Source organism: Mycobacterium sp. (assembly GCF_036273375.1).
GTDB lineage: Bacteria > Actinomycetota > Actinomycetes > Mycobacteriales > Mycobacteriaceae > Mycobacterium.
The window spans coordinates 1-56,787 of sequence record NZ_DASUHS010000059.1 but is presented as its reverse complement, the minus strand read 5'-3'; the positions used below and the strand labels follow the sequence as shown (position 1 = coordinate 56,787).

General features: G+C 67.1%; 52 protein-coding genes (1 of these 52 only partly in view). 31 read left to right on the top strand and 21 right to left on the bottom strand.

Annotated features, from left to right (window positions below):
* Nucleotides 1-62, top strand: partial view of an isocitrate lyase/PEP mutase family protein gene (locus VFW69_RS05590; RefSeq protein WP_526498989.1) — the 3' portion only. Its footprint begins 700 nt before the window's first position; the window shows 62 of its 762 coding nt (coding positions 701-762); its start codon lies off the left edge, out of view; it ends in the stop codon at nucleotides 60-62.
* 69 nt (nucleotides 63-131) lie between these two features.
* Here the strand turns inward: VFW69_RS05590 and VFW69_RS05585 are convergent, their stop codons facing one another.
* Nucleotides 132-581 carry an Hsp20/alpha crystallin family protein gene (locus VFW69_RS05585; RefSeq protein WP_526498987.1) on the bottom strand — a complete coding sequence of 150 codons (450 nt, stop codon included), beginning with the start codon at nucleotides 579-581 and terminating at the stop codon, nucleotides 132-134.
* A 227-nt stretch (nucleotides 582-808) separates the two neighbouring features.
* Here VFW69_RS05585 and nirB point away from each other — a divergent pair, with 227 nt between their 5' ends.
* Both nirB and nirD read left to right on the top strand, forming a co-directional pair.
* Nucleotides 809-3,388 (top strand): nitrite reductase large subunit NirB, encoded by a 2,580-nt coding sequence (gene nirB, locus VFW69_RS05580; protein ID WP_526498985.1) that lies wholly within the window; start codon nucleotides 809-811, stop codon nucleotides 3,386-3,388.
* 10 nt (nucleotides 3,389-3,398) lie between these two features.
* The gene (gene nirD / locus VFW69_RS05575; protein WP_526498983.1) at nucleotides 3,399-3,767 is read left to right on the top strand and encodes a nitrite reductase small subunit NirD; all 369 of its coding nucleotides are present in this window, start codon (nucleotides 3,399-3,401) and stop codon (nucleotides 3,765-3,767) included.
* Nucleotides 3,768-3,782: 15 nt separating this feature from the next.
* Here the strand turns inward: nirD and VFW69_RS05570 are convergent, their stop codons facing one another.
* The 8 genes from VFW69_RS05570 to VFW69_RS05535 form a co-directional block, all read right to left on the bottom strand.
* Entirely contained in the window at nucleotides 3,783-4,235 is a 453-nt protein-coding gene (locus VFW69_RS05570; RefSeq protein ID WP_526498981.1) for a TetR/AcrR family transcriptional regulator, read from the bottom strand.
* Nucleotides 4,236-4,313: 78 nt separating this feature from the next.
* Nucleotides 4,314-5,087 carry a sirohydrochlorin chelatase gene (locus tag VFW69_RS05565; protein WP_526498979.1) on the bottom strand — a complete coding sequence of 258 codons (774 nt, stop codon included), beginning with the start codon at nucleotides 5,085-5,087 and terminating at the stop codon, nucleotides 4,314-4,316.
* Complete coding sequence (locus VFW69_RS05560; protein WP_526499071.1) at nucleotides 5,078-6,229, bottom strand: uroporphyrinogen-III synthase; 1,152 nt, start codon at nucleotides 6,227-6,229, stop codon at nucleotides 5,078-5,080. The genes VFW69_RS05565 and VFW69_RS05560 overlap by 10 nt, the downstream gene beginning before the upstream one ends.
* Nucleotides 6,230-6,318: 89 nt before the next feature.
* A complete protein-coding gene (locus VFW69_RS05555; protein WP_526498977.1) occupies nucleotides 6,319-7,749 on the bottom strand; it encodes a nitrate/nitrite transporter in 1,431 nt (476 codons plus the stop codon).
* A gap of 439 nt (nucleotides 7,750-8,188) precedes the next feature.
* Nucleotides 8,189-9,100, bottom strand: a complete 912-nt coding sequence (locus VFW69_RS05550) for a 5-oxoprolinase/urea amidolyase family protein (protein ID WP_526498975.1) — start codon at nucleotides 9,098-9,100, stop codon at nucleotides 8,189-8,191.
* A gap of 67 nt (nucleotides 9,101-9,167) precedes the next feature.
* Nucleotides 9,168-9,842, bottom strand: a complete 675-nt coding sequence (locus VFW69_RS05545) for a 5-oxoprolinase subunit B family protein (protein ID WP_526498973.1) — start codon at nucleotides 9,840-9,842, stop codon at nucleotides 9,168-9,170.
* 112 nt (nucleotides 9,843-9,954) lie between these two features.
* Nucleotides 9,955-10,959, bottom strand: a complete 1,005-nt coding sequence (locus VFW69_RS05540; RefSeq protein ID WP_526498971.1) for an ABC transporter substrate-binding protein — start codon at nucleotides 10,957-10,959, stop codon at nucleotides 9,955-9,957.
* A gap of 57 nt (nucleotides 10,960-11,016) precedes the next feature.
* Nucleotides 11,017-11,601, bottom strand: a complete 585-nt coding sequence (locus tag VFW69_RS05535; RefSeq protein WP_526498969.1) for an acyl-CoA-like ligand-binding transcription factor — start codon at nucleotides 11,599-11,601, stop codon at nucleotides 11,017-11,019.
* A gap of 196 nt (nucleotides 11,602-11,797) precedes the next feature.
* Here VFW69_RS05535 and VFW69_RS05530 point away from each other — a divergent pair, with 196 nt between their 5' ends.
* On the top strand, nucleotides 11,798-13,201 hold the full coding sequence (locus VFW69_RS05530) for an MFS transporter (RefSeq protein ID WP_526498967.1): 1,404 nt from the start codon (nucleotides 11,798-11,800) through the stop codon (nucleotides 13,199-13,201).
* A 14-nt stretch (nucleotides 13,202-13,215) separates the two neighbouring features.
* On the opposite strand, the gene VFW69_RS05525 is transcribed toward VFW69_RS05530, so the two are convergent.
* A complete protein-coding gene (locus tag VFW69_RS05525; RefSeq protein ID WP_526498965.1) occupies nucleotides 13,216-14,478 on the bottom strand; it encodes a DNA polymerase domain-containing protein in 1,263 nt (420 codons plus the stop codon).
* A 59-nt stretch (nucleotides 14,479-14,537) separates the two neighbouring features.
* Here VFW69_RS05525 and fadD2 point away from each other — a divergent pair, with 59 nt between their 5' ends.
* Nucleotides 14,538-16,220: a long-chain-fatty-acid--CoA ligase FadD2 gene (gene fadD2 / locus VFW69_RS05520; protein ID WP_526498963.1), complete on the top strand. Its 1,683-nt coding sequence runs from the start codon at nucleotides 14,538-14,540 to the stop codon at nucleotides 16,218-16,220.
* Between the two features lie 41 nt (nucleotides 16,221-16,261).
* On the opposite strand, the gene VFW69_RS05515 is transcribed toward fadD2, so the two are convergent.
* The gene (locus VFW69_RS05515; RefSeq protein WP_526498961.1) at nucleotides 16,262-16,621 is read right to left on the bottom strand and encodes an ATPase; all 360 of its coding nucleotides are present in this window, start codon (nucleotides 16,619-16,621) and stop codon (nucleotides 16,262-16,264) included.
* Nucleotides 16,622-17,166: 545 nt separating this feature from the next.
* Here VFW69_RS05515 and VFW69_RS05510 point away from each other — a divergent pair.
* Complete coding sequence (locus VFW69_RS05510; protein ID WP_526498959.1) at nucleotides 17,167-17,472, top strand: hypothetical protein; 306 nt, start codon at nucleotides 17,167-17,169, stop codon at nucleotides 17,470-17,472.
* 132 nt (nucleotides 17,473-17,604) lie between these two features.
* Here the strand turns inward: VFW69_RS05510 and VFW69_RS05505 are convergent, their stop codons facing one another.
* The 3 genes from VFW69_RS05505 to VFW69_RS05495 form a co-directional block, all read right to left on the bottom strand.
* Nucleotides 17,605-19,806, bottom strand: a complete 2,202-nt coding sequence (locus tag VFW69_RS05505) for an acyl-CoA dehydrogenase family protein (protein ID WP_526498957.1) — start codon at nucleotides 19,804-19,806, stop codon at nucleotides 17,605-17,607.
* A 133-nt stretch (nucleotides 19,807-19,939) separates the two neighbouring features.
* Nucleotides 19,940-21,070: an alpha/beta hydrolase family protein gene (locus VFW69_RS05500; RefSeq protein ID WP_526498955.1), complete on the bottom strand. Its 1,131-nt coding sequence runs from the start codon at nucleotides 21,068-21,070 to the stop codon at nucleotides 19,940-19,942.
* Between the two features lie 14 nt (nucleotides 21,071-21,084).
* On the bottom strand, nucleotides 21,085-21,630 hold the full coding sequence (locus VFW69_RS05495) for a TetR/AcrR family transcriptional regulator (protein WP_526499069.1): 546 nt from the start codon (nucleotides 21,628-21,630) through the stop codon (nucleotides 21,085-21,087).
* A gap of 186 nt (nucleotides 21,631-21,816) precedes the next feature.
* Here VFW69_RS05495 and VFW69_RS05490 point away from each other — a divergent pair, with 186 nt between their 5' ends.
* Together VFW69_RS05490 and VFW69_RS05485 are read left to right on the top strand one after the other, a co-directional pair.
* Nucleotides 21,817-22,398: a VOC family protein gene (locus VFW69_RS05490; RefSeq protein WP_526499068.1), complete on the top strand. Its 582-nt coding sequence runs from the start codon at nucleotides 21,817-21,819 to the stop codon at nucleotides 22,396-22,398.
* Between the two features lie 30 nt (nucleotides 22,399-22,428).
* Nucleotides 22,429-22,977 carry a hypothetical protein gene (locus VFW69_RS05485; RefSeq protein WP_526498953.1) on the top strand — a complete coding sequence of 183 codons (549 nt, stop codon included), beginning with the start codon at nucleotides 22,429-22,431 and terminating at the stop codon, nucleotides 22,975-22,977.
* 51 nt (nucleotides 22,978-23,028) lie between these two features.
* On the opposite strand, the gene VFW69_RS05480 is transcribed toward VFW69_RS05485, so the two are convergent.
* On the bottom strand, nucleotides 23,029-23,676 hold the full coding sequence (locus VFW69_RS05480) for a TetR/AcrR family transcriptional regulator (RefSeq protein ID WP_526498951.1): 648 nt from the start codon (nucleotides 23,674-23,676) through the stop codon (nucleotides 23,029-23,031).
* 92 nt (nucleotides 23,677-23,768) lie between these two features.
* On the opposite strand from VFW69_RS05480, the gene VFW69_RS05475 reads away from it, so the two are divergent.
* The 17 genes from VFW69_RS05475 to eccE all read left to right on the top strand — a co-directional run bounded on the left by VFW69_RS05475 (nucleotide 23,769) and on the right by eccE (nucleotide 46,104).
* Entirely contained in the window at nucleotides 23,769-24,677 is a 909-nt protein-coding gene (locus tag VFW69_RS05475; protein ID WP_526498949.1) for an oxygenase MpaB family protein, read from the top strand.
* A gap of 93 nt (nucleotides 24,678-24,770) precedes the next feature.
* Nucleotides 24,771-26,351, top strand: coding sequence for a PPE family protein (locus VFW69_RS05470; protein ID WP_526498947.1), 1,581 nt, complete (start codon nucleotides 24,771-24,773; stop codon nucleotides 26,349-26,351).
* 110 nt (nucleotides 26,352-26,461) lie between these two features.
* Complete coding sequence (locus VFW69_RS05465; protein WP_526499066.1) at nucleotides 26,462-27,427, top strand: permease; 966 nt, start codon at nucleotides 26,462-26,464, stop codon at nucleotides 27,425-27,427.
* Nucleotides 27,427-28,164, top strand: coding sequence for a TIGR03943 family putative permease subunit (locus VFW69_RS05460; RefSeq protein ID WP_526498945.1), 738 nt, complete (start codon nucleotides 27,427-27,429; stop codon nucleotides 28,162-28,164). Before VFW69_RS05465 ends, VFW69_RS05460 begins: the two co-directional genes overlap by 1 nt.
* Before the next feature lie 221 nt (nucleotides 28,165-28,385).
* A complete protein-coding gene (locus VFW69_RS05455) occupies nucleotides 28,386-29,291 on the top strand; it encodes a class I SAM-dependent methyltransferase (RefSeq protein WP_526498943.1) in 906 nt (301 codons plus the stop codon).
* 148 nt (nucleotides 29,292-29,439) lie between these two features.
* Nucleotides 29,440-30,915: a PPE family protein gene (locus VFW69_RS05450; RefSeq protein ID WP_526498941.1), complete on the top strand. Its 1,476-nt coding sequence runs from the start codon at nucleotides 29,440-29,442 to the stop codon at nucleotides 30,913-30,915.
* 420 nt (nucleotides 30,916-31,335) lie between these two features.
* Nucleotides 31,336-33,177 (top strand): type VII secretion system ESX-3 AAA family ATPase EccA3, encoded by a 1,842-nt coding sequence (eccA3, locus tag VFW69_RS05445; RefSeq protein WP_526499064.1) that lies wholly within the window; start codon nucleotides 31,336-31,338, stop codon nucleotides 33,175-33,177.
* Nucleotides 33,174-34,781 (top strand): type VII secretion protein EccB, encoded by a 1,608-nt coding sequence (gene eccB / locus VFW69_RS05440; RefSeq protein WP_526498939.1) that lies wholly within the window; start codon nucleotides 33,174-33,176, stop codon nucleotides 34,779-34,781. Before eccA3 ends, eccB begins: the two co-directional genes overlap by 4 nt.
* Nucleotides 34,778-38,770, top strand: coding sequence for a type VII secretion protein EccCa (gene eccCa, locus VFW69_RS05435; RefSeq protein ID WP_526498937.1), 3,993 nt, complete (start codon nucleotides 34,778-34,780; stop codon nucleotides 38,768-38,770). Before eccB ends, eccCa begins: the two co-directional genes overlap by 4 nt.
* Before the next feature lie 43 nt (nucleotides 38,771-38,813).
* On the top strand, nucleotides 38,814-39,122 hold the full coding sequence (locus VFW69_RS05430; protein WP_526498935.1) for a PE domain-containing protein: 309 nt from the start codon (nucleotides 38,814-38,816) through the stop codon (nucleotides 39,120-39,122).
* Between the two features lie 2 nt (nucleotides 39,123-39,124).
* Nucleotides 39,125-40,603 carry a PPE family protein gene (locus VFW69_RS05425; protein ID WP_526498933.1) on the top strand — a complete coding sequence of 493 codons (1,479 nt, stop codon included), beginning with the start codon at nucleotides 39,125-39,127 and terminating at the stop codon, nucleotides 40,601-40,603.
* Nucleotides 40,604-40,666: 63 nt separating this feature from the next.
* Nucleotides 40,667-40,960, top strand: coding sequence for a type VII secretion system protein EsxG (esxG, locus tag VFW69_RS05420; protein ID WP_526498931.1), 294 nt, complete (start codon nucleotides 40,667-40,669; stop codon nucleotides 40,958-40,960).
* A 32-nt stretch (nucleotides 40,961-40,992) separates the two neighbouring features.
* Nucleotides 40,993-41,283, top strand: coding sequence for a WXG100 family type VII secretion target (locus VFW69_RS05415; RefSeq protein WP_067128585.1), 291 nt, complete (start codon nucleotides 40,993-40,995; stop codon nucleotides 41,281-41,283).
* A 20-nt stretch (nucleotides 41,284-41,303) separates the two neighbouring features.
* Complete coding sequence (locus VFW69_RS05410) at nucleotides 41,304-42,191, top strand: ESX secretion-associated protein EspG (RefSeq protein WP_526498928.1); 888 nt, start codon at nucleotides 41,304-41,306, stop codon at nucleotides 42,189-42,191.
* Nucleotides 42,192-42,266: 75 nt separating this feature from the next.
* Nucleotides 42,267-43,691 (top strand): type VII secretion integral membrane protein EccD, encoded by a 1,425-nt coding sequence (gene eccD / locus VFW69_RS05405; RefSeq protein ID WP_526498926.1) that lies wholly within the window; start codon nucleotides 42,267-42,269, stop codon nucleotides 43,689-43,691.
* Complete coding sequence (gene mycP / locus VFW69_RS05400; protein ID WP_526498924.1) at nucleotides 43,688-45,088, top strand: type VII secretion-associated serine protease mycosin; 1,401 nt, start codon at nucleotides 43,688-43,690, stop codon at nucleotides 45,086-45,088. Before eccD ends, mycP begins: the two co-directional genes overlap by 4 nt.
* The gene (eccE, locus tag VFW69_RS05395) at nucleotides 45,085-46,104 is read left to right on the top strand and encodes a type VII secretion protein EccE (RefSeq protein WP_526498922.1); all 1,020 of its coding nucleotides are present in this window, start codon (nucleotides 45,085-45,087) and stop codon (nucleotides 46,102-46,104) included. Before mycP ends, eccE begins: the two co-directional genes overlap by 4 nt.
* Here the strand turns inward: eccE and VFW69_RS05390 are convergent.
* A complete protein-coding gene (locus tag VFW69_RS05390) occupies nucleotides 46,094-47,293 on the bottom strand; it encodes an alpha/beta hydrolase family protein (RefSeq protein ID WP_526498920.1) in 1,200 nt (399 codons plus the stop codon). The two genes, eccE and VFW69_RS05390, sit on opposite strands and share 11 nt — an antisense overlap.
* Before the next feature lie 164 nt (nucleotides 47,294-47,457).
* On the opposite strand from VFW69_RS05390, the gene VFW69_RS05385 reads away from it, so the two are divergent.
* Nucleotides 47,458-48,243, top strand: a complete 786-nt coding sequence (locus VFW69_RS05385) for a trans-aconitate 2-methyltransferase (protein ID WP_526498918.1) — start codon at nucleotides 47,458-47,460, stop codon at nucleotides 48,241-48,243.
* A gap of 62 nt (nucleotides 48,244-48,305) precedes the next feature.
* Here the strand turns inward: VFW69_RS05385 and VFW69_RS05380 are convergent, their stop codons facing one another.
* A complete protein-coding gene (locus tag VFW69_RS05380; RefSeq protein WP_526499062.1) occupies nucleotides 48,306-49,709 on the bottom strand; it encodes a sulfatase family protein in 1,404 nt (467 codons plus the stop codon).
* 82 nt (nucleotides 49,710-49,791) lie between these two features.
* On the bottom strand, nucleotides 49,792-50,460 hold the full coding sequence (gene bluB / locus VFW69_RS05375; RefSeq protein ID WP_526498916.1) for a 5,6-dimethylbenzimidazole synthase: 669 nt from the start codon (nucleotides 50,458-50,460) through the stop codon (nucleotides 49,792-49,794).
* A 74-nt stretch (nucleotides 50,461-50,534) separates the two neighbouring features.
* On the opposite strand from bluB, the gene VFW69_RS05370 reads away from it, so the two are divergent.
* Nucleotides 50,535-50,819, top strand: coding sequence for a hypothetical protein (locus VFW69_RS05370; RefSeq protein ID WP_526498914.1), 285 nt, complete (start codon nucleotides 50,535-50,537; stop codon nucleotides 50,817-50,819).
* Here the strand turns inward: VFW69_RS05370 and VFW69_RS05365 are convergent.
* Nucleotides 50,803-51,285: a hypothetical protein gene (locus VFW69_RS05365; protein WP_526498912.1), complete on the bottom strand. Its 483-nt coding sequence runs from the start codon at nucleotides 51,283-51,285 to the stop codon at nucleotides 50,803-50,805. The two genes, VFW69_RS05370 and VFW69_RS05365, sit on opposite strands and share 17 nt — an antisense overlap.
* A gap of 138 nt (nucleotides 51,286-51,423) precedes the next feature.
* Here VFW69_RS05365 and VFW69_RS05360 point away from each other — a divergent pair, with 138 nt between their 5' ends.
* Nucleotides 51,424-52,101 (top strand): phosphatase PAP2 family protein, encoded by a 678-nt coding sequence (locus VFW69_RS05360; RefSeq protein WP_526498910.1) that lies wholly within the window; start codon nucleotides 51,424-51,426, stop codon nucleotides 52,099-52,101.
* 99 nt (nucleotides 52,102-52,200) lie between these two features.
* Complete coding sequence (locus VFW69_RS05355; protein ID WP_526498908.1) at nucleotides 52,201-52,860, top strand: L,D-transpeptidase family protein; 660 nt, start codon at nucleotides 52,201-52,203, stop codon at nucleotides 52,858-52,860.
* 4 nt (nucleotides 52,861-52,864) lie between these two features.
* On the opposite strand, the gene VFW69_RS05350 is transcribed toward VFW69_RS05355, so the two are convergent.
* Both VFW69_RS05350 and VFW69_RS05345 read right to left on the bottom strand, forming a co-directional pair.
* The gene (locus VFW69_RS05350) at nucleotides 52,865-53,341 is read right to left on the bottom strand and encodes a nuclear transport factor 2 family protein (protein ID WP_526498906.1); all 477 of its coding nucleotides are present in this window, start codon (nucleotides 53,339-53,341) and stop codon (nucleotides 52,865-52,867) included.
* Between the two features lie 4 nt (nucleotides 53,342-53,345).
* Complete coding sequence (locus VFW69_RS05345; protein ID WP_526498904.1) at nucleotides 53,346-53,966, bottom strand: TetR/AcrR family transcriptional regulator; 621 nt, start codon at nucleotides 53,964-53,966, stop codon at nucleotides 53,346-53,348.
* 38 nt (nucleotides 53,967-54,004) lie between these two features.
* Between VFW69_RS05345 and VFW69_RS05340 the strand changes: the two genes are divergently transcribed.
* Together VFW69_RS05340 and VFW69_RS05335 are read left to right on the top strand one after the other, a co-directional pair.
* The gene (locus VFW69_RS05340) at nucleotides 54,005-55,234 is read left to right on the top strand and encodes a hypothetical protein (protein ID WP_526498902.1); all 1,230 of its coding nucleotides are present in this window, start codon (nucleotides 54,005-54,007) and stop codon (nucleotides 55,232-55,234) included.
* 153 nt (nucleotides 55,235-55,387) lie between these two features.
* On the top strand, nucleotides 55,388-56,787 hold a 1,400-nt coding region (locus VFW69_RS05335; protein WP_526498900.1), incomplete at its 3' end, for an Hsp70 family protein.

The window sequence follows — 56,787 nt, the reverse complement described above, 5'->3', positions numbered from 1 at the left end:
GGCCGTTCCTGCAGGCCGCGCTGGCGACCCGGGCCAAAGAGCTGCTGGCCCGCTGGGGCTGACGCGCTGAACCCGGCGGGAGCCGTTGCGACCCCGCCGGATTCGGCTACTTTCTCCGAACTGGCCGGAGATTATTTGGTCATCTCGATGCGCTGCGCCTGGTTGTCTGCGTACGCACCGGTGACCCGCACCGTCAGCACGCCGGCGTCATAGGTCGCCGTGATGGCGTCGCCGGTGCCGTGGCCTGGCAGCTGGAACGACCGGCGGAACGATCCGTACCGGATCTCCCGCAGCGTGCGGCCAGCATCTTCCCCTTCGTCTTGGGCACGCCGGTCGCGGTGCTCGCCGTGGATGACCAACCGTCCGCGGTCGACCTCTACGTTGGCGTCCTGGTCGACGTCAACGCCCGGAAGTTCGACACGTACGATCGCGTCGTCGCCGTCCTTGACGATCTCGGCGGCGGGCTTGAAACCGCTGGTCGCCGGAGTGTTCCAGTCCGCCGCGGCGGCGGGGCCGAAAAAGTCGCGCAACCACCGGTCGGTGTCCCAGGCCGGTCGCGACCACAATGCGAGGGCACTCATGGCGCTTCCCTTCTAATTCCTTGAGCTTGATTGTGAGATTCCTGTGACCGGTGCCTCTGCGACCGGCTACCAGTACAAACATGAGTCGACCCCGCTTAAGTTCCATCTCGGCGTTCACCGGCAGCGAGCGATCACTCACAGGCCTTCCTGTGAGTTGTGAGATCCTCGTCATAGGACCGTCACATTGCGCGAAAAGAACGTAATTTCTGGCCGTTACTCTCAAAGCCATGTCTGCAGACGGGATTTGGGGTGCCAGCTGTGCGCCTCGTCACATCATCGTAGTCGGACATGGCATGGTGGGGCACCGGTTCGTCGAGGCGCTCCGCGCCCGTGACACCGAGGGGCTGTGGCGCATCACGGTTTTCGCCGAGGAGACCGACGCAGCGTACGACCGCGTGGGCCTGACCTCTTACACCGAAAGCTGGGATCGCAAGCTACTGGCATTGCCCGGCAACGAATACGAGGGTGACGAGCGGGTCCGGCTCGTGCTCAACCAGCGAGTCATCGAGATAGACCGCGCCGCAAAGACGGTGGTGACCGCCGACGGTCGGCGACACGGGTACGACACGTTGGTCCTGGCGACCGGGTCGTACGCCTTCGTGCCGCCGGTGCCGGGTCACGATCTGCCCGCGTGTCACGTGTATCGCACGCTGGACGACCTCGACGGCATCCGCGCCGACGCCCAGCGCACGGTCGAAACTTCGCACGCCACCGCAGGTGTCGTGATCGGCGGCGGCCTGCTCGGGCTGGAAGCCGCTAATGCGCTGCGCCAGTTCGGGTTGCGGACCCACGTTGTTGAGATGATGCCGCGGCTGATGGCCCAGCAGATCGACGAGGCCGGCGGTGCGCTGCTGGCCAGGATGATCGGCGAACTCGGCATCTCGGTGCACGTCGGCACCGGAACCGAAGCGATCGAGGCGGTCAACCATTCCGACGGCACCACCTCGGTGCGGGTGAGTCTGAGCGACGGCCAGGTCATCGACGCCGGCCTGGTGATCTTCGCGGCCGGCATCCGGCCGCGCGACGAGCTGGCGACCGCCGCCGGGCTGACGCGCGCCGAGCGTGGTGGGGTGCTGACCGACGTAGCTTGCCAGACAAGCGATCCCGACATCTACGCCATCGGTGAGGTCGCCGCGATCGGCGGTCGGTGTTACGGCCTGGTGGGACCGGGTTACACCTCCGCCGAGGTGGTGGCCGACCGGATGCTGGACGGCGTCGCGGAGTTCGGCGAGGCGGACCTGTCCACGAAGCTCAAGCTGCTGGGCGTCGACGTGGCTAGCTTCGGCGACGCGATGGGGACGACAGAGAACTGCCTCGAGGTCGCCATCAACGATGCGGTCAATCGCGCCTACGCCAAGCTCGTACTCTCCGACGACGCCAAGACGCTGCTCGGCGGTGTGCTGGTCGGCGACGCATCGTCCTACGGGGTGCTGCGGCCCATGGTCGGTAGCGAGCTGCCCGGCGACCCGCTCGCGCTGATCGCGCCGGCCTCCTCCGCCGGCGCTACCGCGTTGGGCATTGGGGCGCTGCCGGATTCGGCGCAGATCTGCTCGTGCAACAACGTCACCAAGGGCGATCTGAAGTGCGCGATCGTCGACGGCTGCGCCGATGTCCCCGCGCTCAAGGCGTGCACCTCGGCCGGCACCTCGTGTGGGTCGTGCGTCCCGCTGCTCAAGCAGCTGCTGGAAGCCGAGGGCGTGGAACAGTCCAAGGCGCTGTGCGAGCACTTCAGCCAATCGCGGGCGGAGCTTTTCGAGATCATCTCCGCCACCGAGATCCGGACCTTCTCGGGGCTGCTGGAGCGCTTCGGCCGCGGAAAGGGTTGCGACATCTGCAAACCCGTGGTCGCCTCCATCCTGGCCTCCACCGGGTCGGACCACATCCTCGAAGGCGAGCAGGCCTCGTTGCAGGATTCGAACGACCACTTCCTGGCCAACATCCAGAAGAACGGCAGCTACTCGGTGGTGCCCCGGGTTCCCGGCGGTGACATCAAGCCAGAGCATTTGATTCTGATCGGCCAGATCGCCCAGGACTTCGGGCTCTACACCAAGATCACCGGCGGGCAGCGGATCGACCTGTTCGGCGCCCGGGTGGACCAACTTCCCGAGATCTGGAGGCGCCTGGTCGACGGCGGCATGGAATCCGGCCACGCGTACGGCAAGGCGTTGCGCACGGTGAAGAGCTGCGTGGGCACCGACTGGTGCCGTTACGGGCAGCAGGATTCGGTGCAGCTGGCCATCGATTTGGAACTGCGCTACCGCGGCCTGCGGGCCCCGCACAAAATCAAGATGGGCGTCTCGGGTTGCGCGCGGGAGTGCGCCGAAGCCCGGTCCAAGGACGTCGGCGTCATCGCCACCGAAAAGGGCTGGAACCTGTACGTCGGCGGCAACGGCGGCATGACGCCCAAGCACGCGCAGCTGCTGGCCAGCGATCTGGACACCGAAACGCTGGTCCGCTACGTCGACCGGTTCGTCATGTACTACATCCGCACGGCCGACCGGCTGCAACGCACGGCGCCGTGGGTCGACTCGCTCGACGGCGGGCTCGACCACGTGCGCGAGGTCGTGTGCGACGACTCGCTCGGCCTGGCCGGGGAATTCGAATCCGCAATGGAGCGGCATGTCCAGAACTACAAGTGCGAATGGAAGGGCGTGCTCGACGACCCGGACAAGCTGTCGCGGTTCGTGTCGTTCGTCAACGCCCCGGACGCCGTCGACTCGACGGTGGCGTTCACCGAGCATGCCGGCCGCAAAATCCCTGTGTCCATTGGCATGCCGCGGATCCGTGAAACGACAACGGAGGAATGAGGAACCGATCATGACACTTCTCAACGACATTGCGGTGTGGACCAGCGCGTGCGCTTACGAGCACCTCATTCCGGGTCGCGGCGTCGGCGTGCTGCTCGACGACGGTTCCCAAGCGGCGTTGTTCCGGCTCGACGACGGCTCGGTGTACGCGGTGGGCAATGTCGACCCTTTCTCTGGGGCCGCGGTGCTCTCCCGCGGAATCGTGGGTGACCGCGACGGCTGCGTCACGGTTCAGTCGCCCATCTTGAAGCAGGCGTTCTCGCTCGAAGACGGTTCCTGCCTGGATGATCCGGCCGTTTCGGTGCCGGTCTACCCGGTGCGGGTCACCGACGACGGCTATGTTCAGGTCGCGCGCGACTACCTGCCGCGGGCTGCCTGAGCCCGACAGCCGGGTTCACCGGGTGATGTCGCCGACCAGGTAGCGCTGCATCGTCGGCCCGATCGCGTCGACGAGTGCGTCCACCGACATGGAGTGCAGCGGCTCGGATCGGATGCCATAGCGCATGATGCCCAGGCCCACTAACTGCGAGGCGCACAACGAGGCGCGCAGGGCCGCCTTGTCGGCGCCGAGAATTTTCAGCAGCGGGCCGAACACCGGGCCGACGAACATGTTTTGCACGATCTCGGTGGTCTTGGCCATCCCCGTCGACGCCAGGGCACTGGCCGCAAACGGGCCGCCACCGGCGGCGTCCCACGTCGTAATGAGCATCCGCAGGGTCTGGCGGCCCACCTGGTTGACCCCTCCGGTGACGATCCGGTCAATGAATTCCGGTGTGCCGAATGGCAACCGCAGCATCTTGGCGACCGGGTCGAGGATCCCATGCGACGGCTCTTCGCGACGGGGCATGATGCCAGGATCACCCGTCTGCGACCAAAGATCAAGGAATGCCGGACACCGGCGCGCCTCGCCAGCAAGCGTTTTGCGCTAGGGAAGGGAACGCGCGGGGCGCGCATGGGCCAGCTGATGCAGGCTCGATCGGCGCGACGTGTGCCGGGCGGTGGGGGCGAGGATCGGCGGCAGGGCCCGCCGGAATCGGTTCGCGACGAGGCGCGCCAACCCGGGATGGGTGCCCAGCGGCTCGCTGACCAGGTCGGCGCCGCAGTTGTGCAGCCGTTGTTGGAACAGGCCGTCGGCCAGTAGATATGAGGCGAGCACGACGCGTCCGCCTGCGCGGCGCGCCCGGGCCCGTGCCCGATCCACGGCCTCGGCCAGCCGCGGATCACCGGTGGCCGCGAACGCCAGGCTCACCCGCGATCCGGTCAGCGCCGACAACAACGTCGCGGTGGTGTGCAGATCGGCGCGGGCTTTGTCGTCCGATGTTCCCGCGGCCGCCAGGATCACCGAATCACCCGTTCGCCAACCGCATTTCAGCAGCTGATCGCCGGCGATGCGGGCGATCTGGCCGCTGGGACCCAACGCGGGGGTGACGATCACGTTCGGGTGTCCACTGATCTCGACGTGTGCGGGCAGGTCGGCCCGGACGTGGTATCCGCGCGACAGGAATGCGGGCACCACGATGGCGGCCCGGTCGGCGGCCTTCGCGCGTGCAAGGACTTCGCTGGGGGTAGGGCCCACCACGTCCACGAAGGCAACGTCCACCGTGCCGCGGACGAGTGTGCTCACCTGTGCCGCAAGGTCTTCGATCATCGCCACGCCACCCGGTCTGCGGGTGCCGTGGGCTACCAGGATCAATGCCATGGGGAATCTTCGGGATGGTCGATCGCGAGCCGGTAACCGCGCTTGACCACCGTCGCGACGATGTTCTTGTCGCACAGAGCCGTTCGCAGCCGCAGCACTGCGGTATCGACGGCGTGGGGGTCATTGCTGTTGCCGGGTAGTACTCGTAACAAGTCGTTGCGCGCGACGACGTCGCCGGGTCGTTGTGCCAGCGCGCGCAGCGTTGCCATGCTCGATCCCGACAGCGACTTCACCGAGCCGTCGACCAGCACGCAGGTTCCGCGGATCTCGATGTCGTGGCCGGCCGCTCGGATGGTGCACGACCGCAGGGGCGGGAGTTCCTGGGCGATGTGGCGGGCCAACGCGCCCAACCGCATTCGCTCGGGTGACGACGTCGGGATCCCGGCACGGACCAACGGCTGAGCGGTGACCGGGCCGACGCACATCGCGTGCACGTCGCTGCGAAGCGCTTGCAGCAGTTGATCTTCGATGCCCAACTCGCGACTGCGTTCCAGCAACGCCGCGCCGGCGGGTGCCGAGGTGAAGGTCACCGCGTCGAATTGTCGCCGCGCGACCGAGGCGACGAGTTGGTCGAAGTCACCGCCGGCCGGTGTTGGCTTCCAGCGGTATACATGGATGGGGACCACCTGCGCGCCCGCCGCCCGCAATGCGTTGATGAACTCCGGGAACGGATCCCACCCGTCTGCCGCGCCGTGCAGCTGGACGGCGATGCGCTTGCCGGCGACATCCGAGTCGAGGAGGTAGCGCAGGACTTCGCGTGACGACTCGGATTTGGGCGACCACTCCTCGTGCAGCCCGGCGGCGCGCAACGCGCCGGTCGCCTTCGGCCCGCGGGCCACGATCCGCGACTTGGCAAGCGACGCCAGCAGTTGGGTGGCCAGCCCCCAGCCGTCGGCCGCGGCGACCCAGCCGCGGAAGCCTATGCCGGTGTGCGCCACCAGGATATCGGGGGGCTCGGCGATCACCGCTTCGGTGTGATTCTGCAGTTCGGCGTCTTCGGGTAGCGCGATGATGTTGATGGCCGCGGCGCTGGAAACCTCCGCGCCGTTACGGCGCAGCAACGCGCACAGCTCCTCGGCGCGGTTCGCCGACGTGACGGCGATCCGGTAGCCGGTCAGCGGCGCGGACTCTGGCGGGGCCAGTTGAGGGGCCATATGAATTGTGTATGCCTGCGACGTTTCGGTTGCGTTACCTGTCAATTGCTGTGGCATTGCCCGCGTTGCGAGTCCGCTCACACACGGGCGGCTTCGGTTTCCGGCGCCGACCCGGACAGGCCCGGGGCCGACGCGGGACGGCGCACGTAGACCATCCAGGTCATGATCGCCGCCACGACGTATGAGGCCAGAAACGCCCAGTACGCCGACGTTTCCGTGCCGGTGCTCAGGTAGGACTGACGCAGCGCCAGGTTGATTCCCACGCCGCCGAACGCTCCGACGGCCGAACAGACGCCAATCAGCGATCCCGACATCGCGCGGGCCCAGTGACGGCGTTGGTCCTCGCTCATGTCCAGCGAGCGACTGCGCGCCTCGTAGACCGAGGGGATCAGCTTGAAGACCGAGCCGTTGCCCATGCCGGACAGGATGAACAGCGCCATGAAGCCGGTGAGGTAGCCGATCATGCTGGCGGAGTGCGCCGCGGCGTGGTGGTCGTCCAGGGTGCTGACGAAGACCAGAAGCCCGGCGCCCAGGGTCATGCCGGCGAGGACGCCCAGGGTGACGCGGCTGCCGCCGATGCGGTCGGCCAGCCGGCCACCGTAGATGCGCGCCAGCGAGCCGAGCAGGGGCCCGATGAAGGCCACCTGCGCGGCGTGCAGCGCCGCATGTTTCGGGCTTTCGCCACTGTCGGAGAAGTTGACCTGCATCACCTGCCCGAAGGCGAAAGAAAAGCCGATCCAGGAGCCGAAGGTGGCGATGTAGAGCAGCGAGATCACCTGGGTGTCGCGCTCGAACAGGATCGAGCGCATGGTGCTCAGCCGGGTGCCGTGGTTGATGTTGTCCATGAACAACGCGGCCGTGATGCCAACGATGGTAAGGAACACCAGGTACACCGCGCACACCCAGTACGGCGCCTCGTGCCCGGCGGTGGCGAGCACCAGCAGTCCGACCAGCTGGATCACCGCGACCCCCACGTTGGCGACGCCGGCGTTGACGGCCAGCGCGCCGCCCTTGAGCCGCTGCGGGTAGAAGGCGTTGACGTTGGCCAGCGAGGCCGCGTAGTTGCCGCCGCCCAGCCCGGTCATGGCCGCGCACAGCACGAACGGCCACAGCGGCAGACCGGGATTGGCCAGCAACACAATCGTGCCGGCCGTCGGGATCAGCAACACGAAGGCCGAAAAGGTCGTCCAGTTGCGGCCGCCGAAGGCGGCAATGCCCAAGGTGTAAGGGATCCGGGCGCAACCACCGACCAGGGTGGCGATCGCGCTCAGTAGCAGCTTGTCGCCGGCGGAGAAGCCGTAGACCGACCCCGGCATGAACAGCGCCATGACGGGCCACAGGGTCCAGATCGAAAACGCCACGTGGTCACCGGCGATGGTGCACAGCAGGTTGCGCCGGGCGACCTTCTTGTTGCCGGCCTCCCAGGCCGCCGTGTCTTCCGGATTCCAGTCCGTGATGCGGTGGTCGCGGCCCGCCCGATCGTGGCCTGCCATCGGCACGACGCTCATGCTCGTCCGCTTGTCGCGCAATTCGCCTGTGTCTCAACAGCACCGAACCGGTTGGCGTGCATACAGATCCCTCTCGTCAGGTCCCACGAATTGCCGCATCCGGCCGGCCGCCGTGCCAGGGGTCACCGCCCTCGCCCGATAACGGGAGAGTTGTTCGGTGGCTGGCTTCGACCCTGGGCGCCCCGGATAATGGGGCATGCCCCGCCGTAGGCCCGATGCTCACATTTACGACGCAAGCGGGTCAACCGGAACGGGCCAATATCGCCTGTTAGTTGTTTACCAATTATCTGGTAGATCCCTGAGCGGCAATCGGTACGCGAATGCGCAATTCATCAAGTCTGAATCGACCGCGCCGTCAAGTGATTTCACGCATCCGCGCAGTCTCGTGTGAGCTGGAATACAGCGCCGTTGTCTGCCAACGATTTGCGGACGAATTGCGTTAGGAAGACGGCCAACTCGCGGCACCGGAGTGGGAGCCCACCAAAGACCTTGGTCGCGCCCAGTGCAGTCGCACTGTTTGGCCGGGCCGCACCTGGGCGATCTTGTCGACGTCGTCGTCGACCACCACGCCGATCACCGGATAGCCGCCGGTGACAGGATGGTCGGGACCCAGGATCACCGGTAAACCGTTGGGCGGCACCTGGATCGCGCCGCTAGTGGCTCCCTCGCTGGGCAGCTGCCGGTCCGGGAAGCAGTGCTGCAGGGGCCGGCCGGTCAGCCGCATCCCCACCCGGTCGCTGCGATCCGACACGACCCAATCGGTGTGCACCAAGGCGTCGGGATCGACGAACCAATCGTCGCGCGGCCCGGGCACCACGAACAGCTCGACGACGTGGGCGCTGATGGCCGCGACCGGTGCCTGGTCCAGTTCGGGATAGGCGTCGGTGTGCTCGCCGATCGGCAGCCGGTCGCCGGCCTGCAGCGGCGACGGGCCGATGGCCGACATCACGTCATAGCTGCGCGAGCCCAGCACCGGCTCCACGCAGATGCCACCGCGGATCGCCAAGTAGCTGCGCAGCCCGGCGCGAGGGGCGCCCAGCGAGATCACTTCGCCGTCACGCACCCGATGAATGCTGTTGGTGCCGAACTTGATTCCGTTGACGGTGGGGTCGGTGTCCGCGCCCGTCACGGCGATGTCGACATCGCCGCCGGACACCCTGGCCGCGAAACCGCCGAACGTCACCTCCACGGTGGCGCGGTCGTCGGGGTTGGCCACCAGCCGGTTGGCCAGCCTGTGCGCGCGCCGGTCGGCGGCTCCGGACCGGCTCACCCCCAGGTGGGCCAGTCCCGGGCGGCCGAGGTCTTGGACGACGGCGAGCGGTCCGGTGCGCAAGATCTCCAGCATTGGCACGACTGTCTCCTTACCTAAGGTGGCGACCCGCTTCGCCCGGCCGCGCCGCGCTCGCGATCGCCACGGGCTAGACGGCCCGGAACTGAACCCACATGCCGTGGGTCAACAACGCAGGGTTCGGCCGCTCCAGATCCCACAGCACCGCGTCGGTGCGGCCGATGAGTTGCCAACCACCGGGGGACGGGCGCGGATATACGGCGCTGAATTCACCGGCCAGGGCGACGGAGCCGGCCGGCACCGCGGTCCGCGGCTCCGGGCGGCGCGGCACCCGCAGCCGCGGGTCGCCGTCGACCAGATACGCGAAACCGGGTGCGAATCCGCTGAATCCGACCCGCCATAGCGTGGCGGTGTGGGCCTCGATCACCGCCGCGATCCTCAGACCGGTGTGGCCGGCGACCTCGGCGAGGTCGGGACCGTCGTAGACGACGTCGATGACCACGTCGGCGCGGCGCTCCGAGGAGGCGTCCGGAGCGGCGGCCACCCGCAGCTTGCGCAGCCGCTGGCGGATCACGCCTTGGTAGCGCGGACCGTCCAGCTTCACCAGCACCGTTCGAGCCGCCGGGACGACGTCGACCACGCTTGGTATCGCCGCGGCGCGCAGCGCGTCCGCCCACGCCAGTACCTCGGCGGTACTGCCGCATTGCACCATCAGCGCCCGGTCGCCGTAGTCCACAACGGTGTTGCCGACCAGCTCCGTCGGCAGGTTGTGGGCCAGGTCGCCGCTAAGATCCGTCACGCTCATTACTCGACGGTAACCCCGGGATCGGGGCCTGTGCGAGGGGTAATGACGGATTTTCGAGCACTGCCAGAGCTGCCTTAGCAAACGCTCAAACAGGCGCGTCGCGCCCAGGTGGCTAGCCCAGAATTTTGGTGATCAGCGGGGGCAGTTGGTCGGCGATGATTGGGTAGCTCAACGGTGACGCGAACGCGATCGCGCCGGCCTGGTCCTTGGTGGTGAAGATGTGGCGGTTCTGCGCGGTGGTGAGCGACCCGGCCACTTCGGGGTCGGCCAGTATCGCCTTCTGATCGTCCGGGCTCTGGGTTGTCCAGATCACCACGTCGGCGGACTCGAGCACCGACTTGATGTGATCGCGCGGGATGACGGCCCGCTGATCGGTGCCGAACGGCTTGATGGTGTCGGAGATGACCAGTCCCAGCTGATTCAGGAAGTCCGTCCGCCAGCCCGCCATGGTGGCGGCGACGGTGCCTTGCCACAGCGCGCCGTGCATCAGCAGCGCCTTCTTGCCAGTCCATTGCTGATTCTTTTTGCCGACGTCGGTGAATTTCTGGTCAACGCCGTCGATCAACGATTTCATCTGGTCGGCCTGGAAGACCGCTTGGCCGACGGTGGTGGCCTGTTCTTTCCACGGCTCGAAGAAGGCGTCGCCGTCCGATTGCGCGACGGTTGGGGCGATCGAGGACAGTTTCTGATAAGTGTCGGCGTCCAGACCGGCGTTGACGGCCACGATCAAGTCCGGTTTGAGACCGGCGATCTGGTCGACGGGAATGCCGTTATCCAGGTTCAACACCGTCGGCTGCGCACCGCCGAGTTTGGGCGCCGCCCACGGCCAGACCGCGAAGGGCTGGTCACCGAACCAGTTGGTCACCGCGATCGGCACGACGCCGAGCGCGAGCAGGTCGTCCTGTTCGGTGTAGCCGGCGCTGACGACACGCTTGGGGGCTTCTTTGATGACGGTCTGACCGAACAGGTGGGTGACCGTTACCGATCCCGGGGTGGCTCCCGGAGCCGGTTCGCGTGACGAGCATCCCGAAGAGAACGCGGTCGCACCGCCGATCGCGGCAACCCCCGCAGCCCCTGCGAGCTGCAAGAATCCCCGTCGATTCCATCCCTGTCGCATCGCGTGAGAGTATCGCGTTCCGCCCGCACAGATGCATCGCCGCGCGGTCGCGGCCCTTCAGCGCAGCGGCATGCCCGCGTCCATGAAATCTAAGGCGCGATAGATCGTGTCGGCGGTCTTCGGCGCGCCGTCGAAGGCGGCCATCATGGCACCCGTCAATGCCCCCGCGAACACTCGGACTTCGAAATCGTCTGCGGCACGGCCGATCCGGTGCGCGATCGCCTCGGCGGCGACCCGCACGGTGCGGTAGTACTCGTCGTACATCGCCGCCTTGAGCTCGGGTATCGAAAACATCAGGCGCTGCCGGGTGCTCTCGAACTCCAGCTGGTCGTCGGGCAGCTGGGCGATGACGGCCGCATAGGCCCGGCGGAAAGCCTGCGCTGGAGACAGGTCGCGCGGCTGGGCCTTCAGCGCGTCCAGGATCAGCGGGTCCAGGTCGTCGGCCAGCAGCAGCGATTCCTTGGATCCGAAATAGCGGAAGAAGGTGCTCGGCGACACGTCGGCCGCCTCAGCGATCTGTTCGACCGTGGTGGCGGCGTACCCGTTCTGCTCGATGAGGCGAAACGCCTCGCGCCGGATGGCGCGGCGGGTCTTGATCTTTTTGCGCTCCCGTAGGCCCAGCGGAGCCTCACTCACCTGCATGCGCCGATTGTCGCGCATCGATCACTCGTCGTGGGCTCGCGGCGTCCTTGCGTTGCGGAGTTCTGACAAACGGGGACGGGCCGTTGCGATTTCTGCGTATCGCCCACGTAACTGCGCACACCCCGGCCGGTAACAGTGCATCTTTAGCGTCGAGTGGTCACTGCCCGCGCCTCATCCAACTCAGGAGTCCCACCAGATGACCACGACCATCAGCCCCGTATCGCAGCCCGCGCCCCAGCGCGAGCGCCATACGGGACGGCACTGGATCGATGACTGGCGGCCCGAAGACCCCGAATTCTGGGAGGCCACCGGCAAGCCGATCGCTCGGCGGAACCTGATCTTCTCGATCTTCGCCGAGCACGTCGGATTCAGCGTGTGGATGTTGTGGAGCATCGTGGTGGTGCAGATGACCGCGGTGGGCGGTGCCGGACATCCCGGCCACCCCGCCGCGTCCGGGTGGGCGCTCACCGCCAGCCAGGCCCTGTTCCTGGTCGCCGTCCCCAGCGGCGTCGGGGCGTTCCTGAGATTGCCCTACACCTTTGCGGTGCCGCTGTTCGGCGGCCGCAACTGGACGACCATCTCGGCGGCGCTGCTGCTCATCCCGTGCCTGCTGCTGGCGTGGGCGGTGAGCCATCCCGACATACCGTTCGGCGCGCTGGTGGCGATCGCCGCGACCGCCGGGTTCGGCGGCGGCAACTTCGCCTCGTCGATGGCCAACATCTCGTTCTTCTACCCGGAGAAAGACAAGGGCTGGGCACTGGGCCTGAATGCGGCCGGCGGCAACATCGGCGTCGCGGTGGTGCAGAAGATCATTCCGCCCATCGTCATCGCCGGCGGGGGGATGGCGCTGTCGCGCGCCGGACTGTGCTACGTGCCGCTGGCGGTGGTGGCCGCGGTTTGTGCGTTCCTGTTCATGAACAACCTCACCGAGGCCAAGGCCGACGTGAAGCCGGTGCTGGAGTCGCTCCGGCACCCCGACACCTGGATCATGTCGCTGCTCTACATCGGCACCTTCGGGTCGTTCATCGGTTACTCGGCGGCCTTCCCGACCCTGCTCAAGACGGTTTTCGGGCGCGGCGACATCGCCCTGGCGTGGGCCTTCCTGGGTGCGGGCATCGGATCGGTCATCCGGCCCCTCGGCGGCAAGCTGGCCGACCGGATCGGCGGCGCCCGCATCACCGCCGCCAGCTTCGTGATGCTGGCGATCGGGGCGGCGGCCGCGCTGTGGTCGGCGAAGGCGGTCAACCTGCCGGCTTTCTTCGCCAGCTTCATGTTCCTGTTCGTAGCGACCGGCATCGGTAACGGCTCGACCTACCGGATGATCTCGCGGATCTTCAAGATCAAGGGCGAGCTGGCCGGGGGTGATCCCGACACCATGGTGGGCATGCGCCGCCAGGCGGCCGGGGCGCTCGGCGTCATCTCGGCGGTGGGTGCCTTCGGCGGGTTCGTGGTTCCGCTGGCGTACGCGTGGTCGAAGTCGCAGTTCGGCAGCATCGAACCGGCGCTGCGGTTCTACATCGTGTTCTTCCTCGTCCTGCTCGGCGTCACGTGGTACTGCTACCTGCGTAAGCACAACGCGGTAACGCGGGTGGGGATCTAGGCGAGGACCTAGCGTCAGCTCGACGGCTTCTGCTTTCCGCCGTATCCGTCCCAAGGGCTGTAGTCGGCGATCAGCTCTTCCTGGGGTGGCCGTTGGTCTTCGGGAACGTGCTGCAGGTTGATCCGGATCCGGTACCAGATCGAACTGGGCCCCCGCATCCCGTCGACCAGGACGTCGACCGGCGCTAGGCGGCGGGACACCGCGGGATAGCGGTCGCGCCAGACGTCCAGCGCCGCCAACGCCTCGTCCTTGGTCTTGGTGCGGGCGATCTCGATCAGCGGCATGTTGGATTGCCTCCGGCCTGCCGCTCCGCTGGCGCGCTTGCCGGACCCCTTCGGCGCGCGTTCGGGCGGCCCCATCTCCTCGGCCAGCACCAGCAGCCGGTCGAGCTCGCCGACTGCGTCGTCCATTCCCGCCCAGGGGTCACCCATTTCGGCGAACCGGGCGGGCACGGTGTCGATGGTGAACGCCTCGGGGTTGCAGCCTGCGACCTCGTCCCACTGCAGCGGTGTCGAGACCCGGGCATCCGGAGTCGCCCGCACCGAGTACGCCGATGCGACGGTGCGGTCCTTCGCGTTCTGGTTGAAGTCGACGAACACCCCTTCGCGTTCTTCCTTCCACCAGCGGCTGGTCGCCGCCTCGGGCAGGCGCCGCTCGACTTCGCGGGCAACGGTCTGCGCGGCCAGCCGCACCTGGCGAAACTCCCAGCGGGGGGCGATGCGGGCGTAGATGTGGAAGCCGCGCGATCCGGACGTCTTCGGCCATGCGGTCAGGCCGTAGTCCTCGAGCACCTCCCGCGCCACCAGCGCGACGTCCACGATGCGCCGCCAGGAGACCCCGGGCATCGGATCCAGATCGACCCGTAGTTCGTCGGGGTGGTCGAGGTCGTCGGCGAGCACCGGATGCGGGTTGAGGTCGACGCAGCCCAGGTTGATCGCCCAGGCCAGGCCGGCGGCGTCATGGATGACCGCCTCGGCGGCGGAGGTGCCGCGCGCATAGTGCAACTCGGCGACGTCGACGTAGTGCGGCCGGTTGGCGGGCGCCCGCTTCTGGAAGACGGCTTCCTCGGCGATGCCCTTGACGAAGCGCTTGAGGATCATCGGTCGATCCGCAACGCCGCGCAGGGCCCCGTCGGCGACGGACAGGTAGTAGCGGACCAGGTCGAGCTTGGTGTACGGGCCCGAGCCCCGGTGCGCTTCGAACACGACCTTGTCGGGATGGGTGATCGAGACCTGGTGCCCGGCCACCTCCAGCGAAACCGGACCCATGTTCATCATCGTAAGTCGATGGGTACTTACCCCTGGTAATGCGACGGACGTCACATAGGGTGGGATTTATGCCTAATCTGATCGGCCTGCCCGGGCAGGCGGTTTCCAAGGTTCAGCAATATGCGGAGCGCGGTTTAGCGGAGCTGCACTATGTCCGCAAAATTCTCGAAGCCGGAGGCTTTCCGCTGGAGCCTCCCCAGAACCTTGCCGCGATGGTGAGCGACATCCGCAAATGGGGCGAGATCGGGATGCTTCCCGCCCTGCACGCCCGGCGCACCCCGGACAAGGTGGCCATCATCGACGATGACGGCGAGTTGACCTGGAAGGAGCTCGACGACGCCGCCAACGCGGTTGCCCACGGCCTGCTGGACATTGGCGTCAAAGGCGGCGACGGCGTCGCGATCCTGGCCCGCAACAGCCGCTGGTTTTCCATCGCCGAGTTCGGGTGCGCCCGAGTCGGTGCTCGCATCATCCTGTTGAACAGTTCGTTCTCCGGGCCACAGATCAAGGAGGTGTCGGAGCGCGAGGACGCCAAACTGATCATCTACGACGACGAATACTGCGAGGACGTCAGCAAGGCAGACCCGCCACTGGGCAAGCTGCGGGCGCTGGGCACCAACCCCGACTCCGATAAGAAGAAGTCGGGCAGCAAAGACGAGACACTTGCCGACCTGATCGAACGCAGTAGCGGCAAGCCCGCACCCAAGGCGGATAAGCATTCGTCGATCATCATCCTGACCAGCGGCACCACCGGCACCCCGAAGGGTGCGAACCGCAGCACCCCGCCGACCCTCGCACCGATCGGCGGCATCCTGTCGCATGTCCCGTTCAAGGCGGGCGAGGTGACGGCGCTTCCCGCGCCGATGTTCCATGCGCTGGGCTTCCTGCACGCCACCATTGGAGCGTTCCTGGGCTCGACTCTGGTGCTGCACCGAAAGTTCAAGCCCGACGTGGTGTTGACGGACATCGCGAAGTACAAGACGACCGCAATCGTCGTCGTCCCGGTGATGTTGTCCCGGATGCTGGAAGCCCTGGAAAAGATGGATGAGCAGCCCGATCTGTCTTGCCTGCGAATTGTGTTCGTCTCCGGCTCCGCGTTGAACGCCGACGTGGCCGAGAGGGGTCTCAAGGAGCTCGGGGACGTGATCTACAACATGTACGGCTCGACCGAGATCGCATTCGCCACCATCGCCGAGCCCAAACACTTGAAGTACAACCCGTCCACGGCCGGACCGGTTGTCAAAGGTGTCAAGATCAAGATCTACGACGACAACGGCAAGGAGCTGCCGCAGGGCGAAGTCGGCCGGATCTTCGTCGGCAACGCCTTCCCGTTTGAGGGCTACACCGGCGGCGGCAAGAAGCAAATCATCGATGGGCTGTTGTCCTCGGGCGACGTGGGTTACTTCGACGAGAACGACCTGCTCTTCATCAGCGGCCGCGACGACGAGATGATCGTGTCCGGGGGCGAGAACGTGTTCCCGGCCGAAGTCGAGGATTGCCTCAGCGGGCATCCCGAGGTGGTGGAGGCCACCGCCCTCGGTGTTGAAGACAAGGAGTGGGGTCACCGCCTGCGCGCCTTCGTGGTCAAGAAGGAGGGGTCCGATGTCGACGAGGACACCCTCAAGAAGCACGTGAAGGACCAGTTGGCCAAGTACAAGGTGCCGCGTGAGGTGGTCTTCCTCGACGAACTGCCGCGAAACCCCACGGGCAAGATCCTCAAGCGCGAGTTGCGCGAAATGGACGTCGATTAACCCATTCGGGCTGGCGGCCCCGGCCTGGTTTGCATGCAGGGTCAGCGGCGGTCTTTGATGGCGCGGGTGATCTGCGCCGTCAGTTTGGGGTCGACCAGAAGTTGGTCGATGAGCGCGGTGAGCACCTCTTGCCCGGTCACCCGGGCGACTCCCAACCGGTCGGCCGCTTCACGCTGCCAGATGTCGAGGGCGCGGTGAGTGGCTGCCGACAGGTCGACGGTTCGACGCGTCCGCTGGGTGCGTCCCTGCTGGCCCGCCGCCGGCGGGCTGGCTATCCGCTGGCCGCCCTGCCCGAGACTGAGACGCTCGGTGGGGGCCGCGTCTCCGGTGGGTCCGCTGGCCGAGTTGGGGCCGCGAAAGGTTCCGACGCTGGGTCCGCTGTGGCTGCTGTTGAAGTTCACTTCGGTGTCTTCCTCCGTGAGTGCCAATCAGTAAATCAGCGCTCGGTGCCGTTGTGTCAATACTGATTCTGTCACCGACGCCAGCGTAAGTCGCGTCGCCCGGCCGCCTGCCTCCCCGTCTAGTGAAGCGAAGTTGCGGGACGCAACGCCGCCTCGCACCGCACATCGCGTCGCAAATTGTGAAAGTAGCTGTTTGCTCGGAAAAAGCTGTCTCGTCGCCGCCAATGCCGCGGCCGGCTTTTGCGAAAAGATGCGTGAATCAGACTATCCGCTAATGCGGAAAAGCAGACATCAGTAGACGCGTAGCCGGCAAAGCAGTACATCAGTAGATGGCTTACGGCCTGTACAAATAGGGTCAAGCCGACGCGAGCGTCAGTATTTGCGAATAACTGGATTACGCAAATACGTATGAGATATGGCATCAGATATTGGCTACAGGAGACGCTTATGTTATTCAATTCACAATGAAAAGATTCGAAATATCCTTGTTTGCCGAGAAATGTGCGCCTAACGTTTTTATTAGTGATAGCAAGTGGTTGGAAGGAATGACTTCGATGATCTCCCCGCGATCATTGCGCGGCGCGGCCGCAGGTGTCATAGGTGCCGGAGCTGTGGCCGGCGCGCTGCTTTTCGGCGGCGCTCCCATGGCTCAGGCCGCTCCTGCGCCCGCACCCACCACGAGCTTCGCCAGTGCTGGGCCGCACAGCGGACCGGGCTTCATCCCCGATCGCCCCGGCGGTCGCGGCTGGGGCGGCCATGATGGTCGGGGACATGGCAATTGGGGGCACGGCAACTGGGGCCGTGGCGGTGGCTACTGGGGCCCCCAGCACTGGTGGAACTGGTGGTGGTAACCACCATCTCCGCGCGGTAACGGCCATCGCCGACACGCCAACCCTCGGGGTGGCCGACCGCGTATGGGGGAACCATGCCGGCCTGACCTAGTCAGGTCGGCATGGCCCTATTCGAGCCTTTGTTGCGACGCTCTACGGGTCGCGAGGCAGGCCCAGCAGCCGTTCGGCGATGATGTTCAGCTGCACCTCGGAGGTGCCGCCGTAGATGGTGGTGGCACGGCTGGCCAACAGGTATTCGCCCCATTTGCCGGGCAGTTGGTTGGCGTCGCCGATCGCGGCATCGGTGCCGAACGAGGAGACCGCGAATTCGGCGTAGCCCTGGCCGGTGCGCATGGACAGCAGTTTGGAGATCGCCGCCGACGGCATGGCGTCCCCGCCGGCCAACGTCAACAGCGTCGAACGCAGGTTGAGCACCTTGGCCGCATGGCCCTCGGCAATCAATTGGCCCGCCCGCTGCTGGGCGATCTGATCGAAGTGGCCGTCGCGAACGAACTCGACAAACTGTGGCAGCGTGGCCAGGAAGTTCGCTTCGCTGCTGCCGATCGACACCCGCTCCGCGGTCAGCGTGTTGCGGCTGACCTCCCAGCCCCGGTTGACCTCACCGAGCACGCACTCGTCGGGCACGAACACGTCATCGATGTAGACGGTGTTGAACATGGCGTTGCCGGTGAGCTCGCGCAGGGGCTTGACGTCGACGCCTTCACTGCGCATGTCCAACAGGAAGTAGGTGATGCCACCGTGTTTCGGGGCGCTGGGGTCCGTTCTGGCCAACAGCGCGCCCCACTGCGAGAACTGCGCGGCGGTGGTCCAGATCTTCTGGCCGGTGATGCGCCAACCGCCGTCGGTCCGGGTGGCCTTGGTGGTAAGGCTGGCCAGATCCGATCCGGCGCCCGGTTCGGAAAACAGCTGGCACCAGATCATCTCGCCGCGGAAGGTCGGCGGCAGGAACCGCTGCTTTTGCTCCTCGGTTCCGAAAGCCACGATCGACGGGACGATCCAGGTCGCGATCCCCGTCTGGGGGCGCTTGACCCGCCCGGAGGCGAACTCCTGGGCGATAATGATCTGCTCCACCGGGCTGGCGGCCCGGCCCCATGGCTTCGGGAGATAGGGCAGCACCCAACCGCCCTCGGCGATGGCGACCTTGCGCTGCTCCCGCTCGATCTCCTTGAGCCCGGCGACCTCGGCCCGGATCTCTGCTCGCAATTTTTCGGTGTCGGGGTCGAGGTCGATATCCACCGCGCGCATGCCGGTGGTGGTGGCGGTGTCGACGACTTTTTGCGGGTAGTCCGAACTGCGACCGAAGGAGGCGGCCAGCACCAGCGCCCGGCGGTAGTACACGTTCGTGTCGTGCTCCCAGGTGTAGCCGATCCCGCCGTGCACCTGAATGCAGTCCTGTGCGCAGCGCTGGGCGGCGGCCGGCGCCAGCGTCGCCGCCACGGCGGCTGCGAAGTCGACGTGCGAACCGGCTGTGTCCCAATTGTTTTCGCGGGCGTCGTCGATCGCGCGGGCGGCATCCCACACGGCCGCGGTGGCCCGCTCGGTGTCGGCGATCATCTCGGCGCACTTGTGCTTGATGGCCTGGAACTGACCGATCGGGCGGCCGAACTGCTCGCGAATCTTGGCGTAGTGAGAGGCCGTGTCGGTCGCCCAGCGGGCCACACCGATGGCTTCGGCGGACAGCAGCGTGGTCATCAGCGCGTGCGCCGTCGCCATGCTCAGGTTGGTCAGCACGACGTCCTCACCGACCTCGACGGCATTGGCTCGCACATCGGCGATGGGGCGCAGCGGGTCCAGGCTTTTCACCGGCTCGATCTCGAGCTGGTCGGCGCGCAGCACCACCCATGCCTCGCCGCTGTCGATCGCGACGGGCAGCACCAGCAGCGTGGCCTGCGCCGCGGCGGGGACCGCCCGGACTTCGCCGCGGATCACCAGTGAATTGCCTTGCCGGGTGGCGGTCAACGCACAGCAATTCAAGGCGTAGGAGGCGATTTCGGCGCCCGACGCCAGCTCGGAGAGCACCTTCGCGTCCGGGTCGTGCGCGGAGATCAGGGCGCTGGCGATCGCCGACGGCACGAACGGACCCGGCACCGCCCCGTAACCGAATTCGGCCAGCACGATGGCCAACTCGAGGATGCCGAAGCCCTGGCCGCCGACGGATTCGGCGAGATGAAGGCCCTGCAGCCCCTGGTCGGCCGCGGCCTGCCAGTACGGCGGGGGGTTATCGACCGGGGTCTCCATGGCCGCATGCAGCGTCTCGGACGGCGCGATGCGCGCCACCAGTGATCGCACGGAATCGGCCAGGTCTTGATGCTCGGGATTTATCGCGATCGGCATTGGTCGCCTTCCGTTGCTGCAGGAGGCCGCGTCGGCCAAGTACCTTCCAAGCTAACAACCAGTCGGTTGGTTGACGACATGGGCCAGTGGCTGTCCGTCGCGCAGACGCCGGGAACGAAATGGGCGAGAATTCTCACCGCCACCGCTTGCCGATCCATTGGGCGATGGTGTCGGCCTGCTCGCTGCGTGCCCCCGGGGTGGTGAAGTAGTGGTCGGTGTCCACCGAGGCCCGCGATTTGTCGGTGCTGGCGAGTGCGTCGAAAATGCGTTGGGCGTCCGAGGGAAACACCCCGGTGTCGGCTTCGGCGTTGATCACCAGGGCGGGACAGGTGATTCGGGCCAGGTGCGGTTCGGCGCGGGTCTGCGCCACCCGCAGGCTCCACATGTTCAGCCAGTTGCGCAGCGTGCAGGCCGCCGCGATCCCGTGCGCCGAGCGGTTCGCCTTGGCCGGGACGCCCGCGTAGCACATGTTGGGTTGCCGTTTGGTGGGCTCGATGCCGGCGTCGACCATGCGGGGATCGGCCCAGGTCCGCATCACCGAAAACGGGCGATCGGAAAACCCCGCCGCTCGAACACGTTTGAGCTCGGTTTCGGCCCAGTCGGTGATCGCGTGGTTGCGTGCGGTCTGCGCGCTGCGGTAGTGGGCGAGAAACTCCGGCGAGTAGGGCGGCCCGTTGCGCTCGTTGAACAGGTCGAGGTCGGTATCGGTGGCGACCGGGTCGTTCTCGTCGACGACGGCGGCGTCCATCCAGGCGGTGAGCACCTCCGGGCGCCCGGGATGGGCGGCGGTGGCCACGTAGCCGTCGGCGTGGGGCAATTCGGTCAGCCCCGCCGCCGGGCGCATCCCGTCCAGCGGAGTGACGTTCGGTTCGGCGGCCTGCGACTGGTAGGCGGCCATCAACGAGCCGCCGCCCGAATTACCCAACAGCACAACGGTATCCACGCCCTTGACCTCACGCAGCCAGCGCACACCGACGCCGATGTCGACCAGCGCGTGGTCGAGCAGGAAGCTGCTTTCGAATCCGCGAAACCTGGTGTTCCAACCCAGAAACCCGACGCCGCGAGTGGCCATGTAGTCGGCGAGATAGTGCTCGGAAAAGTCGATCTGGTAGTGAGTGGCGATCATCGCCACTTTGGGCTTGCGTCCCACCCCCCGGTGATACAGACCCTGGCACGGGTGCCCGCCCGCGCCCGCGCGCCCCGCGGTGCGGGACGGCAGCCCGACGAATTCGCGGATCACTCCGGCACCGGTACGACGAGTCAATTCAGCGGTCCCCCTTACGCATAGATGGCTCGGTAGTAGATATTGGCCAGGGTTTGGATGCACGCCTGATCGTCGGGTTCCACCGCACGGGCCCCACCGAGCTGGATGAAGCAGAACTGGTTGAACATCGCCACGATGGCCTCGGCGAGCAGCCGCGGATCGTCGTCGGGGCAATAGCCGTCAGCCTGCGCGCGTCGGACCGACTCGGCTATGAAAGAGATTGGTATCTCACAAATCTCGGCCCAGTATCGGGCGAAGTCGTCGTTGATCATCGCCAGCTGCGACACGCTGGTCACCTCGGCGAGCCGGTTGCGGTAGGTGTGCCAGTGCGCGGAAGCGGCGGCGTGCGCGCGCTCCCGATCCGACAAGCCATGTTCGGTCACCGAGAGCGCGCGCTCGTTGGCCTCGTCGCGGAAGCGCAGCGCCCACTGACGCACCATCGCCTCTTTGGAGTCGTAGTAGTTGTAGAAGGACGCCGCCGACCGTCCGGCTTCGGCGGCGATGTCGGCGATGGTTGTGGCCAGGACGCCCTTGCGCGCGATGACGGTCCGGGCGGCCATATCGATGGCTGCCTGCGTTCGCCTGCCCCGAACGGTGGGAAGCCCGGCGGGCCGGCCGTCCCGGCCAGCAGCGGACGCCGCGGTCGACACCTGCGCACCTCCCTGGGCCAAAACTGAAACTGATGTTAGATTCAGATTTGGATCTTGGCCAGGATCGTCAAGCCGGGGACCGAGGGGAGCCACCAGATGATCAAGCCGCACAACATCAACACGGAATTCGAACTCGGCGGGATCAACCATGTCGCGCTGGTGTGTTCGGACATGGCAAAAACCGTGGACTTCTACAGCGACATCCTCGGCATGCCGCTGATCAAATCTCTGGATCTACCCGACGGAGCGGGCCAGCATTTCTTCTTTGACGCCGGCAACGGCGACTGCGTCGCGTTCTTCTGGTTCGCCGACGCCCCCGACCGGGTGCCGGGGATCTCGTCGCCGGGCGCCATCCCGGGCATCGGTGACATCACCAGCGCCGTCAGCACCATGAACCATCTGGCCTTCCATGTGCCGGCGGAGAAGTTCGACGCCTACCGTCAGGTCCTCAAGGAAAAAGGGGTGCGGGTCGGGCCGGTGCTCAACCACGACGAAAGCCCCATGCAGGTGTCCGCGACCGTGCATCCCGGCGTGTACGTGCGCTCGTTCTATTTTCAGGACCCCGACGGCATCACCCTTGAATTCGCGTGCTGGGTAAAGGAGTTCGCAAGCGGTGACGCCCAGGCGGTGCCCAAGACCGCGGCGGACCGCCGACCCCCGGTGGGCGCCGCTCACTGATCCGACCGGGCCGAGCCGGAGGATGTTTGCATGACCGACGGCATTCTGACCGACGCGCAGATCGCGGCGCTGACGCCCAAGCAACGGCGGGAACTGATCACCCGGCTGGAGCAGCCGCTCGGTGACGTGATCGACCCGGAGTTCCTGGCGCGAGTGCGGCGCGTCCGGTTGAGTCTGATGATCGGTGGCTCCATGGCGATGGTGCCGTGGCTGGGGTATCTGTCGGTGACGCTGCCCGAGAACTACGTCGCGCACAACTGGCCCATCACCTGGATCGGTTTCGACGTGCTGCTGGTCGGGTTCATGCTGACGACGGCGGTGCTCGGGTACCTGCGCCGTCAGCTGCTGGTGCTCGCCGCCTTCACCACCGGGGTCCTGCTGATCTGCGACGCGTGGTTCGACCTGATGACCGCCGGCCCCAAGGACATCTGGCTGTCGGTGATCACGGCGCTGCTGGTCGAGGTGCCGCTGGCGATCTTCATGATCACCAGCGCGGTGCGCATCATACGGTTCACCATGATGCGGTTGTGGCTGCTGGATCCCGGCATGCGGCTCTGGAATCTGCCGCTGTTCCCATGAGCCGGTGAAGGTTTCACTCGAGCTCAGCCCAGTGTGAGCTCGTGGTGGGCGCTAGGCGTCCGCACGTGTTTCGATGAGGCGGTACAGGTTTGGCTCGGCGAGCTCGTCGAGCAGCGCCGCCAGCTGATCGACGAGCTGGTCCGGTTCGAGTTGGACGTCACCGGCCAGCCAGGCGCTGATGGTTTGTCCGACGCCGCCGACCACGAAATGCGCGGCGGCCTTGATGCGTTCGTTCGCCGGGACCTGTAGCGCCCGGCCGACGTGCTGACCGGACAGCATGGCGAACAGCGCGCTGGACTCGGCGCGTTTGCGCACGATCACCGGATCGGCCAGCTGCGTGCTGAACAGCAGCCGTCCCACGCGGGGGTCTTCGGTGATAGTGCGCACGATGTTGGCCATGCCGGCGCGGGTTTGCTCGTCGGCCGGCACCGCGGCGACCGCCGCCTGGGTGGTCGCGGCCAGCTCGGCGACAACCCAGTCGAACACGCGGGCCACGAACTCGTCCTTATCGGCGAAACTCTCGTAGAAATACCTGGCGGCCAGGCCGGCGCTGCGGCACACGCCGCGGACGGTGACCGCCGAGATGTTCTGCCGCTCCGCCCCAAGCAGGTCCAGGCCCGCGGCGAGCAGCCGGTTACGGCGGGTGGCCAGGCGCTGGGCGGCCTCGACCCCGCGATACGGCCGTGCGCTCTCGCTCATGAAAACCATCTTGACACTAACGCCCGGCCACGACAAAATCAGGAAACAAGCGTTCGCACATTAGCGAACCTGCGCTGCGGGAGGACCTGACGATGGCGATTCACGAGCCGGTGCACCAGTCGGTTGGGCACGTCGAGCGCAGAGTCACCGACCCGCCCCGCGCGCAGCGGCGCAGGCAGGGGCGGACGATGGGTGTCGACGAAGGCTTGATGGGTGTGGCACTGCTGGCCGGCGCGGCGAACGTGATCATGCAATTGGCGCAGCCTGGCGTCGGATACGGCGTGATGGAGAGCCGCGTCGAAAGCGGTCGGGTCGACTTGCATCCCATCAAGCGCGCCCGCACGACCTTCACCTACCTGGCCGTGGCGACCAACGGCAGCGATGCCCAGAAGGACGCGTTCCGCCGGGCCGTGAATCGTGCCCACGCACAGGTGTACTCGACCGCGGAAAGCCCGGTGTCCTACAACGCCTTCGATCCCACGTTGCAGTTGTGGGTGGGGGCCTGTCTGTACAAGGGCGGCGTCGACATCTACCGCATGTTCATCGGTGAACTCGATGGCGAGGATGCCGACCGTCACTATCGCGAGGGCATGACACTGGCCACCACTTTGCAGGTGCCGCCGGAGATGTGGCCCCCCGACCGTGCGGCGTTCGACCAGTACTGGGAAGAGTCGCTGGCCAAGGTGCACATCGACGACGCCGTGCGTGAATACCTGTTTCCCATTGCGGCCAACCGCATTCGGGGCGTGACACTGCCGCGTCGGCTGCAGCGCCTCTCCGACAACTTCGCGCTGCTGATCACCACGGGCTTCTTGCCGCAGCGGTTCCGTGACGAGATGCGGCTGCCCTGGGACGCAACCAAGCAACGCCGCTTCGACAGGCTGATCGCCGTACTGGCGACGGTAAACCGGTATCTACCGCGGTTCGTCCGGCAGTTTCCCTTCAACGTCTTGCTGCACGATGTGGACCGCAGGATCAAAAAGGGCCGTCCGCTCGTGTAGTGCTGTGGGAGGGGTGGTCCGCATCAGTTGAAAACGATAATCACATTCATTAGGCTCCTCAGTCTGGTAACCCTTCCAGCCTGAGGAGTGCCTATGACGGCGCCAATTTGGATGGCCTCGCCGCCCGAACTGCATTCCGCGCTGCTCAGCAGCGGCCCCGGACCCGGGCCATTGCTGGCCGCGGCCGGTGCCTGGTCGCAACTGAGCGCCGAATATGCCTCTGCCGCGGAGGAATTGAGCACATGGCTGGCGGGAGTCCAGGCCGGGGCATGGCAGGGACCCACGAGCGAGTCCTACGCGGTCGCGCACGCACCGTACCTGGCCTGGTTGACGAAATCGAGCGCCGACAGCGCCACGGCCGCCAGTCAACACGAGGTGGCTGCGGCGGCCTACACCGCAGCCTTGACCGCCATGCCCACACTGCCGGAACTGGCTACCAACCACATCGTGCACGGGGCCCTGGTGGCGACGAATTTCTTCGGAGTCAACACGGTTCCCATCGCGGTCAACGAGGCCGACTATGCGCGAATGTGGACTCAGGCGGCCACCACCATGTCCACCTATCAAGCGGTGTCCACCGCGGCCGTCGCGTCGACACCGCAACCCGATCCGGCCCCACCCATCGTGAAATCCGACGCCTCAGGCGATGATTCATCAGATCCGGCCCACGACCCGACAATTGACAATCCGCTCAACGACTTCATCGCGAAGATCCTGAAAAACTTCGGGATCAACTGGGACCCCGCCCAGGGCACGGTGAACGGGCTGGATTACGACGCCTACACCAACGCCGGGCAACCCATCTTCTGGGTGGTGCGCGCCCTGGAACTGCTGGAGGATTTCGAGCAGTTCGGCTATTACCTGGTGCACAACCCGGCATTGGCCTTCCAGTATCTGGTCCAGCTCGCGCTGTTCGACTGGCCGACACACATCCTCGAGATCTTCACCAGCATGCCGGAGTTGTTGGCGCCCGCGCTCCTCCTCGCGGCCGCTCCCTTCGGCGCCATCGGCGGCTTCACCGCGTTGGCCGGCTTGGCGGGCGCGCCCCTCCCCGCGGTCGTCCCGGCGCCCGTGCCGGTCCCCGCACCGTCGCCCCCCGCCTTGCCCGTCGTCGCCACGGCCCCGAGCCCCGTCGCACCGGCCGCGGCACCTGTCTCGGCACCGGCGCCCGCGCCCACCCCCACAACGAGCACCGTGACCAGCGCGCCACCGGGACCGCCGGCTCCGGCTGCCCCCGGGCCGGGGTTCTTCCCTCCCTACGTCATCGGCCCCCCGGGGATGGGCACGGGCTCGGGCATGAGCGCGGGCGCCAGCTCCAGCGCGAAAAGGAAAGCACCGGAACCGGATAGCGCCGCGGCGGCGGCGGACGCTACCGCGCGAGGAGCCACCCGCGCGCGCCGGCGCCGGCGCGCGACACAGCCCGGACCCGAGTTCATGGATATGAACGTCGATGTCGACCCCGACTGGGACGCCTCGCTGGCGTCGGACCGGGGCGCGGGCACATTGGGGTTCGCCGGGACCGCCCGCCGGGATGCGGCCGCCGCGGCGGCCGGGTTGACCACCCTGGCCGGTAATGAGTTCGGCGGCGGCCCAACGTTGCCGATGATGCCGGGTACCTGGAGCCCGGACGGCTCCGGCGATCGGTCGCCGCGCGGCGATGAAGTTGACAACTAACATCTGGGACGACCGGTTGGCCGTTGCGACCTCGTCGAATGGTCCCGAAATTCCGAGCTGGTGCGCGCTGAGATAATGACGCGGTGCAGACGCTGAGGTCCGGGCGCAGGATGCGCGTCGGGTCGATGGAAGTGCTGGTGGCCCTTCTGTTGGCCTGCGCGTTGGCCGCGACGACCCTGCGCAACGCGGTCTTCAACAGCGCGGCGCTGTCGACGGTGGGCACCGTGTTCTGCGGAGTCTTCGTGCAGGCGATTCCGTTCCTGGTGCTCGGGGTCGTGGTCAGCGGACTGATCGCGGTGTTCGTGTCGCCGCAGCGGTTGGCGAGTTGGTTGCCACGGCGGCCGGCGTTGGCGGTGGTGGCGGCCGGCGTCGGTGGCGTCGCGCTACCGGGGTGTGAGTGTGGGTCAGTTCCGTTGGCGCGGCGGCTGTTCGGCGCAGGCGGGGCGACCGGAGCCGCCGCGTTGACGTTCATGCTGGCCGCCCCGGCGATCAACCCGGTCGTCCTGGTCGCCACGGCGGTAGCGTTTCCGGGCGAGCCCCGGATGGTCTTCGCCCGCATGGGGGCGTCGCTGCTGACCGCGGTCGTCATGGGCTGGGCGTGGTCGCGGTGGGGCCGTGCGGAATGGATCACCCGCCGGCTGCCCGCCGCGGGAACCCAGGCCGAATCGCGTTGGGTGGCCTTCACCGAGGCAGCCCGTCACGACTTCTTGCAGGCCGCATCGTATTTGGTGCTCGGCGCGGCCGCGGCGGCAGTGCTTCATGTCGCGGTGCCGCAGTGGGTATTTACGCATTTGGCGACCGACCTGGTGCTCGGGGTCGCGCTGATGGCGGCCCTGGCGGTGGTGCTCGCGTTGTGTTCGGAGGCCGACGCGTTCGTGGCCGCCAGCATGACGATGGTGCCGTTGTTGCCCCGGCTCGTATTTCTGGTCGTCGGGCCGGCCGTCGATGTCAAGTTGTTCGCCATGCAGGCGGGTATGTTCGGCCGGGCGTTCGCCGCACGCTTTGCGCCCTGCACTTTCCTGGTGGCCACCGCGAGTGCCTGCGCGATCGGGCTTTTCGTCCTGGGGGCCCGGTAATGAGCCGCGAAGCCGAGAACACCGTGTTGCTCCTGGTGGGCATCAGCATCGCGATGATCACCGGGTCGGGTGTGTTCACCCGCTACGTCAAACCCGGGCTGTTGCCGTGGCTGGCCGTATCAGCGGTGGTACTCATCGGTTTGGCGCTGGTGGCGATCATCGGTGACATTCGTCGCGGCGGACCCCGGACCAGTGATGCGGCCGATGACCACGGCCACGAGCATTCCCATCGGCCCGGCATCGCCTGGTTGCTGGTGGTCGCGGTCCTGGTGCTGATGTTCGTGGCGCCACCGGCGCTGCGTCCCTCGGCCGCCGCCCCGTCGGTGACGTCGGTATCCAATGATGTTCTGAACAAAGCCTTTCCACCGCTGCCACCCGGAACGGCACCGGAGGTCTCGCTCCCCGAGGTGCTGATGCGCGAAGCGCACGACTCATCCGGATCATTGACGAACCGGTCGATCACCGTGACCGGCTTCGTACTCGACGAGGCGCAGGGCGTCGACCTCGGTCGCATCGTCATCATCTGCTGTGCGGCCGACGCCCAGCTGGCCCGCATCCACCTGCGCGGTCCGGCCGCCGGGGGTGCGGCCGGCCTGCCGGACAACACCTGGCTTCGGGTTCAGGGCCAGGTCATACCCGCACCGCGACAACCGAATTCGCCGGCGATTCCGATACTGCAGGCCACCGCGGTCACCCGCATCGACGCGCCGCCCAACCCCTATGCCTACCCGCGTTGACAGGACGAACCGTTCGACGACCGGCATGAGTGCGGGGACCATCCAGAAGCCGCCGACAACGCGGCCCGGCTGCGGGATGTTCGTGACCCGATCGACTCGCGCCCGTTTGCGCGGCACCGAGTGGCAAACGCCGCAGGTGCCGGCACTTATCCACCTTGTCGTCATTACCGTTGCGCGCCACCGGAAGAGGTGTGTCGGTGGCGCGGCGTACTGTGGGTTGGGTGCGTAGCGAAGGCGATACCTGGGACATCACCACGAGCGTGGGTTCGACCGCGTTGTTCGTGGCAGCAGCGCGGGCATTGGAGGCGCAAAAGCCCGACCCGTTGGCCGTGGATCCATACGCGGAAGTCTTCTGCCGCGCCGTGGGCGGCTCGTGGGCGGACGTCCTCGACGGCAAGGAACCCGACCACCAGCTCAAGACGGCCGACTTCGGCGAGAATTTCGTCACCTTCCAGGGTGCCCGCACCAAGTTTTTCGACGAATATTTCCGTCGTGCTGCGGACACGGGGGTGCGTCAGGTGGTCGTCCTGGCGGCGGGCCTGGACTCGCGCGCCTACCGCTTGGACTGGCCGGCCGCAACGACGATCTTCGAGCTCGACCAGCCGCAAGTGCTCGACTTCAAGCGAGAGGTGCTCACCGGCGCCGGCGCCCAGCCGCGTGCCGAGCGTCGTGAGATCGCCATCGACCTGCGCGAAGACTGGCCGCAAGCCCTGCGCGACAGCGGGTTTGACCCCGACAAGCCGTCGGCATGGATCGCCGAGGGCCTGTTGATCTACCTCCCGGCCACGGCCGAGGAGCAGCTGTTTACCGGCATCGACGGCCTGGCCGGCCACGGCAGCCACGTCGCCGTCGAGGACGGCGCCCCGATGAAGCCCGAGGACTTCGAAGCCGCAGTATCAGAAGAACGCGCGGCCACCGCGCAGGGCGACGGGCGGGTGTTCTTCCAGCTGGTCTACAACGAGCGGCATGCGCCGGCCACCGAGTGGTTCGGCAAGCACGGCTGGAATGCGGTCGGCACTCCGTTGGCCGACTACCTTCGGCAGGTCGGCCGTCCGGTGCCCGGACCGGAAACAGAGGCCGGCCCGATGATCGCGCGCAACACCCTGGTGAGCGCCGTCAAGTCCTGACTCGCCGCGGTCGGGTTTTCATGAGTTTTCGATGAGTTGACCTCGCGCCGGAACTTTCGCGCGCCGCCCTGCGACTACTAACGGGCTGATCGATGCGCCGCCTCACAGCCCGGGCGGCGTCGGTTTCAGCCGGCGAGGAGTCCGGAGGATGACCGCACCGGTGTGGATGGCGTTGCCGCCGGAGGTTCATTCGGCGCAGCTGAGCAGTGGTCCTGGGCCGGCCGGCCTGCTGGCCGCCGCGGCCGCTTGGAGCTCGCTGAGCACTACCTACGCGTCGGCGGCCGACGAGCTTTCCGCGACCCTGGCCGCGGTGCAGGCCGGAGCGTGGGAGGGCCCCACCGCCGAGCGATACGCGACCGCCCACGTGCCCTATCTGGCGTGGTTGATGCGGGCCGGCGCCAACAGTGCGGTTGCCGCGGCCAGGCACGAGACCGCGGCCACGGCCTACACCGCGGCGCTGGCCGCCATGCCGACGCTGCCGGAATTGGCCGCCAACCACGCCGTCCATGGCGTGCTGGTGGCGACAAATTTCTTCGGCGTCAACACGATTCCGATCACACTCAATGAGGCGGATTACGCGCGGATGTGGGTCCAGGCGGCCACCACGATGACGACCTATCAGGCGGTCTCGGCCGCGGCGGTGGCATCGGCGCCGCAGACCGATCCGGCACCAATGATCGTGAACGCCAGCGACAGCAGCGGGGAAGACGACGACGACACCGGCATCGTCGACAATGACGGCGGCGACCCGACGCAGCTGAGCTGGTGGGTAAACCGCTTCCTCGAAATTTTCCAGACCATAGGAAAAGATTTGGCGGAATTTCCTGAGGACCCGGCCGACGCATTAGAGGATTTGCTTGAAGATATTTTCGGCCCGGCCGGACTCATTGCAGACGAGTTCACCCACCTCGGGGAGGCCCTTCAGACTTTTCCCCAGCTCGCGGCCATTCCGCTCATCGTGCCGGGTGCATTTGCGGGGGGCGTAGCAGGCTTGAGTCTGGTGGCCGGGATCCAGCCAGCCCCAGCCCTGGCTCCCGTCGCCGCGCCGGAACCGGTGGCCCCGGCACCCAGTGCGCCGGCCGTCAGCAGCGCTCCGGTCGTCGTGAGCGCCGCCCCGGCCGCGGCGCCGGCGCCGCCTTCTACCCCGACGTCGGCCCCGTCGCCCGCGCCGGCCGCTGCCCCTGCCACCGCAGCGCCACCGCCGCCGCCCGTGACCGGCGGCGAGGCGGTCGCCTTCCCCTACCTGGTCGGTGGGCCCGGTATCGGCACCGACTCAGGCATGGGCAGCGGCGCACAGCGCAAGGCGTCCGAGCCGCGTTCCGCCCCGGCGGCCGCACCGGCCGCGGCATCGGCGTCCGACAGACAGCGGGCGCGGCGGCAACGTCGGGAGACGATGAAGGATCACTACCGCGGCTACGAGTACGTGGATTTGGAACCGGATGATGGGCCGATACCCGATCCGGGCTCGTCGGTGGCATCGGATCGCGGCGCGGGGTCACTGGGTTTTGCCGGAACGGCGCCGGTGGGTAACGCCGAGGCGACCGGGCTGACGACGCTGGCCGGCGACGAGTTCGGAAACGGACCCTCGGCGCCGATGTTGCCGGGCAACTGGGACGGCGATTAACGGGGAACTTTTTCGGCCTGCCAGCCGACTACTGGCTGCGTGATCGTTCCGCGGCGACCGGTCGGGGCGGTCGTCGAGCTCACCCGATCGTCAAGGAGTCGTTGCTATGACCGCGCCGCTGCGGACGGTGTCATCCCTGATCCGCTCGGCCGTTGGCGGACGCTCCGGGGTGCGCGAGCCGAGTTGATAATGAAAATGGTTTTCATTAAGGTAAACCCTTGCTGTGGGACCGCCCAACGTGCGGCTGTGAGTATGCCGAAAATGCGGGGAATCCGCCCCGGAAACATCCTCAACAGCGGTAAAAGAAGGACAGTGCAGTGGTGAGTCGGACGGACCCAAACGCCTCGACAGTTAGCTTATGCAATGCTAACTTCAGGCGGGTTAGGTTAGGGGAGACTACATACATGAAAAGACGTGGCCGTGGAACTCGGTGACACCGGCATGCTCACAGCTCAGCCGGTTAATTCGCGGGTTGACGAGGACGTCGTCAGCCGGTTCGCCACATGCTGCCGCGCGCTGGGAATCGTCGTCTACGAACGCCAGCGTCCTGCCGATCTGGCCGCCGCGCGCTCCGGCTTCACCGGGCTGACCCGCATCGCCCATGACCAGTGCGACGCGTGGACGGGCCTGGCGGCTGCCGGCGATGTGTCCCTGCGGGTGCTCGAGGCGGTATCGCGCAACGTCGCCACCGTGGGCACGCTGCAGCGCCAGGTCCATCTGGCGCCCGGCTCGCTGGGCTTCCGCTACGACACCGGACTGTATCTGCAGTTTCGCGCCACGACGCCCGACGACTTCCATCTCGCCTACGCGGCCTCCCTGGCAACGGCGGGACGATTTGCTGACGCCGACGAGATCGTCGCCGGCCTCACCGCCGGCCGCCCAAACTGGCGCGAGGCCCGCTGGGTGTCCGTCGTCATCAACTACCGCGCCGAGCGCTGGTCGGACGTCGTCAAGCTGCTGACCCCGATCGTCAACGACGCGGATCTCGATGAGGCGTTCTCGCACGCCGCCAAGATCGCCCTGGGCACCGCGTTGGCCCGGCTGGGCATGTTCGCCCCGTCGCTGTCGTATCTGGAGGAGCCCGACGGTCCCGTCGCGGTGGCCGCCGTCGACGGCGCGCTGGCCAAGGCGCTGGTGCTGCGCGCGCATGTGGACGAGGACTCGGCGAGCGAGGTGCTGCAGGATCTGTACGCCGCGCATCCCGAGAACGAGCAAGTCGAACAGGCGCTGACCGACACCAGTTTCGGCATTGTGACCACCACGGCGGCCCGCATCGACGCCCGTACCGATCCGTGGGACCGCGAAACCGAGCCCAGCGCCGAGAATTTCGTCGACCCCGCAGCGCATGAACGCAAAGCCGTGCTGCTGCACGAGGCCGAGCGTCAGCTCGCCGAATTCATCGGGCTCGATGAGGTCAAGAACCAGGTATCGCGGCTGAAGAGTTCGGTCGCCATGGAACTGGTCCGCAAGCAGCGTGGCCTCGCGGTCGCGCAGCGCGCCCACCACCTGGTTTTCGCCGGCCCGCCCGGAACCGGTAAGACCACCATCGCCCGCGTGGTTGCCAAGATCTATTGTGGCCTTGGGCTTTTGAAGCGGGAAAACATTCGAGAGGTGCACCGCGCCGACCTCATCGGCCAGCACATCGGTGAGACCGAGGCCAAGACGAACGCGATCATCGACAGCGCGCTCGACGGCGTGCTGTTCCTCGACGAGGCCTACGCGCTGGTTGCCACCGGCGCCAAGAACGACTTCGGACTGGTGGCCATCGATACCCTGCTGGCGCGGATGGAGAACGACCGCGACCGCCTGGTGGTCATCATTGCCGGATACCGCGCCGACCTGGACAAGTTCCTGGATACCAACGAGGGCTTGCGTTCTCGATTCACCCGCAACATCGACTTCCCTTCCTATGCACCGTCGGAGCTGGTCGAGATCGCGAACACCATGGCCGAACAGCGCGACAGCATCTTCGAACAGTCCGCGCTCGAACACATGGAAGCGTTGTTCACCAAGCTGGCATCCGAGTCGACTCCGGATGCCAACGGAATCTCGCGACGCAACCTGGACATCGCCGGTAACGGTCGATTCGTCCGAAACATCGTCGAACGCTCCGAAGAAGAACGAGAGTTCCGGCTCGACCACTCGGAACACGCAGGCACCGGCGAATTCAGTGACGAGGAGTTGATGACGATCACCGACGACGACGTCGAACGGTCGGTAGAGCCGCTGCTGCGCGGCCTTGGCCTGTCGGTGCCGGCATGAGCAACGAGTCCGACGAACGCCGGTCGTTCACCTCTCGCACGCCCGTCAACGACAACCCCGACCAAGTCGAGTATCGCCGCGGTTTCGTCACCCGCCACCAAGTCACTGGCTGGCGGTTCGTGATGCGCCGGATCGCCTCCGGTATCGCCCTGCACGACACCAGGATGCTGGTCGACCCGCTGCGCACGCAGTCGCGCGCGGTGGCCATGGGGGCGGTCCTTCTGGTCACCGGCTTGGCGGGTTGCTTCGTGTTCTCCCTGATCCGGCCCAGCGGCACGGTGGGCACCAACGCCGTACTGGCCGACCGGTCGAGCGCCGCGCTGTATGTCCGAGTCGGCGACGACCTGCATCCGGTGCTCAACTTGACCTCCGCCCGGCTGATCACCGGCCATGCGGTCGATCCCACCATGGTGAAAAGCAGTGAGCTGGACCGCTTTCCGCGCGGCAACCTGATCGGCATCCCGGGCGCGCCGGAGCGCATGGTGCAAAACCCCTCGCACGACGCGAACTGGACGGTGTGCGACTCGGTCAGTGAGCCGGCCCAAGGTGGGCATGCCGCCCACAGCGCCGGGGTCACGGTGATCGCGGGCCGGCCGGACAGCAGCGGTGCGCGCGCGGCGACGCTCCCGTCCCGGCAGGCGATCCTCGTCGACAGGGACGGCAGCACATGGTTGCTGTGGGACGGCAGGCGTTCGCAGATCAACCTGACCGACCACGCGATCACGAACGCACTTGGCTTGGGGCAGAACAACTCCGAGGTGCCCGCGCCCCGGCCCATCGCGCTGGGCCTGTTCAACGCGATACCCGAGGGACCGCCGCTGACGGCGCCGGGCATCCCGAACGGCGGTGCCCCGGCGCCGTTCAGCGTGCCCGCACCGATCGGCGCCGTGGTGGTCTCCTACGCCCTGGATCAGAGCTCCTCGGGCGCGCCGCGCTACTACGCGGTCATGCCCGATGGCCTGCAGCAGATCTCGCCGGTGCTCGCCGCGGTCCTGCGCAACACCAATTCCTATGGGCTGGACCAACCGCCGCGGCTCGGTGCCGACGCGGTGGCCAAGCTGCCCGTGTCGCGGATGCTGGACACCGCGCGGTATCCGGATCAACAGGTCAGCCTGGTCGACGCCGCCAAATCCCCTGTCACATGCGCCTATTGGAGCAAGCCGGCCGGGGCCGCGACCAGCTCGCTGAACCTGATGTCCGGCTCCGCGCTGCCGATTGCCGAATCGATCCGCACCGTCGACCTGGTGGGCGGCGGCGCGGCGACAACCGCCACCCGCGTCGCCTTAGCGCCGGGCAGCGGCTACTTCACCCAGACCGTCGGCGGCGGCCCGGACTCACCGGGCACCGGGTCGTTGTTCTGGGTCTCTGACACCGGTGTCCGCTACGGCATCGACAACGAGGCCGAGCACTCGGCCGCCGGGCACGGCAAAACGGTTGAGGCGCTGGGCCTTGGCGGGTCGCCGGTCCCCGTCCCGTGGTCGGTGCTGTCGCTGTTCGCCAATGGTCCGACGTTATCGCGCGCCGACGCGCTGCTGGCACATGACGGGCTGACACCCGATCAGAAGCCCGGTCGTGTGGCATCTGCCGAGGGAGCCCCCCGATGAGCCGACTGATTTTCGAAGCGCGCCGCCGGCTGGCGCCGCCGGTGACCCGCAAGGGCACCATCGCCATCGAGGCGCCGCCCGAGTTGCCCCGGGTGATTCCGCCGTCGTTCCTGCGCCGGGCGATGCCCTATGTGCTGGTGATCCTGATCGTCGGCATGGTCGTCGCCCTGTTCGCCACCGGGATGCGGTTGATCTCGCCGCAGACGTTGTTCTTCCCGTTCGTGCTATTGCTCGCCGCGACCGCGATGTATCGGGGCAACGACAACAAGACCCGCACCGAGGAGGTCGACGCCGAACGCGCCGACTACCTGCGCTACCTCTCGGTGGTCCGGGATAACATCCGCACCCAGGCCACCGCGCAGCGCGCCGCCGCGCAGTGGTCCCACCCGGAGCCGGCCGCGCTGGCGGCCGTGCCGGGGTCCCGCCGCCAATGGGAGCGCGACCCTCACGATCCCGACTTCCTGGTGCTGCGGGCCGGCCGCCATCACGTACCACTGGCCACCGCGTTGCGGGTCAACGACACCGCGGCCGAAATCGACCTGGAGCCGGTGTCGCACAGCGCATTACGCAGCCTGCTCGACACCCATCGCACCGTGCGCGATGTGCCGACCGGAATCGACCTGGCCAAAGTCTCCCGGATCACCGTGCTGGGCGCGGAAGACAAGGTGCGGGCCGCGCTGCGCGCCTGGATGGCTCAGGCGGTGACCTGGCATGACCCGACCGTGCTCGGGGTAGCGCTGGTCACCCCGAATCTGGAGAGCCCGGACTGGTCCTGGCTGAAGTGGTTGCCGCACATCGATGTTCCCGGTGAGGTCGACGGCGTCGGTCCCGCCCGCTTCATGTTCACCAACGCCGACGACTTGGTCGCGAGCCTGGGTTCGGCCCTCGTTGACCGCCCGGCGTTCACCGGTGAGCCCGCCGATGCGCTGCGCCACCTGCTGATCGTCATCGACGACCCCGACTACGACCTGAGCGCGTCGACGCTGGCGCTGGGCCGGGAAGGCGTCACCGTCGTGCACCGCAGCGCCACGGCGCCGAACCGTGAGCAGTATTCGGATCCGGAAAAGCCGATCCTGCGCGTCAGCGGGGGGGACGGCGGGGGTAGCCGTTCCGGCACCATCGAGCGCTGGCAGACCGGTGGTTGGCAGCCCTATATCGACTACGCCGACCAATTGGGTGCCGACGCCGTGGCGCACCTGGCGCGCCAGTTGTCGCGTTGGGACTCCAACCCAACCCACACCGGGCTGCGCTCGGCGGCCACCCGCGGTGCCACGTTCACCACGATGCTGGGCATTCCGGATGCCTCCCAACTGGACGTGCCCACGCTGTGGGCGCCGCGCCGCCGCGAAGACGAGTTGCGCGTTCCGATCGGGGTCACCGCGACCGGTGAGCCGTTGATGTTCGACCTCAAGGACGAAGCCGAGGGCGGGATGGGCCCGCACGGGCTGATGATCGGTATGACGGGCTCGGGTAAGTCCCAGACCCTGATGTCGATCCTTTTGTCGCTGTTGACGACTCATTCGGCGGATCGGTTGATCGTCATCTACGCCGACTTCAAGGGTGAGGCCGGCGCCGACAGCTTCCGCCATTTCCCGCAAGTCGTCGCCGTCATCTCCAACATGGCCGAGAAGAAGTCGCTGGCCGACCGATTCGCCGACACGTTGCGCGGGGAGGTGGCCCGCCGGGAGACGTTGCTGCGTGAGGCCGGCCGTCGGGTGCAGGGCAGCGCGTTCAACTCGGTGGTGGAGTACGAGGCCGCCATCGCTGCCGGAAACGACCTGCCGCCCATCCCAACGCTGTTCGTGGTCGCCGACGAGTTCACCTTGATGCTGGCCGACCACCCCGAATACGCGGAGTTGTTCGATTATGTTGCGCGTAAAGGCCGCTCGTTCCGTATCCACATCCTGTTCGCGTCGCAGACGCTGGATGTCGGCAAGATCAAGGACATCGACAAGAACACCTCCTACCGCATCGGTCTGAAGGTGGCCAGCCCCAGCGTGTCTCGTCAGATCATCGGTGTCGAGGATGCCTACCACATCGAATCCGGCAAGGAGCACAAGGGCGTGGGCTTCTTGGTGCCCGCCCCCGGTGCGACGCCGATCAAGTTCCGCAGCACCTATGTCGACGGCATCTACGACCCACCGGTGAAGGCCAAATCCTTTGTGGTGTCTTCTATCCCGGAGCCGAAGCTCTTTACTGCCGGGCGGGTCGAACCGGATCAGGACACAGTGATCAGCGCCCCGGAGGAAGACGAATTGATTGGGCCACCGCGCAAGCTGATCGCCACCATCGGCGATCAGCTGGCCGGCTACGGCCCGCGGGCGCCGCAGTTGTGGCTGCCGCCGCTGGACGAGCCGATCCCGTTGACCGCCATGCTGGCCCGCGCCGGCGTGCCGCCCCGGCAGTGGCAGTGGCCGCTCGGCGAGATCGACAAGCCGTTCGAGATGCGCCGCGACCCACTGGTGTTCGGCGCGGCCTCGTCGGCTGGGAACATGGTCATCCACGGCGGCCCGAAATCGGGCAAGTCGACCGCGCTGCAGACGTTCATCCTGTCCGCGGCCAACCTGCACTCGCCGCGCGAGGTCACCTTCTACTGCCTGGATTACGGCGGCGGCAAGCTGCGGGCGCTCGAAGACCTGGCGCACGTCGGCAGCGTGGCATCGGCGCTGGAGCCCGAACGCATCCGGCGCACCTTCGGCGAACTCGAACAGCTGCTGCTGTCGCGGCAGCGGCGAGAGGCGTTCCGGGACTCCCGCGGTGCCGCCCCCGATGACGGGTTCGGAGAAGTGTTCCTGGTCATCGACAACCTCTACGCGTTTGGTCGGGACAACACCGACCAGTTCAACACCCGAAACCCGTTGCTGGCCAGGGTCAGCGAGCTGGTCAACATCGGCCTCGCCTATGGCATCCACGTCGTCATCACCACCCCCAGCTGGCTGGAGGTGCCGCTGGCCATGCGCGACGGCCTCGGATTGCGGCTCGAACTCAAGCTGCACGATTCGCGCGACAGCAATGTGCGGGTGTTCGGCGCCCTGCGTCGGCCCGCCGAAGCGGTGCCGCACGATCAGCCCGGACGCGGATTGACCATGGCCGCAGAGCATTTCCTGTTCGCAGACCCCGAACTAGACCAGGTGGCCGCGCTCAATGCGCGCTACCCGGGCCTGACCGCACCGCCGGTGCGGTTGCTGCCGACCAACCTCGTACCGGAGTCGGTCGGGTCGTTGTATCGCGGGCCGGAGCAGGTCGTCATCGGCCAGCGCGAGGAAGATCTCGCGCCGGTGGTGGTCAACTTCGCCGAGAACCCCCTGCTGATGGTGTTCGGCGACAGCAAGTCTGGAAAGACTACGCTGCTGCGCCACGTCATTCGCACCGTGCGCGAGCACTCCACGCCCGATGAGGTGGCCTTCTCGGTGCTGGATCGCCGGCTGCACCTGGTCGACGAGCCGCTGTTCGCCGACAACGAGTACACCGCCAACATCGACCGGATCACCCCGGCAATGCTGGGCCTGGCCAATCTCATCGAATCGCGGCGCCCGCCGGCCGGCGTGTCACCCAGAGAGCTGGCCCACTGGCGCTACGCCGGCCACACCCACTATCTGATCATCGACGACGTCGACCAGATACCGGATTCGCCGGCGATGAGCGGCCCCTACGTCGGGCAGCGGCCGTGGACACCGTTGATCGGATTGCTTTCGCAGGCGGCCGATCTGGGGCTGCGGGTGATCGTCACCGCACGTGCCACCGGTTCGGGGCACGCCTTGATGACCAACCCGCTGCTGCGCCGGTTCAACGACTTGCAGGCGACCACGTTGATGCTGGCGGGCAACCCGCAGGACAGCGGCAAGATCCGCGGTCAGCGATTCGGCCGGTTGCCTGCCGGGCGGGCGATCCTGTTGGGCGACAGCGACGCTCCGACATACGTGCAGTTGGTCAACCCGTTGATCGGGGAGTCGGTGATAGAGGGCGCCAACGAAGGTTTCGCCCACTGATGTTTTCGCAAGTCGGTAGAGAAGGACTAGGAAAGGAGTAACCATGACCCTGCGAGTGGTTCCCGAAGGTCTGGCCGCAACCAGCGCCGCGGTGGAGGCCCTGACGGCACGGCTGGCGGCCGCGCACGCGGCGGCGGCACCGGCGATTACCGCGGTGGTGCCGCCGGCGGTCGACCCGGTATCGCTGCAAACGGCTATCGGATTCAGCGCTCAGGGCCAGGAGCACTCCGCCATGGCGGCCCAGGGCGTCGAAGAGCTGGGCCGCGCCGGCGTCGGCGTGGGGGAGGCCGGCGCAAGCTATCTCGCGGGCGACACCGCGGCCGCTGCGACGTTCGGAATCACGGGCGCCTGACAATGACATCCCCTTTCGGACCCATCTGGATGGCTTCGCCACCCGAGGTGCATTCGGCGTTGCTCAGCGCCGGTCCAGGGCCGGGGCCGCTGTTGGCTGCCGCTGGCGCATGGACGTCGCTGAGCACCCAATACGCCTCGGCGGCAGCCGAACTCAGTGGGCTGTTGGGGGAGGCTCAGGCCGGGGCATGGGAGGGACCGAGCGCCGAGCAGTATGTGGCGGCCCACCTGCCGTACCTGGCGTGGCTGCAGCAGGCCAGTGCCGACAGCTCGGGTGCCGCCGCGCAGCAAGAGGTCGCCGCCACGGCGTACACCGCCGCGTTGGCGGCCATGCCGACGCTGGCGGAACTGGCCACCAATCACACCGTGCACGGGGTGCTGGTGGGAACGAACTTCTTTGGCATCAACACCATTCCGATCGCGGTCAACGAGGCCGACTACGCCCGGATGTGGGTCCAGGCGGCCACCACCATGGGCACCTACCAGGCCGTGTCGGGCTCGGCCCTGGCCGCGGCGCCGCGCACCACCGCGGCGCCTCCCATCGTCAATCCCGGCGGCCAAACCAACAGTCTCGCGGCCAACGCCACGCAGAACAGCCCTGGGGATTGGTTGCAGAACTTCATCCAGCAGCTGTCCAAATTCCTGCAGGACTTCCTGCAGAACATCCAGCAGATGTTGCAGAATCTGCCGGCACTGCTGGCGGCCAACGGGCCGTTGCTGTTCTTTGTTGCCTACCAAGTGTTTTTCAACGCCGTCGGCTGGCCGACCTGGGGGGCGATTCTGACCGTGCCGTTCCTCTTGCCGATACTGCTGGGCATCGGGCTCAGTTCCCTGCTCACCACGCCCGTCGAGGTGGCACCGGATGCTGCCCCCACCGTCGTGGCCCCGGTGCTGACGTCGAACAAGCCGTCCATGCTGCCGGCGGTCGCGCTGGCCCCGACGGTGGCGACTCCGGCCGGGGCCCCGGCCACCACGGTTGCTACGGGTTCCGGTGCGCCCGCCGCGCCGGCACCGGCAGCCGCGGCGAGCAACTTCGCCTACCTGGTGGCCGTAGGCGGTGACCCGGACGCCGGGGTCGGACCCACGTTGGGCGGCCGCGGCGGGGCCAAGGCTCCGGCGGCGACCATCCCGGCGGCGGGCGCCGCGGCGGCGAGCCGGGCCGAGTCGCGGGCGCGGCGCAGGCGGCGGGCCGCACTACACGACCACGCGGACGAGTACGCGGACATGGACTCCGATTTCGGTGTCCCCCCGGATTTCGGCGACGAGGAGGAACTGGCCGCGGCCGTCGCGTCCGCCCAGGGGGCTGGAGCACTCGGGTTCGCCGGAACCACGCAGCGACAGAAAGCATTTCAGGCGGCCGGATTGACCAAGCTGGCCGAGGACGACTTCGGCGGTGGCCCAAGCATGCCAATGGTGCCCGGCACGTGGGAGCACGAAGCCGGTAACGGTAAAAGCCCAACCGAGCCCGGGAAAGGGGGTTAAGGCAGTCAGCCAGATGACGGTGAATTACCGAAACCCCAACGGACGCAATAGAAAGGAATCAACATGAGTATGTTGGACGCTCACATTCCGCAGTTGGTAGCCGCACAGTCGGCCTTCAGCGCCAAGGCGGCGTTGATGCGCAGCACGATCAGCCAGGCCGAGCAGGAAGCGATGTCGGCGCAGGCGTTCCACCAGGGCGAGTCCTCGGCCGCCTTTCAGGCCGCGCACGCGCGGTTCGTCGAGGTCGCCGCGCGGGTCAACACCCTGCTGGACATCGCCCAGGCCAACCTCGGGGACGCCGCCGGAACCTACGTGGCCGCGGATGCCGCCGCCGCGTCCGGTTACACCACCTTCTGATCTCACCGCTAGCAACCGCGAAAGGACTTGTCATGTCGCAGATCATGTACAACTACCCGGCGATGTTGAATCACGCCGCCGACATGTCGGGCTACGCCGGCACCATGCAGGGGCTCGGTTCTGATATCGCCAGCGAGCAGGCCACGTTGTCCAACGCCTGGCAGGGTGACACCGGTATGACCTACCAGGTGTGGCAGGCCCAGTGGAACCAGGCGATGGAAAGTCTGGTGCGCGCCTACCAGTCGATGGCCAGCACTCACGAGGCGAACACCATGTCCATGCTGGCCCGCGACCAGGCCGAAGCCGCCAAATGGGGCGGTTAGGTCGTGACTGAACGAACCTGATGGACTCAGCGCCCAACGCCGTCGAGCTGACGGTCGATCACGCTTGGTTCCTCGCGGAAACGATTGGGGCGGGGAGCTTTCCCTGGGTATTGGCAATCACCTCGCCCTATCGTGATGCCGCGGAACGCAACGCGTTCCTCGACCGTCAGAAGGCTGAGCTGACCGAACTCGGTCTGGTCTCAGAAGGTGGACTCGTCAACCCCGCAGTCGCCGAGTGGATCAAAGTGGTGTGTTTTCCGGAACGGTGGCTGGACATGCGTTACGTCGGCGCGGCCAAGGACACCGGGGTGGGCGGCGGCGCCGAGTTGCTGCGCGGCGTCGTCGCGCAGCGCACCGGTGTGGCCGGCAAGCCGTCGATCACCGTGGTCGCGTTGCGCAGCGCGCAGCTGATCACGTTCACCGTCATGGACATCGACGATCCACGTGCGTTGGTCCCGGTGCTCACCGTCGGCCTCGCGCACCGGCCGCCCGCTCGGTTCGACGAGTTCAGCATGCCTACGCGGGTCGGTGCCCGAGCCGACGAACGACTGCGTTCGGGTGCTCCGCTCGCCGAAGTCCTTGACTACCTGGGTATTCCGCAATCGGCACGCAAGGTGGTGGAAGCGGTGTTCAACGGACCGCGCAGCTACGTCGAGATCGTCGCCGGCTGCCACCGCGACGGCCGGCACTCCACCAGCGAGGTGGGGATGAGCATTGTCGACGCACGCGAGGGGCGGGTGCTGGTCAGTCCGTCCCTTGCCTTCGACGGCGAGTGGGTCTCGACCTTCGCGCCCGGAACACCTTTCGCGATCGCCGTCGCGATCGAACAACTGACCGCCCTACTGCCAGATGCCGGATGGTTCTCCGAACACCGGTTAGCCCGAGATTTTTCCGTCCAACACTCGTAAAACGAAAGAAGAGAGCACGATGTTCCAGCAAAGGCCACAATACTTTTCGAGGGTCCGGTGACGTCCGGAACCGTCATGCCGATCGTCCGCGTGGCAATCCTCGCGGACAGCAGGTTGACGGAAATGGCCTTGCCTGCGGAGCTGCCGCTGCGCGAAATCCTGCCCGCCGTCCAGCGTTTGGTGGTTCCCGCCGCGGTCAACGGCGGCTCGGAAGACGGCGCCGCCTCGCGCGGTGCCGCCGAGGTCGGCGCGGCGATCCAATTGAGCCTGGCCCCCATCGGTGGCGCGCCGTTCAGCCTGGACGCCAGCCTGGACACGGTCGGAGTCGTGGACGGCGACCTGCTGGCGCTACAAGCGCTGCCGGTCGGTCCGGCCGCTCCCGGCATCGTCGAGGACATCGCCGACGCGGCCATGATCTTCTCGACTTCACGGCTCAAGCCGTGGGGCACAACGCATATTCAGCGGGGCGCTTTGGCCGCGGCGATCGCGGTCGCGTTCCTGGCGACCGGGCTGTCCGTCGCCTACCGGGTGGCCACCGGTGCGCTGGTGGGACTGGTCGCGGTCAGCGCGGTCGCGGCGTTGACCGCGATCGTCGGCTTGTTGGTCACCGCACGCTCGGCCCGCACCGGCATGGCGCTCTCAATCGCCGCACTGGTTCCCATCGCCGCGACCCTCGCGCTGGCCGTACCGGGCAGATTCGGCCCCGCCCAATTGACCCTGGCCGCGGCCGGTGTCACCGCGTGGTCGCTGATCGCGTTGATGGCGCCCAGCGCCGAACGTGAACGCATCGCCGGCTTTTTCACCGCGACCGCGGTGGTGGGCGCCGGGGTGCTGCTGGCCGCCGGCGCCGAATTGCTCTGGCATCTCAAGCCGATCGCCATCGGCTGCGGGCTGATCGTGGCGGCGTTGCTGGTCACCATCGAGGCGGCCCAACTGTCCGCGCTGTGGGCGCGTTTCCCGCTGCCGGTCATCCCGGCGCCCGGGGACCCCACCCCGTCGGCGCCGTCGCTACAGGTGCTCGAGGACCTGCCGCGCCGGGTCCGGATCAGCGACGCGCATCAGAGCGGATTCATCGCAGCCGCAGTGCTACTCAGCGTCCTGGGTTCGGTGGCGATCGCGCTGCGGCCCGAGGCGCTCAGCGGTGCGGGCTGGTATGTGGTGGCGGCCACCGCCGCGACGTCGGTGCTGCGCGCCAGGGTGTGGGACTCGTCCGCGTGCAAGGCGTGGCTGCTCGCCCAGCCCTTCTTAGCCGCCGGCGTGCTGCTGGTGCTCTACACCTCGACCGGACGCTACGCCGCCGCCCTGGGCGCGGTGCTGGTCCTCCTGGCGCTCGTTTCCGGGTGGATCGTGGTGGCGCTGAACCCGGGTATCGCTGCGCCGGAGAGCTACTCGCTGCCGGTGCGCCGGCTGGTGGGCTTTGTCGCGACCGGACTCGACGCGTCGCTGATTCCCGTGATGGCTTTCGTGGTCGGTCTGTTCAGCTTGGTGCTCAATCGATGATTCGGCCGGCATCAGCCTGGTTCGCGGCGGCATTGGCGTTGCTGCCTGCCGCCGCGACGTGGACGAGTCCGCCGGCATCCGCGATCAGCCCGCCGACGGTCGACCCGGGCGCCTCGCCGCCCAGCGGGGCGCCGGGGCCAGGGGAGCCGATGGAGCAGCGCGGACCCTGCAGCACGTCCGGGATCGTTCCCGGCACCGATCCCGGTGCTATCACACCCAGCCAGTCGATGCTGAATCTCCCTGCGGCATGGCAATTCTCGCGGGGCGAGGGCCAGCTGGTGGCGGTGCTCGACACCGGGGTGCGGGCAGGGCCGCGGCTCTCCAACGTCGAACCGGGCGGTGATTTCGTCGAGACGACCGACGGGCTGACCGACTGCGACGGACACGGAACGCTGGTGGCCGGGCTCATCGCCGGCCAGCCCTCGGCCGACGACGGGTTCTCCGGCGTGGCGCCCTCGGCGCGGGTGCTGTCGATCAGGACGACGTCGACCAAGTTCTCGCCGCGGACGCCGGGTGGTGATCCGCTGATGGCGCGGGTGTCGGCCGAGGTGTCGACGCTCGCCCGGGCGATCGTGCACGCGGCCGACCTCGGCGCCCGGGTGATCGACATCGGCCCGGCCACCTGCATGCCCGTGGACCGGCCGGTCGACCAAGCCGCCCTTGGCGCGGCCGTCCGTTACGCGGCGGTGGACAAGGACGCGGTGATCGTGGCCGGCGCCGGTGACAGCGGAGCGGGCGCCGGCGGCGCCTCGTGTGAGTCCAATCCGCTCACCGACCTGAGCCGCCCGGCCGATCCGCGGAATTGGGCCGGTGTCACGTCGGTGTCCATTCCGTCGTGGTGGCAGCCGTACGTGTTGTCGGTGGCATCGCTGGCCCCGGACGGCCAGCCCTCGAAATTCACCGTGGCGGGGCCGTGGGTGGGTGTCGCCGCGCCTGGCGAACGCATCGTGTCGATCGGCAACGCCGACGGCGGCGGACTGGCCAACGGCCTGCCTGACGGGCACCAGCAACTCGCCGCTCTGAGCGGGACCGGGTATGCGGCCGGCTACGTGGCCGGTGTCGCGGCGCTGGTCCGCAGCAAGTATCCCGACCTGAACGCCACCGCAGTGTTGCACCGCATCACCGCAACCGCGCATAACGGCGCCCGTGACCCGTCCAACGTCGTCGGCACCGGCAGCGTGGATCCGGTTGCGGCCCTGACCTGGCAACTGCCCGCCGGTAATCAGCCCGGCGCGGCATCGGTGAAGCCGGTGGCCGTGCCGCCGGCCCCGGCGCCCAAGGACACCAAACCGCGGACCGTCGCGGTGGCCGGCACCGCCGCGCTGGCCGTGCTGGTCGCAGTGGCCGGCGCAGTCACCGCAATCGCCGCACGCCGACGAAAGGACCCCACCCCGTGAGCAAGCATCGGATACCGACTCCCGGGAGCGGTCGAATCACGTTGGCGCTGCTGGCCATTGTGCCCGCGGTCATGGCCTACCCGTGGCGAACGCCTCGCGACTACTGGCTACTGGGCATCGCGGCCGCTGTGGTGATCGTGTTGTTCGCCTGGTGGGGCGGTCTGCATTTCACCACCATCCTGCGCCGCCGCCTGGCGATGATCGGACGCGGCAACGCTGTGCCCGCGAGCGCTTCCGACACGGCGGCAACCGCCCTGATTCGCCTCGGCGCACCGGAGGATGACTCCGACGTGCTGCCCCTTCCGCTGATAGCGAGCTACCTCGATCGTTACGGCATCCGGGCGGACAAGATCCGAATCACCATCCGCGACAACGCCTCCGACGTGTCACGACGTGAGACCTGGATCGGGCTCACCGTATCGGCGCCGGATAATCTGGCTGCGCTGCAGGCTCGCTCTCCGCGGATCCCGTTGCACGAGACCGCTCGGGTCGCGGCCCGCCGGCTGGCCGACCATCTGAGGGAGATCGGTTGGGAAGCTACTACCGTCGCGGCCGACGACGTTCCGCGGCTGCTGACGTCCAACCCCCGCGAGAGGTGGCGGGGAGTGCAGCGAGGTGCCTCGGATTACCTTGCCGCATACCAAATTCGGGTGGATGACGCACTGCCGGAGACCTTGGAGGCCATCCGGTCGTATTCCGCGCGCGAAACCTGCACCGCGTTGGAGATCGCGGGTGACAATAGCCGGCCCACCGTCGCGGTGGCCTGTGCGTTCCAGACGGAGACCGGCCCGGACGGCAAAGCGCCAGTGGACGGGCTGACCCCGCAACGCGGAAACCACCTGCCCGCGTTGACGGCGCTGGACCTGTTGTCCACGCGTCGGCTGGGCGGACACGCCGCAGCGCCGGAGAACCTGCTCGTGCAGCTGCACTGGCCCACCCTGCTCGGCGGAGCCCACCGCGCCTCGCTCGGCCAAACCGGCGACAGCGCCGACACCGTCGAGGTGGTCAGAACATGATCTCCTGCAGGAACGTGGTCATGCGGCGCAGGTAATCCAACTGGCTGACGTGCAGCACGTGATTGCCCGGAAACCAGTGCAGCGCACATTGATCCCAGTGTTGCCATAGCTTGATGGCATGGTCGGGCGGCGCCATCCGGTCGCCGAGTCCGGTGATGATCATTCGACGGTCCCCGGGCAGCAGCGGCCGGTAGTTCAGCGGGCAGTGGTACGCCAGCCCGGCCACCAAGTCGTCGTGGCTGATGTCGGAGAGGCGCAGGCCCAGCCGGACCAGCTTGTTGGCCGGGAACCATTCGTCGAACAGCGTCGACGGGGTGACCACTGGACAGTTGGGGATCACCGCCTCGAGCCGATCGTCGGCCGAGGCCACCAGCGCCGAGGTGTAACCGCCGAGCGAGATGCCGGTCAGCGCGATGCGGTCGACCCCGGTATGGCGCAGATAGTCGATGATGGAACGAAAGTCGTGCACGGCCTGTGCCATGGCCTCGGCGAAACCGCTGAGCCCGCCGGCGAAATAGCCGAAACCGCTGAAGGGTGAATATTTTTCGGCCCGCTTGCCGTGAAAGGGCAACGTGTACATCAGCACGTCGTAACCGGACCGGTAGTACCACGGCAACGAAAAGAACCGCCCGTTGGCCAGATACGACGATCCCAAGAAGCCGTGGATCACGCACAGGGTGGGACGCGGCCCGTCGTCGTGGCGCCAATGCTGCGCGCGCACGGTGTTGTTGGACCGCCACGCGTCCCACGGCGCGCGCATGGCAGGGTTGATGGCGGTGAAGCTGCTGGGGAACGCGATGTTGTCGACCGTGCCGCGCGCGATCCACTCCGCCAGCGGGCTGGCCCGCCGCGATGCGACGCGTGGGATCTCGGTGGGTGGCGGAAACGACCGCGTCGGGTCTTTCGCCGCCCCCAACTCCGCATAGAAGTCGAGATTTTCGCGCTCGGTGGCGGAATTGGATTGCCGCAGCGTGCCGGCGACCACGAACGGCGCCACCGTGGTGGAGAGCAGCGAGGCCACCCAGGTGCGCAGGGCCAGATCGCCGAGGGCCGATGCCTCGACTACCATTCGCTGGCGGGGCGACAACGCCGAGCGGGGTGGTAGTCCGCCGGCGCCGGCCGGTAGATCGGCGCCGGGGACGTGCGGAACGGGGATGGGCGGGTCGATCGGATCTGAGTCGGGCGCCACGAACGCCGATGGTAGCCCGACGGGCGCGCGTTTCCTGGGCGTTTTGACCGGTTTCGGTCGTGCGGTGTTATCCCGGGACCATACGGGCCGCGTCGGCGCACCATAGGAGTTGTACGGTTTGCTATCGGCCGGCTGGCGGCGGCGCGAGGATCGGGAGGATCGACATGTGGGATCCGGACGTCTACCTGGCCTTCGCCGACCATCGCGGCCGCCCGTTCTACGACCTGCTGTCGCGGGTGGGTGCCGAGCGGGCGCGTCGCGTCGTCGATCTCGGTTGCGGCCCCGGCCACCTGACCAAGTACCTGGCCCGGCGTTGGCCCGACGCGGTGATCGAGGCGCTGGACAGCTCGCCGGAGATGGTGGCCGCCGCCAAGGAACGCGGCATCGACGCCGTCACCGGTGACCTGCGCGACTGGAAGCCCAAACCCGACACCGACGTGGTGGTCAGCAACGCGGCCCTGCACTGGGTGCCCGAGCACGCGGACCTGCTGCTGCGGTGGGCGGGGGACCTGGCGCCCGGATCGTGGATCGGTGTCCAGATGCCGGGCAACTTCGAGTCGCCGTCCTACGCCGCGGTGCGGGCGCTCGCCCGCCGGGAGCCGTACGCGAAGTTGCTGCGCGACATACCATTTCGGGTTGGCGCGGTGGTTCAGCCGCCGGCGTATTACGCCCATCTGCTGCTCGACGCGGGATGCAAGGTCGACGTCTGGGAGACGACCTATCTGCACCAGCTGACCGGCGAGCATCCGGTGCTGGAGTGGATCACCGGCACCGCGCTGGTTCCGGTGCGCGAGCGGCTCGACGACAAGACGTGGGAGCAGTTCCGCGAGGAGCTGATCCCGCTGCTGCAGGACGCCTACCCGCCGCGATCCGACGGTTCGACGATCTTCCCTTTCCGGCGGGTGTTCGTCATCGCGGAGGTGGGTAGCTCGAGCCGCTCAGCCGGGTAACCCAGCGGCCGCCGCCTGCCGATCCCCGGCGCCGCAACGACTTCGCGTCAATCTGAGGCCAACTAACGCTGCGTGGGCCGGCCTTCTTCGATGCCGCGGTCGGCGGCGATGGCCGAGCGGGGGGTCGGCTTCGCCCGGTGGATCTGCAGATACGTTTCGGTGTACCGCGCGGAGATGCGGGTGCCGGCGAACTCCGATGGGATGACGTCACCGGTGCGTTGACGCCAATCGTGTAGTCTCACAGCAAGATTAGCTGCGACCTCGTTCGCATCGGCCCCATCATCGGCCAGCAGATTGGTGGTCTCGGTGGGGTCGGTGCGCAGATCGTAGAGTTCACGCTCGGGCCGCGGCGCCTTGACGAACGGTGCGACGGCCAGCCCGGACGGGCTTTCCTCGATGTCCAGCGGTAGATCCAGCAGCGGACGGGGCACGTAGTTCTCGATGTAGCTGTAGTCCTTGGTGCGGATCGCGCGAATCGGATCGAACGAGTCGTGGTAGGTCTTCATGGTGTAGACGTGATCGCGCACCGGTGTGGTTGGCGGATCCGGCTCCAGCAGCACGGGCGCGTGTGAGATACCGTCGACGTCGGCCGGAGTGTCAATCCCCAACAGCCCCAACAACGTCGGGACCAAGTCGACAGCGCTGAACAGCTCGTCGTAGACGCGTGGATCCATGGCCCGGTTGGTCGGCGGGCGGATGATCATGCCGATGCCGGTGCCGGCGTCATACAGCGTGGATTTCGCCCTGGGAAACGCCGGGCCGTGATCGGTGAAGAACACCACCCAGGTGTTGGCGGCCAAACCGGTGTCGGTCAGCGCGTCCAGCAGCCGCCCGACGGCGGCGTCGGCCGTGCTGATCGCCCCGTAGAAGTCGGCGAGGTCGCCGCGCACCTCGGGGGTGTCGGGCAGGTAATCGGGCGGATCCACCGCGGCGCTGTCCGCCGGCGTGTAACGGTCGTGCGGATAGGGCCGGTGCGTCTCGAAGAAGCCGGCGGTCAATAAAAACGGCTGTCCGACAAGGCCTTCGGCGCTTTGCCGCAGCCACTCGTCCGCCTTGTCGGCCACGTAGTCGCAGTATGAGTTCGACACGTCGAACTCGTCGAAACCCAACCGCTTCGGGTAGGAGGTCTCATGTTGCATGCCGAAAAGCGCTGAATACCAGCCCGATTCGGACAAGATTTGCGGAAGGGTCCGGATTCCGTCGCGGTATTCCCAGCCGTGGTGGGCCAGCCCGATCAGGCCGTTGTTCTGCGGGTAGCGACCGGTGAACAGCGATCCGCGCGACGGCGAGCACAGCGGCGCGGTGGCGTGCGCCCGGGTGAACAGGATCCCCTCGGCGGCAAGGCGGTCCAGTCGCGGGCTCGACACGTCGGGGTGGCCGTAGGCGCCGAGGTGGCGCCCCAGGTCGTGCCAGTGCACGATCAGCACGTTGTCCTGAAAGTCCGTATTCCGCTTTTGGTCCGCTATGTCCAATGGCGTCACCTCTCACATTGCCTTGCGACCGGCGACGTTACCGCACCTTCCCGGGTGATTCCTGAGTGCCGACGCGTCAGGGCGTCGGCAATTGACCCCACCGGTTTTCGCAGACGAACTCCGACAACGGTCGCGCGACGGCCCAGCCGTCCAGTTCCAGCGCCGGGCGATCGGGGAATCCGGGCACTGGACCCAGGCACAGGATGGCCACCGGTTCGGCGCCCGACGGCATGCCCAGCAGCGTCGCCAGCCGTTGCGGATCGAACAGTGACACCCAGCCCATGCCGAGGCCCTCGGATCGAGCGGCCAGCCACAGGTTCTGGATCGCGCACGACACCGACGCCAGATCCATCTGCGGTAGCGTTCGTCGGCCGAACACGTGCGCGTCGCGGTCGTCGCCCAGCGCCACCACGAACAACTCAGCGCACTCGAGGATGCCCTCCACCTTGAGCGCCAGGAACTCCTCGGATCGCTCGCCCAGGGCTTTCGCGGTGCGCGGGCGTTCCTCGTCGACCAGGGCGTGGATACGCCGCCGCAGCGAAGCGTCGGTGATCCGGATGAAGCGCCACGGCTGCATCAGCCCGACGCTGGGTGCCGCGTGTGCGGCCTGCAGCAGGCGCGCCAGTACGGCCTCGTCCACTACCGCGCCGGGCACGAATCGGCGCATGTCACGGCGCTCGTAGATGACGCGATAGACGGCCCGCCGCTCTTGCGGGCTGAATGCCTCACCGGTCACGCCTGCCATCGTAGGAAATCGGCGTTAACGTGGATCGTGCCGAGACCCAAGGACCTGGTGAACCCAGGAAGGGAGTGTTTTCAGTGAAGCCTTCCGATGTGCTCGATCAGCTGGCCGCCGAACGCGGCGCCGGCCGCGGTTACGGCGAGCCCTATCAGACCCCGGACGGCACTACCGTCATCGTGGCCACCAAGCCGCTGGGGGTGTTCGCGATCCGCGACGGGCAGGCCTCCTGGACGCCGGCCGTGGACAACAGCCGGATCGCGCTGATCGGGGTGATCACCGGCCTGCTGGCCGCGGTGATCGGCACCCTCGCGGTGCTGCGGCAGCCGCCCTGGCCGCACATCACGATCAGGGACTATAGGTAACCCCGACCGCGCGGAACACGTATTCCGGCGGCATGTCGAACGCCAGCGACCGCCGGGGCAGGCTGGCCAGAACATCGCCCGGAATGGCCGCCTTGTAGTGCAGCGACAACTCGCCGGTGAACTTCTCGTCGACTCGGGAGACGTCGGCGTCGACCTGCAGTCCGGTCGGCGAGATCTGCACCTGCGCCGCTCCTGTCTGCGGCGCGTCCCAGCGCACGTTGACCGTGGGGCCGGCCAACCGGGGCAGCATGGAAAGCGTTGCCAGCACCCGCTCCGAGGTGAAGACCAGCGAACCCGTGTAGCTGGCGACGCTGTGCGGCAACCGCACACCGGGGATGGTGCCGCTGAATCGGCGGGTCACGGCGACGTAATCGGCGAGGTAGGTGAGGCCTTCCGACTCGACCTGGGCATGCAGCTGGTCAGGCAGCTTGCCGATGCCGAACAACCTACGGACAAAGACGGCCATCTCGACAGTATGACGCGCGAGCGATCCCGAGGGACGGGTCGCCCGCATGTCACCGGGCGATCGCAAGCGCGGCGCTTGTCGCCGGGTGCAGCGGGTCGCCCGCATGTCACCCGCCGGCACTGCTGGTATCGGTTGGTTATGACTCGCCCGAGGACGCCGGTGGCCGCCTGGATCGCGGCGCTGGCCGCCACGGTGTACGCGGTGATGTGGGCGGGTTACGGCCAGCACTGGAATTGGCTGTACCGGATGGATTGGTGGTTACTGACCGCGGCTCGCGACGTCGCGCTCAAACATCCCCTTTGGCTACGGTTTTGGGAAGGCGTGTCCTATGCGTTGGGTCCGGTCCCGATGTCCGCGCTGGGGATTGCGATGACGGTGTTCGCCCTGCTGATGCGCAATCTGCGGGCCGCGCTGGTGCTGGCCTTCGCGTGCGGGCCGTTCAACGAGTTCGCGACCGCTGCGGCCAAGGCCCTGGTCAACCGTCCCCGCCCGGCGACCATGCTGGTCGCCGCGCCCTCCACCTCCTTCCCGTCGGGGCATGCGCTGGAGGCGACGGCCGCGCTGCTCGCCGTGTTGTGCTTCTTCTTTCCGATGCTGAACCGGATGATCCGCGGCATCGCGGTCGCGGTGGTGGCGGTGTCGCTGCTGACGGTCGGCATCTCGCGGGTGGCGCTGAACGTGCACTACCCGTCCGACGTGCTGGCCGGCTGGTCACTCGGATACCTGTATTTCCTGTTGTGTCTCTTGATTTTTCGGCCCTCGATCAAGCGATCCGCCGGCCCGCGGCGCGCGACCGAAACCGCCGCCATGCGCTAACAATGCTGTCCCGGTGGATATTTGGTCACGACACGGTGACCCAACTGGGGCTAAAGCTTTACTTGACCCTGACGACGTGCCTGTTTGACGATGGAGTGCATGCACCGACTGCTCACTTCACTGTGCGCCGCGGCGTGCGTATTCTTCGCCTCGGTGGTGCTGGCGCCGATCGGTGCCGCCGCAGGCGCTCCCTGGTTCGCGAACGCTGTCGGCAATGCGAGCCAGGTGGTTTCGGTGGTGAGCACCGGAGGCTCCAACGCGAACATGGAAATTTTCCAGCGCACCGGCAGCGGCTGGCAGTCGCTGCGGTCCGGCATCCCCACCCACGTGGGCTCGGCGGGGATGGCGCCGCAGGCCAAGAGCGGTGTTCCGGCCACGCCGATGGGCGTGTACAGCCTGGACTCGGCGTTCGGCACGGCGCCGAATCCCGGCACCGGGTTGCCCTACACCCAGGTGTCCGGTGCCAACTACTGGTGGAGCGGCGACGACCACAGTCCCACGTTCAATTCCATGCAGGTGTGTCAGAAGGCGCAGTGCCCGTTCAACACCGGTGACAGCGAAAACCTGCAAATCCCGCAGTACAAACACGCCGTCGTGATGGGCGTCAACCAGAACAAGACCCCGGGTGGTGGCGCCGCGTTCTTCTTCCACACCACCGATGGGAAACCCACGGAGGGCTGCGTGGCGGTGGACGACGCTCAGCTGGTGTCGATCATGAAATGGCTGCGGCCGGGCGCGGTCATCGCCATCACCAAGTAGCGCCTCAGTCGGCGGCGATGGCGCGACCGGGCTTGACGTTAAAGTCCATGCCTTTCAACGACATTGTGGCGTCGTAGGTCCGCTCGTAGCCGGTGCCGCTGATCTTCCAGCCGTTCTCGGTGCGCCGGTAGGTGTCTCGGTAGAAGGCCGCCCCGATCAGCATGAAGTCGAACTTGGCGACGATCACCCGGTCCTGCAGATACCAACTGCCCGTTGCGGTATCGCCGTCGACGATGATCTCCGGATGGGTCACCCGGTGTTCGGTGACGAGGCCCGGGCCCATCGCCGAGCTCAGGTACTCCACGAGGTCGGTGCGGTTGTCGAAGTGCAGCTCTTTGCCCAGCGACGACCCATAAGCGCCGACGATGTCCTCGGTCATTGTGTCGGCGAAGTCGTCCCAGTGCTTGGTGTCCATCGCGCGCAGGTATCGGTACTTGACTTGCTTGATGGCTTCGATATCGGCGAGATCGTCGAGGGTCATCAGGTCATTGCAGCACACGGGTGACCATGTCGACGAGGGCGCGTCGTTCGAGGCTCCAATCGATGGCGGCGCCGGTGACCATCTGCGCCAGCACCACACCGCGCAGCGTGGCCCAAATGACTTCGGCCACACCGGAATGAGCGGGATCGGTGGTGATCAGTCTGCCCAGCTGTCCGACCGCGGCGTTCATGTCGAGCAGGTGGCGGCGCGAGGACGGGTCCTGGCCTCCGCGGGTCTCGCGCAGGATTTCGAAGGCGGCCATCGACGTCGGGCTGCTGTAGCAGCTCCAGGCGGTGTCGACGACGACCTCGATGCGCATCCGCAGGGGCAGCTCGCTGACGTCGGCCGACGACAGGCTGTCGACCAGTCGGGCCACCCCGTCGTCCACCACGGCCATCAGCAGGCCGTTGCGATCCCCGAAGTGGTACTGGATGACTCCCCAGGTCACGCCCGCGCGTTCGGCCACGTGCTTGGCGGTGGCGGCGGAGAATCCCTCCTCCACGATGCAGCGGACCGTCTCATCGATGATCTTCGCCCGAGTGTCATCGCCGCGCTTGCGTGGCGCGGTGGTGCGCCGGGTGGGGCCAACCGGGCGTTCAGGCGTCTGGCCAGCATAAATGGACATTGTTGACTTTATAACATAGTCGCGTCTATTTTTGGGGCGTGAGCAGCCCCTCGCGATATGCGCGATTGTCCCGCGACGAGCTCGTCGTCTTGGTTCCCGAACTGCTGCTGATCGGGCAGCTGATCGACCGATCCGGGATGGCGTGGTGCATTTCCTCGTTCGGCCGAGAAGAGATGGTCCAAATCGCCATCGAGGAGTGGGCAGGCTCCAGCCCGATCTATACCCGGCGCATGCAGAAAGCGCTGAACTACGAGGGCAACGATGTGGTGACGATCTTCAAGGGCCTGCAGCTTGACATCGGTGCCCCACCGCAATTCATGGATTTCCGCTACACGGTCCACGATCGCTGGCATGGCGAATTCCACCTCGACCACTGCGGCGCCCTGCTCGACGTCGAGCCCATGGGCGAGCAGTACGTGTTCGGCATGTGCCACACCATCGAGGACCCGACCTTCGACGCCACCGCGATCGCGACCAACCCGCGCGCCCAGGTGCGCCCCATCCACCGCCCGCCGCGGACGCCGTCGGACCGGCATCCGCATTGCGCGTGGACCGTCATCATCGACGAGTCTTATCCCGAAGCGCAAAGCATCCCGGCCCTCGACATCGTCAGCCGAACGCGTGCTGCGACATGGGAACTCGATCCCATTGACTCCTCGGACGAGGGGCAGGCTGATTACTCCGGGGCGTTGCTGTCCGATTTCGACTTCGCCGCCTTCTCGCATTCAGCGCTGGTCCGGATGGCCGACGAGGTATGCCTGCAGATGCACCTGCTGTATCTGTCGTTCGCGATCGCGGTGGCCGCACGTGCCGCCAACGACGACGAAGCCGTCAGCGTGTGCACCCGCGGCCTGATCGGCATCGCGGGCATGGCCGCCGAGCGCATTCACCGCGCACTGAAAATTCCGGGCGGGCTCGAAGGTGTGCTGCGCGTCCTCGGGCTGCACCCGCTGCTGAATCCTGCTGCCTACGTTGTCGCCGAGACGGAATCGAACCGTCTGCACGTCCACGCGTCGCCGGCCCATGACGACGAATCCTGGATCTCGCTGTGCTCGCCGGAATCCGTGCAGCCGCTCCAGGCGATCGCCACCGCGGTGGACCCGCACATCGAGGTTCGAGTTAGCGGGACGGCCACCGACTGGACGGCCGAACTGGTCGAAACCGACACTCCCACCAAGGAACTGCCAGAGGTTTCCGTGGTCAGGGTCAGTGGAGGATCGACCTTCCAGTTCGAGCCCAGGCATTCGCTGCCGCTAACCGTGTTGTAACGAAAAGCTTTTTGTCAAGGGGTTTTCGGTACCGCTTCGGTGACGCAAGCGCATCGAGGGGATACCAATGACATTGCGAAGCATCGGCTTTCCGCGTGTCCGCGGCTATCGTTAACGCTGGCCATCGACCCCTATAGACGAAGGTTTCGCTCTATGTACGACCCACTCGGGTTGTCGATCGGGACCACGAACCTGGTCGCTGCGCGTAATGGAAGCCCACCGGTTACCCGCCGGTCTGTGCTCACCCTTTACCCGCACTGTGCACCGAAACTCGGTGCACCCGATGAGAACCCGCACCTAACCGAGCCTGGCGTACCGATGAAGGGCTTTATCGAGCGCATCGGTGATTCCGTTGCGCTGGTGTCACCCGACGGCTCCACGCACGACCCGGAACTGCTGACGGTGGAAGCGCTGGACGCGATGGTGCTCGCGGCAGGCGCGGATGCGGCGTGCGCGGAGATTTCCATTGCCGTGCCGGCGCATTGGAAACCGGCGACGGTGCAGGCGTTGCGGGACGCGCTGCGAACCCATCTGGGCTTCGTGCGAAGCGGTATGGCGCCGCGGCTGGTCTCGGACGCGATCGCGTCGCTGACAGCGGTGAAGTCCGAGCTCGGCCTGCCCGACGAGGGCGTGGTGGGGCTGCTCGACTTCGGGGGCAGCGGCACGTCGGCCACATTGGTCAATGTCGCGGGGGACTTCGAACTCGTCAGCGCCACCATGCGTTACGCCGCGTTGTCCGGTGACGAGATCGATCAGGAGTTGCAGCTGCGTGCCTTCGAGGAGCTGGGGCATGGCAGTGGCCTCGACCCGGCCAGCACCGCCGGTGTCGGGCAGCTCGTTGAACTCGGGGAACAATGCCGCGTGGGCAAGGAGCGGCTCTCGACCGACATGACCACCGACATCACCGCGGTGCTGGGCGGGCGCAGTTGCAGTTTGACGCTGACGCAAGACGACCTCGAAGAGATGATTCAGGATCGGCTGACCGGCTTCATCTACGCCTTCGACGACATGCTGGTGCGCTACCGCACGAGCTGGTCAGACCTTGTCGCGGTGGTTACGGTCGGCGGAGGCGCGCGCATTCCGCTTGTCACCGAACGGCTTTCGATGCACGGTCGGATGCCGATCCTGACGCCGTTGCAGCCGGCCCTGGCAGCGGCCAGCGGGGCGCTGATCCTGGCTTCGCACGGCGGCGAGCTGGATCTGCGCACGCGGACGTCGATAGGGCTGCTCGCTTCTGCCGACGCCGCCGGTGACGTCGTCGACCTGGGGGCCGGCGATGTGCTGGTGATCGATGATGAGGCGCTTACCGATCGCGAATTAGCTTGGTCGCAAACCGAATACCCCGGTGACCTACGGATGCGGTTCGGTGGGGAAACCTACGACGAAGACGGTCCGTCCGGCTGGTCGATGCGGCTCAACGTCATCCAACCGCCGCGGGAACGCCGGCCCTGGCTGCGCCTTCGGTTCTCTCAGTTGATCATCGGCATGTCGGCCGTGGTCGCCATGACGGCGATCGGCGGGGTGGCCTACACGCTGACCGGGATAGAAAACCG

Excerpts from the sequence above, each read along its gene's own strand:
- VFW69_RS05480 (WP_526498951.1), bottom strand. The coding sequence starts at position 23,676 with ATGAGCGAGAGCGCACGGCCGTATCGCGGGGTCGAGGCCGCCCAGCGC.
- VFW69_RS05525 (WP_526498965.1), bottom strand. The coding sequence starts at position 14,478 with ATGATGAACATGGGTCCGGTTTCGCTGGAGGTGGCCGGGCACCAGGTC.
- VFW69_RS05530 (WP_526498967.1), top strand. The coding sequence starts at position 11,798 with ATGACCACGACCATCAGCCCCGTATCGCAGCCCGCGCCCCAGCGCGAG.
- VFW69_RS05350 (WP_526498906.1), bottom strand. The coding sequence starts at position 53,341 with ATGACCCTCGACGATCTCGCCGATATCGAAGCCATCAAGCAAGTCAAG.
- VFW69_RS05585 (WP_526498987.1), bottom strand. The coding sequence starts at position 581 with ATGAGTGCCCTCGCATTGTGGTCGCGACCGGCCTGGGACACCGACCGG.
- VFW69_RS05355 (WP_526498908.1), top strand. The coding sequence starts at position 52,201 with ATGCACCGACTGCTCACTTCACTGTGCGCCGCGGCGTGCGTATTCTTC.
- VFW69_RS05485 (WP_526498953.1), top strand. The coding sequence starts at position 22,429 with ATGACCGACGGCATTCTGACCGACGCGCAGATCGCGGCGCTGACGCCC.
- VFW69_RS05450 (WP_526498941.1), top strand. The coding sequence starts at position 29,440 with ATGACCGCACCGGTGTGGATGGCGTTGCCGCCGGAGGTTCATTCGGCG.
- VFW69_RS05540 (WP_526498971.1), bottom strand. The coding sequence starts at position 10,959 with ATGCGACAGGGATGGAATCGACGGGGATTCTTGCAGCTCGCAGGGGCT.
- VFW69_RS05490 (WP_526499068.1), top strand. The coding sequence starts at position 21,817 with ATGATCAAGCCGCACAACATCAACACGGAATTCGAACTCGGCGGGATC.
- VFW69_RS05470 (WP_526498947.1), top strand. The coding sequence starts at position 24,771 with ATGACGGCGCCAATTTGGATGGCCTCGCCGCCCGAACTGCATTCCGCG.
- VFW69_RS05425 (WP_526498933.1), top strand. The coding sequence starts at position 39,125 with ATGACATCCCCTTTCGGACCCATCTGGATGGCTTCGCCACCCGAGGTG.
- fadD2 (WP_526498963.1), top strand. The coding sequence starts at position 14,538 with ATGCCTAATCTGATCGGCCTGCCCGGGCAGGCGGTTTCCAAGGTTCAG.
- eccCa (WP_526498937.1), top strand. The coding sequence starts at position 34,778 with ATGAGCCGACTGATTTTCGAAGCGCGCCGCCGGCTGGCGCCGCCGGTG.
- eccD (WP_526498926.1), top strand. The coding sequence starts at position 42,267 with ATGCCGATCGTCCGCGTGGCAATCCTCGCGGACAGCAGGTTGACGGAA.
- mycP (WP_526498924.1), top strand. The coding sequence starts at position 43,688 with ATGATTCGGCCGGCATCAGCCTGGTTCGCGGCGGCATTGGCGTTGCTG.
- VFW69_RS05555 (WP_526498977.1), bottom strand. The coding sequence starts at position 7,749 with ATGAGCGTCGTGCCGATGGCAGGCCACGATCGGGCGGGCCGCGACCAC.
- VFW69_RS05535 (WP_526498969.1), bottom strand. The coding sequence starts at position 11,601 with ATGCAGGTGAGTGAGGCTCCGCTGGGCCTACGGGAGCGCAAAAAGATC.
- VFW69_RS05410 (WP_526498928.1), top strand. The coding sequence starts at position 41,304 with ATGGACTCAGCGCCCAACGCCGTCGAGCTGACGGTCGATCACGCTTGG.
- eccB (WP_526498939.1), top strand. The coding sequence starts at position 33,174 with ATGAGCAACGAGTCCGACGAACGCCGGTCGTTCACCTCTCGCACGCCC.
- VFW69_RS05365 (WP_526498912.1), bottom strand. The coding sequence starts at position 51,285 with ATGGCCGTCTTTGTCCGTAGGTTGTTCGGCATCGGCAAGCTGCCTGAC.
- esxG (WP_526498931.1), top strand. The coding sequence starts at position 40,667 with ATGAGTATGTTGGACGCTCACATTCCGCAGTTGGTAGCCGCACAGTCG.
- VFW69_RS05570 (WP_526498981.1), bottom strand. The coding sequence starts at position 4,235 with ATGCCCCGTCGCGAAGAGCCGTCGCATGGGATCCTCGACCCGGTCGCC.
- nirB (WP_526498985.1), top strand. The coding sequence starts at position 809 with ATGTCTGCAGACGGGATTTGGGGTGCCAGCTGTGCGCCTCGTCACATC.
- VFW69_RS05545 (WP_526498973.1), bottom strand. The coding sequence starts at position 9,842 with ATGAGCGTGACGGATCTTAGCGGCGACCTGGCCCACAACCTGCCGACG.
- VFW69_RS05510 (WP_526498959.1), top strand. The coding sequence starts at position 17,167 with ATGACTTCGATGATCTCCCCGCGATCATTGCGCGGCGCGGCCGCAGGT.
- VFW69_RS05345 (WP_526498904.1), bottom strand. The coding sequence starts at position 53,966 with ATGTCCATTTATGCTGGCCAGACGCCTGAACGCCCGGTTGGCCCCACC.
- VFW69_RS05565 (WP_526498979.1), bottom strand. The coding sequence starts at position 5,087 with ATGGCATTGATCCTGGTAGCCCACGGCACCCGCAGACCGGGTGGCGTG.
- VFW69_RS05385 (WP_526498918.1), top strand. The coding sequence starts at position 47,458 with ATGTGGGATCCGGACGTCTACCTGGCCTTCGCCGACCATCGCGGCCGC.
- VFW69_RS05465 (WP_526499066.1), top strand. The coding sequence starts at position 26,462 with ATGCGCGTCGGGTCGATGGAAGTGCTGGTGGCCCTTCTGTTGGCCTGC.
- VFW69_RS05430 (WP_526498935.1), top strand. The coding sequence starts at position 38,814 with ATGACCCTGCGAGTGGTTCCCGAAGGTCTGGCCGCAACCAGCGCCGCG.
- VFW69_RS05415 (WP_067128585.1), top strand. The coding sequence starts at position 40,993 with ATGTCGCAGATCATGTACAACTACCCGGCGATGTTGAATCACGCCGCC.
- VFW69_RS05360 (WP_526498910.1), top strand. The coding sequence starts at position 51,424 with ATGACTCGCCCGAGGACGCCGGTGGCCGCCTGGATCGCGGCGCTGGCC.
- bluB (WP_526498916.1), bottom strand. The coding sequence starts at position 50,460 with ATGGCAGGCGTGACCGGTGAGGCATTCAGCCCGCAAGAGCGGCGGGCC.
- VFW69_RS05495 (WP_526499069.1), bottom strand. The coding sequence starts at position 21,630 with ATGGCCGCCCGGACCGTCATCGCGCGCAAGGGCGTCCTGGCCACAACC.
- VFW69_RS05475 (WP_526498949.1), top strand. The coding sequence starts at position 23,769 with ATGGCGATTCACGAGCCGGTGCACCAGTCGGTTGGGCACGTCGAGCGC.
- VFW69_RS05505 (WP_526498957.1), bottom strand. The coding sequence starts at position 19,806 with ATGCCGATCGCGATAAATCCCGAGCATCAAGACCTGGCCGATTCCGTG.
- nirD (WP_526498983.1), top strand. The coding sequence starts at position 3,399 with ATGACACTTCTCAACGACATTGCGGTGTGGACCAGCGCGTGCGCTTAC.
- VFW69_RS05460 (WP_526498945.1), top strand. The coding sequence starts at position 27,427 with ATGAGCCGCGAAGCCGAGAACACCGTGTTGCTCCTGGTGGGCATCAGC.